The sequence below is a fragment of the Peribacillus sp. YIM B13482 genome, from assembly GCF_042787975.1.
Lineage (GTDB): Bacteria > Bacillota > Bacilli > Bacillales > DSM-1321 > Peribacillus > Peribacillus simplex_A.
On the sequence record NZ_JBHZPF010000025.1, the window covers coordinates 1 to 57671 of the forward strand.

The 57671-nt window shown below is 41.4% G+C and carries 48 protein-coding genes and 4 tRNA genes (1 of these 52 running past the window's edge); 8 read left to right on the top strand and 44 right to left on the bottom strand.

Features of this window, described 5'->3' with window-relative positions; all coding sequences use genetic code 11:
* Positions 1 to 136 precede the first annotated feature (136 nt).
* The 6 genes from ACFX4L_RS13480 to ACFX4L_RS13505 form a co-directional block, all read right to left on the bottom strand.
* Positions 137 to 1321 (bottom strand): NupC/NupG family nucleoside CNT transporter, encoded by a 1185-nt coding sequence (locus tag ACFX4L_RS13480; RefSeq protein WP_089363735.1) that lies wholly within the window; start codon positions 1319 to 1321, stop codon positions 137 to 139.
* A gap of 379 nt (positions 1322 to 1700) precedes the next feature.
* Positions 1701 to 2939 (bottom strand): sensor histidine kinase, encoded by a 1239-nt coding sequence (locus ACFX4L_RS13485; RefSeq protein ID WP_125159947.1) that lies wholly within the window; start codon positions 2937 to 2939, stop codon positions 1701 to 1703.
* Positions 2940 to 2949: 10 nt separating this feature from the next.
* Positions 2950 to 3621, bottom strand: a complete 672-nt coding sequence (locus ACFX4L_RS13490; RefSeq protein WP_377405391.1) for a response regulator transcription factor — start codon at positions 3619 to 3621, stop codon at positions 2950 to 2952.
* Between the two features lie 108 nt (positions 3622 to 3729).
* Positions 3730 to 4920 carry an ABC transporter permease gene (locus tag ACFX4L_RS13495; protein WP_377405393.1) on the bottom strand — a complete coding sequence of 397 codons (1191 nt, stop codon included), beginning with the start codon at positions 4918 to 4920 and terminating at the stop codon, positions 3730 to 3732.
* Entirely contained in the window at positions 4847 to 5587 is a 741-nt protein-coding gene (locus tag ACFX4L_RS13500; RefSeq protein WP_377405395.1) for an ABC transporter ATP-binding protein, read from the bottom strand. The genes ACFX4L_RS13495 and ACFX4L_RS13500 overlap by 74 nt, the downstream gene beginning before the upstream one ends.
* 1 nt (position 5588) lies before the next feature.
* A complete protein-coding gene (locus tag ACFX4L_RS13505) occupies positions 5589 to 6563 on the bottom strand; it encodes an efflux RND transporter periplasmic adaptor subunit (RefSeq protein WP_377405397.1) in 975 nt (324 codons plus the stop codon).
* A gap of 259 nt (positions 6564 to 6822) precedes the next feature.
* Here ACFX4L_RS13505 and ACFX4L_RS13510 point away from each other — a divergent pair, with 259 nt between their 5' ends.
* Both ACFX4L_RS13510 and ACFX4L_RS13515 read left to right on the top strand, forming a co-directional pair.
* On the top strand, positions 6823 to 7161 hold the full coding sequence (locus ACFX4L_RS13510) for a DUF485 domain-containing protein (protein ID WP_284469133.1): 339 nt from the start codon (positions 6823 to 6825) through the stop codon (positions 7159 to 7161).
* 13 nt (positions 7162 to 7174) lie between these two features.
* Positions 7175 to 8713 carry a solute symporter family protein gene (locus ACFX4L_RS13515; protein WP_061465877.1) on the top strand — a complete coding sequence of 513 codons (1539 nt, stop codon included), beginning with the start codon at positions 7175 to 7177 and terminating at the stop codon, positions 8711 to 8713.
* A 132-nt stretch (positions 8714 to 8845) separates the two neighbouring features.
* Here ACFX4L_RS13515 and ACFX4L_RS13520 read toward each other — a convergent pair whose 3' ends face one another.
* The 3 genes from ACFX4L_RS13520 to ACFX4L_RS13530 all read right to left on the bottom strand — a co-directional run bounded on the left by ACFX4L_RS13520 (position 8846) and on the right by ACFX4L_RS13530 (position 11176).
* Positions 8846 to 9295 carry a threonine/serine exporter family protein gene (locus ACFX4L_RS13520; RefSeq protein ID WP_176431972.1) on the bottom strand — a complete coding sequence of 150 codons (450 nt, stop codon included), beginning with the start codon at positions 9293 to 9295 and terminating at the stop codon, positions 8846 to 8848.
* A gap of 16 nt (positions 9296 to 9311) precedes the next feature.
* Positions 9312 to 10067 (bottom strand): threonine/serine exporter family protein, encoded by a 756-nt coding sequence (locus ACFX4L_RS13525; RefSeq protein WP_061465879.1) that lies wholly within the window; start codon positions 10065 to 10067, stop codon positions 9312 to 9314.
* A gap of 302 nt (positions 10068 to 10369) precedes the next feature.
* Complete coding sequence (locus tag ACFX4L_RS13530; RefSeq protein WP_377405399.1) at positions 10370 to 11176, bottom strand: alpha/beta fold hydrolase; 807 nt, start codon at positions 11174 to 11176, stop codon at positions 10370 to 10372.
* Positions 11177 to 11337: 161 nt separating this feature from the next.
* Between ACFX4L_RS13530 and ACFX4L_RS13535 the strand changes: the two genes are divergently transcribed.
* A complete protein-coding gene (locus ACFX4L_RS13535) occupies positions 11338 to 12606 on the top strand; it encodes a dicarboxylate/amino acid:cation symporter (protein WP_377405401.1) in 1269 nt (422 codons plus the stop codon).
* 136 nt (positions 12607 to 12742) lie between these two features.
* A complete protein-coding gene (locus ACFX4L_RS13540) occupies positions 12743 to 13414 on the top strand; it encodes a lysoplasmalogenase (RefSeq protein ID WP_377405403.1) in 672 nt (223 codons plus the stop codon).
* 83 nt (positions 13415 to 13497) lie between these two features.
* Here ACFX4L_RS13540 and ACFX4L_RS13545 read toward each other — a convergent pair whose 3' ends face one another.
* From ACFX4L_RS13545 to gltC, 3 genes are all read right to left on the bottom strand, one after another.
* On the bottom strand, positions 13498 to 14697 hold the full coding sequence (locus ACFX4L_RS13545) for a class I SAM-dependent rRNA methyltransferase (protein WP_089363727.1): 1200 nt from the start codon (positions 14695 to 14697) through the stop codon (positions 13498 to 13500).
* A gap of 110 nt (positions 14698 to 14807) precedes the next feature.
* On the bottom strand, positions 14808 to 15800 hold the full coding sequence (locus ACFX4L_RS13550) for a PTS sugar transporter subunit IIC (protein WP_089363738.1): 993 nt from the start codon (positions 15798 to 15800) through the stop codon (positions 14808 to 14810).
* A gap of 605 nt (positions 15801 to 16405) precedes the next feature.
* Positions 16406 to 17308, bottom strand: coding sequence for a glutamate biosynthesis transcriptional regulator GltC (gltC, locus tag ACFX4L_RS13555; protein ID WP_061465884.1), 903 nt, complete (start codon positions 17306 to 17308; stop codon positions 16406 to 16408).
* A 155-nt stretch (positions 17309 to 17463) separates the two neighbouring features.
* On the opposite strand from gltC, the gene gdhA reads away from it, so the two are divergent.
* Positions 17464 to 18846, top strand: a complete 1383-nt coding sequence (gene gdhA / locus ACFX4L_RS13560) for an NADP-specific glutamate dehydrogenase (RefSeq protein ID WP_284469129.1) — start codon at positions 17464 to 17466, stop codon at positions 18844 to 18846.
* 284 nt (positions 18847 to 19130) lie between these two features.
* Here the strand turns inward: gdhA and rbsB are convergent, their stop codons facing one another.
* The 12 genes from rbsB to ACFX4L_RS13620 form a co-directional block, all read right to left on the bottom strand.
* Positions 19131 to 20051 carry a ribose ABC transporter substrate-binding protein RbsB gene (rbsB, locus tag ACFX4L_RS13565; RefSeq protein WP_377405405.1) on the bottom strand — a complete coding sequence of 307 codons (921 nt, stop codon included), beginning with the start codon at positions 20049 to 20051 and terminating at the stop codon, positions 19131 to 19133.
* A gap of 15 nt (positions 20052 to 20066) precedes the next feature.
* Positions 20067 to 21011, bottom strand: a complete 945-nt coding sequence (locus ACFX4L_RS13570) for an ABC transporter permease (protein WP_377382782.1) — start codon at positions 21009 to 21011, stop codon at positions 20067 to 20069.
* A gap of 1 nt (position 21012) precedes the next feature.
* Positions 21013 to 22494: a sugar ABC transporter ATP-binding protein gene (locus tag ACFX4L_RS13575; RefSeq protein ID WP_377382784.1), complete on the bottom strand. Its 1482-nt coding sequence runs from the start codon at positions 22492 to 22494 to the stop codon at positions 21013 to 21015.
* A gap of 18 nt (positions 22495 to 22512) precedes the next feature.
* Positions 22513 to 22905, bottom strand: coding sequence for a D-ribose pyranase (gene rbsD / locus ACFX4L_RS13580; RefSeq protein ID WP_377405407.1), 393 nt, complete (start codon positions 22903 to 22905; stop codon positions 22513 to 22515).
* Positions 22902 to 23786 carry a ribokinase gene (gene rbsK / locus ACFX4L_RS13585; RefSeq protein ID WP_377382787.1) on the bottom strand — a complete coding sequence of 295 codons (885 nt, stop codon included), beginning with the start codon at positions 23784 to 23786 and terminating at the stop codon, positions 22902 to 22904. Before rbsK ends, rbsD begins: the two co-directional genes overlap by 4 nt.
* Positions 23783 to 24769 (bottom strand): LacI family DNA-binding transcriptional regulator, encoded by a 987-nt coding sequence (locus ACFX4L_RS13590; RefSeq protein ID WP_089363720.1) that lies wholly within the window; start codon positions 24767 to 24769, stop codon positions 23783 to 23785. The genes rbsK and ACFX4L_RS13590 overlap by 4 nt, the downstream gene beginning before the upstream one ends.
* A 381-nt stretch (positions 24770 to 25150) precedes the next feature.
* Positions 25151 to 26962: an IucA/IucC family protein gene (locus ACFX4L_RS13595; RefSeq protein ID WP_377405409.1), complete on the bottom strand. Its 1812-nt coding sequence runs from the start codon at positions 26960 to 26962 to the stop codon at positions 25151 to 25153.
* Positions 26963 to 26984: 22 nt separating this feature from the next.
* A complete protein-coding gene (locus tag ACFX4L_RS13600; RefSeq protein WP_284469124.1) occupies positions 26985 to 28313 on the bottom strand; it encodes a lysine N(6)-hydroxylase/L-ornithine N(5)-oxygenase family protein in 1329 nt (442 codons plus the stop codon).
* On the bottom strand, positions 28288 to 28872 hold the full coding sequence (locus ACFX4L_RS13605) for a GNAT family N-acetyltransferase (protein WP_284469123.1): 585 nt from the start codon (positions 28870 to 28872) through the stop codon (positions 28288 to 28290). The genes ACFX4L_RS13600 and ACFX4L_RS13605 overlap by 26 nt, the downstream gene beginning before the upstream one ends.
* On the bottom strand, positions 28862 to 30664 hold the full coding sequence (locus ACFX4L_RS13610) for an IucA/IucC family protein (protein ID WP_377405411.1): 1803 nt from the start codon (positions 30662 to 30664) through the stop codon (positions 28862 to 28864). Before ACFX4L_RS13610 ends, ACFX4L_RS13605 begins: the two co-directional genes overlap by 11 nt.
* Positions 30665 to 30666: 2 nt before the next feature.
* Complete coding sequence (locus tag ACFX4L_RS13615) at positions 30667 to 32187, bottom strand: pyridoxal phosphate-dependent decarboxylase family protein (protein ID WP_377405413.1); 1521 nt, start codon at positions 32185 to 32187, stop codon at positions 30667 to 30669.
* 7 nt (positions 32188 to 32194) lie between these two features.
* Complete coding sequence (locus ACFX4L_RS13620) at positions 32195 to 33547, bottom strand: aspartate aminotransferase family protein (RefSeq protein ID WP_284469120.1); 1353 nt, start codon at positions 33545 to 33547, stop codon at positions 32195 to 32197.
* Positions 33548 to 34310: 763 nt separating this feature from the next.
* Between ACFX4L_RS13620 and ACFX4L_RS13625 the strand changes: the two genes are divergently transcribed.
* Both ACFX4L_RS13625 and pepT read left to right on the top strand, forming a co-directional pair.
* Entirely contained in the window at positions 34311 to 35774 is a 1464-nt protein-coding gene (locus ACFX4L_RS13625) for an alpha-amylase (RefSeq protein WP_377405415.1), read from the top strand.
* Positions 35775 to 35969: 195 nt separating this feature from the next.
* A complete protein-coding gene (gene pepT / locus ACFX4L_RS13630) occupies positions 35970 to 37205 on the top strand; it encodes a peptidase T (RefSeq protein ID WP_377405417.1) in 1236 nt (411 codons plus the stop codon).
* 65 nt (positions 37206 to 37270) lie between these two features.
* Here pepT and ACFX4L_RS13635 read toward each other — a convergent pair whose 3' ends face one another.
* Positions 37271 to 39340 (bottom strand): catalase, encoded by a 2070-nt coding sequence (locus tag ACFX4L_RS13635; RefSeq protein ID WP_377405419.1) that lies wholly within the window; start codon positions 39338 to 39340, stop codon positions 37271 to 37273.
* Positions 39341 to 39636: 296 nt separating this feature from the next.
* Positions 39637 to 41085, bottom strand: coding sequence for a DEAD/DEAH box helicase (locus ACFX4L_RS13640; RefSeq protein ID WP_318681576.1), 1449 nt, complete (start codon positions 41083 to 41085; stop codon positions 39637 to 39639).
* A gap of 295 nt (positions 41086 to 41380) precedes the next feature.
* On the opposite strand from ACFX4L_RS13640, the gene ACFX4L_RS13645 reads away from it, so the two are divergent.
* The gene (locus ACFX4L_RS13645) at positions 41381 to 41713 is read left to right on the top strand and encodes a heme oxygenase (protein WP_377382801.1); all 333 of its coding nucleotides are present in this window, start codon (positions 41381 to 41383) and stop codon (positions 41711 to 41713) included.
* Between the two features lie 76 nt (positions 41714 to 41789).
* On the opposite strand, the gene rlmN is transcribed toward ACFX4L_RS13645, so the two are convergent.
* From rlmN to ACFX4L_RS13735, 18 genes are all read right to left on the bottom strand, one after another.
* On the bottom strand, positions 41790 to 42857 hold the full coding sequence (gene rlmN, locus ACFX4L_RS13650; protein WP_061465897.1) for a dual-specificity RNA methyltransferase RlmN: 1068 nt from the start codon (positions 42855 to 42857) through the stop codon (positions 41790 to 41792).
* A 60-nt stretch (positions 42858 to 42917) separates the two neighbouring features.
* Positions 42918 to 43397: a 23S rRNA (pseudouridine(1915)-N(3))-methyltransferase RlmH gene (gene rlmH, locus ACFX4L_RS13655; protein WP_061465898.1), complete on the bottom strand. Its 480-nt coding sequence runs from the start codon at positions 43395 to 43397 to the stop codon at positions 42918 to 42920.
* A gap of 428 nt (positions 43398 to 43825) precedes the next feature.
* A complete protein-coding gene (locus ACFX4L_RS13660) occupies positions 43826 to 43987 on the bottom strand; it encodes a CxxH/CxxC protein (protein WP_089363709.1) in 162 nt (53 codons plus the stop codon).
* Between the two features lie 173 nt (positions 43988 to 44160).
* Entirely contained in the window at positions 44161 to 45372 is a 1212-nt protein-coding gene (locus ACFX4L_RS13665) for a S1C family serine protease (RefSeq protein ID WP_377386685.1), read from the bottom strand.
* Between the two features lie 269 nt (positions 45373 to 45641).
* Positions 45642 to 46436, bottom strand: a complete 795-nt coding sequence (locus ACFX4L_RS13670; RefSeq protein WP_089363707.1) for an MBL fold metallo-hydrolase — start codon at positions 46434 to 46436, stop codon at positions 45642 to 45644.
* A 6-nt stretch (positions 46437 to 46442) separates the two neighbouring features.
* On the bottom strand, positions 46443 to 47237 hold the full coding sequence (locus ACFX4L_RS13675; protein ID WP_377405420.1) for a two-component system regulatory protein YycI: 795 nt from the start codon (positions 47235 to 47237) through the stop codon (positions 46443 to 46445).
* Entirely contained in the window at positions 47224 to 48558 is a 1335-nt protein-coding gene (locus tag ACFX4L_RS13680) for a YycH family regulatory protein (protein WP_377405422.1), read from the bottom strand. Before ACFX4L_RS13680 ends, ACFX4L_RS13675 begins: the two co-directional genes overlap by 14 nt.
* Entirely contained in the window at positions 48555 to 50381 is a 1827-nt protein-coding gene (gene walK / locus ACFX4L_RS13685; RefSeq protein WP_377405424.1) for a cell wall metabolism sensor histidine kinase WalK, read from the bottom strand. The genes ACFX4L_RS13680 and walK overlap by 4 nt, the downstream gene beginning before the upstream one ends.
* A 5-nt stretch (positions 50382 to 50386) precedes the next feature.
* Positions 50387 to 51094 (bottom strand): response regulator YycF, encoded by a 708-nt coding sequence (yycF, locus tag ACFX4L_RS13690; RefSeq protein WP_034316131.1) that lies wholly within the window; start codon positions 51092 to 51094, stop codon positions 50387 to 50389.
* A 279-nt stretch (positions 51095 to 51373) separates the two neighbouring features.
* Entirely contained in the window at positions 51374 to 52792 is a 1419-nt protein-coding gene (locus ACFX4L_RS13695) for a peptidoglycan DD-metalloendopeptidase family protein (RefSeq protein ID WP_377405426.1), read from the bottom strand.
* A 411-nt stretch (positions 52793 to 53203) separates the two neighbouring features.
* A tRNA-Phe gene (locus ACFX4L_RS13700) sits at positions 53204 to 53276 on the bottom strand.
* Positions 53277 to 53307: 31 nt separating this feature from the next.
* Positions 53308 to 53383, bottom strand: a tRNA-Asp gene (locus ACFX4L_RS13705).
* 22 nt (positions 53384 to 53405) lie between these two features.
* Positions 53406 to 53477: transfer RNA gene (locus tag ACFX4L_RS13710), tRNA-Glu, on the bottom strand.
* Positions 53478 to 53486: 9 nt separating this feature from the next.
* Positions 53487 to 53562 (bottom strand) — tRNA-Lys (locus tag ACFX4L_RS13715).
* 289 nt (positions 53563 to 53851) lie between these two features.
* On the bottom strand, positions 53852 to 55144 hold the full coding sequence (locus ACFX4L_RS13720) for an adenylosuccinate synthase (protein ID WP_061465905.1): 1293 nt from the start codon (positions 55142 to 55144) through the stop codon (positions 53852 to 53854).
* A 289-nt stretch (positions 55145 to 55433) separates the two neighbouring features.
* Positions 55434 to 56798 (bottom strand): replicative DNA helicase, encoded by a 1365-nt coding sequence (gene dnaB / locus ACFX4L_RS13725; RefSeq protein WP_061465906.1) that lies wholly within the window; start codon positions 56796 to 56798, stop codon positions 55434 to 55436.
* 141 nt (positions 56799 to 56939) lie between these two features.
* Positions 56940 to 57389 (bottom strand): 50S ribosomal protein L9, encoded by a 450-nt coding sequence (gene rplI, locus ACFX4L_RS13730; protein ID WP_061465907.1) that lies wholly within the window; start codon positions 57387 to 57389, stop codon positions 56940 to 56942.
* Positions 57386 to 57671 carry the end of a DHH family phosphoesterase gene (locus ACFX4L_RS13735; protein WP_061465908.1) on the bottom strand. Its footprint extends 1685 nt past the window's final position, so only the last 286 of its 1971 coding nucleotides appear in the window; its start codon lies beyond the right edge, outside the window; its stop codon occupies positions 57386 to 57388. Before ACFX4L_RS13735 ends, rplI begins: the two co-directional genes overlap by 4 nt.

Consider the following 57671-nt stretch of genomic DNA (forward strand, 5'->3'; position numbering starts at 1 on the left):
GTTCAATACAGAGATCATCTTCTAGAGATAGCCTAACCTTTTTTTAAAATTGTCCTTTACATAGGGTACAGTTTAAACCCAAGTACCTCTTATGTTATATCCACTTGCATATCATTAAACTGAACATTATGGTTTCTTAAAGTATTACACTTACGATGATCGCTGAAAGGATGCTGACAAGAGTCGCACCGTATAGCAGCTTCAAGCCGAAACGAGCCACAACATTTCCCTGTTTTTCATGCAGGCCTTTGACCGCACCAGCAATGATTCCAATAGATGAAAAATTAGCGAATGAAACCAAGAAAACCGAAACGATCCCTATTGTCCTATCGCTCAATGCCGATGATGCATCTCCTAAGCTCAGCATGGCAACGAATTCATTCGTCACTAGCTTCGTCGCCATGATTCCGCCTGCAGTAACGGTTTCTGAAATCGGTACACCCATGATAAAGGCAAACGGTGCAAAGATATACCCCAGGATTTCTTGGAAGCTGATGCCGAGGATCATATCGAATAAGCTGTTGATTCCTGCAATTAATGCCACGAAACCAATTAACATCGCTGCAACAGTGATAGCAACCTTAAATCCATCCATGATATATTCCCCAAGCATTTCGAAGAAAGACTGCTTCTCTGCGCCTACTTCAACTGGGAGAATATCATCTTCATCCGTTACCGTATAAGGGTTAATAATGGATGCAATGATAAATCCACCAAACATGTTAATAACAATAGCCGTCACAACATACTTTGGTTCAATCATGGTCATATAAGCACCGACTATCGACATCGATACGGTTGACATGGCTGACGCACAAAGCGTATACATGCGTGATGGAGGAATGGCACCAAGTTGTTTTTTCAAGGTGATGAAAACCTCGGATTGGCCGACTATTGCTGATGCGACAGCATTGTAAGATTCCAATTTACCCATTCCATTCACCTTACTCAGCAGGAATCCAATCCACTTCATGATGAAGGGAAGGATCTTGAAGTGCTGTAAAATCCCGATTAATGCTGAGATGAATACGATAGGTAGAAGGACATTTAAAAAGAAGGGTGATGCTCCTTCGTTTACAATCCCGCCAAATACAAAGGTGACCCCTTCATTTGCCCATTCCAAAAGTTTTCCGAAACCATTGGCAATCGAATTGATGATCACTAAACCGAACTTCGTATTTAATAATAAATAAGTTAAAATAAGCTGAATGATCACCATCAGTATGATCGGTTTAATTTTAACTTTCTTGCGGTCACTACTCACTAAAATAGCTAGTCCAAAAACAATAAGCAGTCCTAAAATTGCTATCAGAAATTTCATATTCTGCCTCCACTAAGGTGAATTTAATGATCGTGCATTATTAGTAGGGTACCCTCAAAAATTTTATGCAAACGTTTTCTCTTTTATCCAAAATACTTGTACGTACCTCTCTAGAAGTTTATATTAAACTAATATTTTTTCAAGTGCAATTGTTATCTCACTTTTTAAAATAACAATTGATTACAATAATGGGTTTTTCCTGAAATAAAAAGAAGATTCCCTTGAAAAGGAACCTTCTCTTATAGTATCCCATAGCTTGCCTTGAAACATGTTTCTATGAGGATTGCTTTTTAGACTTCAGTTTTTTTGGACATTAAATGATGTATGTGAACGGCAGCGGCAACGAACCCATGAATGGTCAAGCGATTGGATGGCATAATTAACTTTTCTTTTGATTTCTCGGAAAAGTGATTTCAAAACGGGTTCGTTCATTTTGTTCACTAGTAACCTTGATCGTCCCTTGATGTGTGTTAACAATCCATTGGGCAATGGATAGGCCTAAACCGGAGCCTTCATTTGCTGAACGGGATTGCTCCACTTGATAAAAACGGTTAAAAATCAAGGGGATTTCTTCCTGTGGGATGCCTTCTCCATTATCCTCTACAGAAAGAATGATGGATGAAGCATTCTTGATGCAGGAAAGGGAAATCTCCCCGCCTTCCTCCGTGAACTTCATGGCATTATCCACCAAAATCACCAATAGCTGATGAATTCTCTCTTTATCCCCATGAAACACCACCTGTTCGGGGGCATGGCTAATTATTGATTTTTCTTGAAAAGAAGCTATATCAGTATACTGTTCAACTATGTCCATAAGTAAGTCATCAAGGAAAAAGTTCGATTTCTTAACCTCTATTTGATTCGAATCCGTTCTAGTCAAGGTCAAAAGTCCGTTAACAAGTTTATTCAATCGTCGGACTTCTTTCGAAATGATGGATATATCAACGGCTTTTTCCTCGATTGTCGCGTTCGGTGATTGAAATAGCAAATCAGCCCGCGATTGAATGACAGCAAGTGGCGTTCGAATTTCATGCGAAGCATCCGAGACGAACTGCTGCTGCTGATCCCAGGATTTCTTAACTGGTATAAGGGCCCGTCCTGCAAGAAGATAGCCTGCGCCGACCGCCACCAAACTTCCAATTCCCCCACCAACAAACAATATGAGCAGCAAGCGATCGAGCATTTCTTTTTCTGTATCCACATTCCTGATGAATTGTACGGTCATCTCTCCATATTCCGTATTGACCTTGGTGGAAAGCGCACGATACGTCGGTCCATTTACAGATATTTCTTCAATCTCATCAAATCTTTTAGGATAAAATTTCGATTCATTAACCTTAAAGAAATTGTCTTCGCTCAGTCTTGGCTCAATAATCGTATCATCCGGTCCCCAAACGATGACGCTTGGCCCCGGACCTAATAGAAACTCACCTTGCGGACGTCCGCCTGGCATGCCCCCATTATTGAAATCCCTGTGATCCTTTTCAAGTGAATCATTGACATCCCTATAGATCTGATCTTCCGTATAGAAATAAATCGTTCTGCTTAATATGGCTATTAATACAATAAAGACGATAGAATTCAATAATGTTAGTTGAAGCCGTGTTTTTTGGAACATAATGATCCCCTTATGGTTGTTTTAGCATATAACCAATACCCCGAACCGTTTGAATATCCTTATGATAATTGAAAGGTTCCAACTTTTTTCTTAAATGATGGATGTACACTTCAACAATGGCGATCGTCGTATCTGAATCAAATCCCCAAATGCGGTCAAAAATCTGCTCACGGGTCAATATTTTTCCATTATTTTGAATTAGATACTCCAGTAATTCAAACTGCTTCAAGGTCATTTTAATGATCTTTCCATCAACCAAAATATCCTTTTCTTTTTCCAACAGTTCAATTCCAAGGTATTTCACATGCTGCGCAAGCGATATAATGCCACTCCTTCGAAGCAGGGCACGAATCCTGGCCTTAAGTTCCGGTGCCTGAAATGGCTTGACCAAATAATCATCGCCACCCATCTCCAAGCCTCTGACACGGTCCTCAAGCGCATCTTTTGCCGTCAAAAACAAGACGCTTGTATCTATCTTTGCTTCCCTGATTTTCCGTACGATTCCAAATCCATCAATTCCCGGAAGCATTACATCCAAAATGATGATATCGTAGATACTTTGCAGAGCCATGAATAGTCCATCTTCCCCATTTTCCGCTGTATCTACTTCATATTCATCAGTCAGGATTTGCCTGATCGATTCTAATAATGAAACATTATCTTCTACCACCAAAACCTTCATCCAGGGTGCCTCCTAACCATTTCAATTATGATATATGTTGATTTTATCCTTTTTCATAGGCAAAAGAAAGCGGGCTTTTAATCGCCGGCTTTCTCTCAAATTGTATGTTCATTCGTGATGCAGTGCTTGGATTGGATTTAATTTGGATGCCTTATTGGCAGGGAAAACACCAAAGATTATACCGATTAAAATGGAGAATAAGAGGGCGAACAGTGTCACCGACCATGAATAACTAATCGTTAAACTTGAAAAAACTGAAACCGATTTCGCGATCCCCAATCCAATTCCAACTCCCAACAGTCCCCCTAAGCAGCTCAAGACCATCGCTTCAATTAAAAACTGAAGAAGAATGGATTTTCGATTTGCCCCAATTGCCTTTCTAATCCCGATTTCCTTCGTCCTTTCTGAGACGGAGACCAGCATGATATTCATAATTCCAATTCCGCCTACAAGTAACGAAATACTCGCAATACCGCCAAGCATGAGAGTGAACGTATCCGACACAGAGCTCATTGTATCCATCAGATCTTCTTGATTGGACACCGAATAGTTATCACTCTGACCTGGAAATGATGTGATCATCGTACCTTGTACCCGGTACATCGCCCTATCTAAGATATTCTCGTTCTCCGCTTTTAAATATACCGTTCCGATTGTCGTGCTGCCTGTAGCCCGTTCTGCAGCAGTGATCGGTGCAATGATTACATCATCCCCGCTCGATCCCATTGAGGTGCCTGCTGATTTCAAAACACCGATCACTCGATAGGAAACACCTCCGATAAGAACGCTTTGGTCCACCGCTTTTTGATTTTCAAAAAGCGCGTCGGCTGTATCTGACCCCAAGACAACCACCTTAGAGCGTAATTCCGTTTCCATATCCGTCAAAAAACGACCTTGACTAAGCTTTAGATCCCTCACTGTTAAGTAGGATGAAGTTGTACCGACCATTGAGACCTGTGTCGAAGCTTCTCCGTTTTTAGCATAAACGCGTCCGGTGACCACAGGTGCAACTTCCGATATCCCGTCCAGATCTTTAAACTGTTCTATTGTGTCATCCGTCAGCTTCACGGAGTCGGTATCCGTGACACTTACCGTTAACAGGTTCGTTCCCAAGCTATTGATCTCGTCCTGAACGGACTGTGAGGAACCCTGCCCAATCGAAACCAGAACGATTACAGAGGCAACTCCAATAATGATCCCGAGCATGGTTAAAAATGCACGGACTTTATTGGATTTGATACTGCGTATAGCCATCTTCATTGATTCGCCCAGGTTCAATCCAATCACCTCCGTTTTCAAATAGCTGACCATCCTGTATCCGTACGACACGAGTTGCTTCCTTTGCCACTTCCAAGTCATGCGTTATAAGAATGATTGTTTGTCCCTTTTCGTTTAAATCTTTCAGCATTTGCAGCACTTCTTTACTTGTTTTACTATCAAGAGCCCCTGTCGGCTCATCCGCCAATAAAACGGGAGGGTTGCCTGCAAGCGCCCTAGCAATTGCAACCCTTTGCTGCTGCCCACCCGAAAGTTGAGTTGGCAAGTGATTCTTCCGGTCACTCAGGCCCACCATATCAAGGCACGCATTGGCCACTTCTCTTCTTTCCTTCACACTTGACCCTCTATAAACCAGGGGAAGTTCCACATTCTCCAACGCTGTCAGTTTTGCCAACAGATTGAAGTTTTGAAAGATAAATCCTATTTTAATGTTACGAATGGCAGCTAACTCATTATCCTTCATCTTTTCCACTTCTTTTCCATCAAGAAGAAATTCACCTGTATCAGGCTTGTCAAGACAGCCAATCATATTCATGAACGTCGATTTCCCCGATCCAGAAGGTCCGATGATAGAAATGAAATCTCCTTTATTGATTGTAAGGCATACATTTTGAAGTGCCTTAACCGTATCTCCGCCTAATTCATACGATTTAGACATGTCCCTGATTTTTATGATGGGGTTCGCCATATTACTGACCTCCCCCGCCGCTTGGCATTCCGCCACCGTTTGGCATCCCGCCTCCGCTCGGCATTCCGCTGCCACCCTGCATTCGTATTTCGCCATCTTGGCCTCCATTCCTTCCACCTAAGCCGCTGCCTGTCGAATTTTCATTTGAGATGGTTATGGGCAAGGAGACAAACTGGCCCTCTTCAAGACCCGATGTTATTTCGATATACCTATCGTTACTGATCCCAGTTTCAACCGTTGCCTTTGTACTTGTAGCCCCTTCAGCGGAACCGGATTGTTGTATATTCACATATTTCTCTTCACCGTCCTTTTGGACTGCCTCAATCGGAACGTATAAAACATCTTTTACACTATTCGTCACAATGCTCACTTCAGTAGACATCCCAATTTTCAGGTCGCCAGGTTTGTCAATTTTGATAGTGACATCGAATGAAGAAACTCCATTCTCATATGTACCTTCCTTTGCTACACTGGTCACTTCCCCAGTGAACGTTTTATCTTCGAAAGCACTTGCTTTTATTTCAACTGTTTGTCCTTTTTTAACACTTGGAACATCCATTTCATCAACACTGACTGTAGTTTTCAATTTTTTATAATCCGTAACATGTGCCACCACTTCACTGCTTGATACACGATCCCCTTCTTCTACATCCAATTTTGTCACTGTACCATCGAATGGGGCTGTTATCGGGTCACTTCCATCCGAGAAGGTAATAAGTTCATCACCTTTCTCAACCAATTCATTCTTCTCTACAAGGACTTCATCCACTTCACCCGTAACCGAGGAAGTTAGGTCCTTACTATTGGTTGCAGCGACCGATCCTGAACCGCTTATTTTAACTTTAAGATCACCCTTTTCAACTTTAGCAGGCACCGACTTTGCAACAACAGGCTCAGCATTGTCCTTCATGAAAAACCAAACGCATCCCCCAATGACCACCACTAAAATCGCACCTATCATTATCCACTTTTTCATATTTTCCCCTTTCATATTTCCTTCGTTGAAACCAGTATCGTGAAGGAAGCTTAACTTTTCCTTAATGGTCGGATTTGATTTGATGGTCGTACATTTATGTCAGCCTTTACTCTCATTAATAATTACACTATGTCGAACGAAAAAAGGTTTATTTCAAGGTTTTAAATTTACAATATATTCTGAAAAATATATACTGATACTGTTATCAGAAAAATTGGTAATCAAAACCAAAATAATATTCAATGAAGGGGGAACCAACTTGGCATCAAACGATTCAATAGCTAAGAAAACCGAGGTAAGCGCTTCCACGGACTACACCAAGATCGTCCAATCACAATCTTTTCAAGAGCTCCTAAGGAAAAAACGCAATTTCATCGTCCCACTATCCATCTTTTTCATGGTCTTTTATTTCACCTTACCCATACTGACTTCCTATTCTAAAGTTCTTAACTCTTATGCCTTCGGGGCTATCAGTTGGGCCTGGGTTTTTGCCTTCGCTCAATTTATCATGACCTGGACCTTATGCATCCTCTATTCCAAAAAAGCTGCGGCTTTTGACCAATTAGTTGAAAAAATCGTTAAAGAAGCGAAAGGATAAAGGTGAATTTACAATGAATATACTTGCTTTCATATTATTTTTAATCATTGTCGGGCTTACATTAGTCATTACCTATTTTGCTTCACGGCGCACCAAAACGACCGCGGACTTTTATACGGCGGACAGCAGCCTGACTGGCTGGCAGAATGGCTGGGCCATTGCGGGTGATTATATGTCCGCCGCCTCTTTTTTAGGAATAGCTGGGATGGTCGCACTCTCTGGATTTGATGGCTTTTTCTATAGTATAGGTTTTCTGGTTGCTTATCTGGTCGTTCTTTATATCGTGGCCGAACCGCTCCGGAACCTTGGTAAGTATACACTGGCGGACATGATCGCTGCCCGTTTCAATGAAAAGAAAGTACGCGGGGTCGCTGCCCTTAACACCATTTCCATTTCAACCTTTTATATGATTGCCCAACTAGTCGGTGCAGGTGCCCTTATAAAACTCTTACTTGGAATTGATTATCTATACTCCGTCATCATTGTAGGTATTTTAATGACCGTCTACGTCGTATTCGGCGGTATGACGGCCACCAGTTGGGTCCAAATCGTAAAGGCGATTTTATTGATGGCAGGTACATTCATCATCTCTATTATCGTGTTGGCGAAATTCGACTTTAGCGTGATCGAGATGTTCAAGCAAATGAAAACAGCCACCCCTTTAGGCGGCGATTTCCTCAACCCGGGTAACAAATTCAAGGATCCATTGGATACTTTATCCCTTAATTTAGCGCTTGTACTCGGTACTGCTGGACTTCCTCACATTCTCATCCGTTTCTTTACGGTAAAAGACGCCATCACAGCCCGTAAGTCCGTAGTATATGCCACTTGGATCATTGGCATCTTTTATATAATGACCATTTTCCTTGGCTTTGGAGCAGCAGCTTTTGTTGGATACGACAAAATCATAGCCGCGAATGCCGCCGGCAATATGGCTGCCCCGCTGCTTGCCGAAGCCATTGGAGGTGACTTCCTGTTCGCCTTTGTGTCTGCAGTTGCTTTCGCTACCATTTTAGCGGTTGTAGCAGGTCTCGTTTTATCTGCAGCCTCTGCTTTTGCCCATGACTTTTATGGCCACATCATCCGAAAAGGTCAAGCTACTGACAAAGAACAGGTCGTTGCAGCTCGTTGGGCATCGATCGGAGTATCCATCCTCTCCATCATCCTTGCTTTATTTGCCCAAAACATGAATGTCGCATTCCTTGTGTCACTTGCCTTTGCCGTCGCTGCTAGTGCCAATCTGCCAATCATTATCTTCACGGTATTCTGGAAACGTTTTAACACAGCTGGGGCTGTCACGGGTATGATAGTGGGGCTGGTCAGTTCTTTATTACTTGTTTTCCTAAGTCCCAATGTCTGGTCGCCGGTAGAGGGAGCCGCAATATTCGTAGGGGAGCCATTATTCCCACTTGCCAATCCAGGCATAGTCTCCATCCCAATTGGTTTTATCGCAGCCATCGTCGGAACCCTGCTGTCAAGCAAGAAAGCTGATGCCAAAAAGTTCGACGAAATATTGGTTACAGCTAACACTGGAATGAAAGACCCTTTATAAGCTGGCTTCATTATTAAATATTAAAAAGAGAAAGGAGATCAAGGTATTCACCTGTTCTCCTTTCTCTTTTATTTAGGTTGAAAATCTTCAAAATCAGTAAGGAAAGTAAAAGTGGATTCCTTTACAATTCATCTAACTTCTCAATCTTATCTTCCTTCTATTGTATTTCGTTACTAGCTGGTTCATGACTTCTGCAAAGATCAGCCCCATTGCTATCGCACCAGCCAGCATGAAAGCCTTGGCGGCCAATTGAACGGCGACATTAAAATCATTTACGACAAAATGCTTCATCGCATCATATGACAAGCCTCCTGGCACGAGGGGGATGATTCCCGATACATTAAAAATCGTGATCGGGGTTTTATACCTTTTAGCAAAATACTGGCTGATAACCGCAACGATAAATGCAGCCGCTAAAGTTGCCATAATGCTGTTTATCTCATTTTTAACCAAAAAGAAGTATAAGACCCACCCTAACATCCCTACGCAACCACATTGAAACAATGAGTTTTTCGGTACATTGAAGATCACTCCAAAGGCGGCTGAGGCAATGAAACTTGTAATAAGCTGTGCAAACATCATTCTTCCCCCTCTAAAATCATAAGAAAACAAACGCAGCCGATATTCCTGCCCCAATGGCTAATGCAGTCAAACCTGCATCCGCACCCTTGGATAGACCCGAAACTAAATGCCCTGCAATTAAATCCCTGGCTGCATTAGTAATTAACAGCCCTGGTACAAGCGGCATCACCGCTCCAATGATTATCGTGTCCAAATGACTTCCAACCCCAATATGGACAAAGAACATAGCCACTAAACCTACAACTAAAGAAGCTATAAATTCAGCAAAAAAACGAACTTCCAGTAACCAGTGCAAATAAAGCAGGCAAGAGAATCCCATTCCTCCAGCTATACAGGACCAGATGAAATCATTCCACTGTCCTTGGAACATGATTAAAAAACAGCCGCTCGCTATAAATGCAGCAAAAACCTGACCCCACATGGGATACCCCATCCCGGCCTTTTCGATTTCCTTTAACCGTAAATAGGCTTCCTCTGGTGACATTTCCTTGCTGGAAATGCTTCGGGATATACTGTTAACAAGCGTTACCTTATGTAAATCTGTAGATCGTTGGGAAACTCGAATTAATTTGGAGGCTGGGTGCATTCCATCCAGCGAAAAAATAATTCCTGTGGGGGTTGAAAAACTGTGGGAGTCACCGCATCCATACGCTGCAGCAATTCTAACCATCGTATCTTCCACCCTTGATGTTTCCGCTCCGTTCTGAAGCATGATTTTTCCCGCTAGTAAACATACATCTATAATTTCATTGTACGGTAACTGATCTTCCATTTTATCCTCTCCATCACTTTCTGCGTAATAACAGATAAACGATCTTACCAGTTTAAATCCACCTCATAATAGCCCAATTCCTCTGAAAAGGATATAAAAATATTACCTATTTAATTTATCAACACCATCTAATTGCGGTACATACAACCTTAGTACCATTATTCCCTTTATTTCTTGCTGAAACCGCTTGGTTAATAGAAAAATACAATAGTAAGTGAAGTATTTATAATGAAAAATGAATGCAGGCACGAGGCCTGCATCCCTTTATAATATACTGTCATCATCCAATATATCCTGTACCTTTACACTCCTTTTTGTATAAAGCCATCTATGGTTTCATTAAACAAGTCGCTTTCTTCAATGAATGGACAATGGCAACTATCTTCAAAGATTACTAGTTCGGAATTCGGAATGTTTTTATGCAAATGTTCCCCTGCAGCTACCGGGATGACTTTTTCAAGCCTTCCAAAACAGAGAAGTGTGGGAACATTGATTTTTGGCAAGAATTCACGATAGTCGACAATCGATTGATCAAATAGAATGGCACTGGCAATGGATTCTGGCATTTTGGTCACTTCCCCGAGCATCCAGCTTGCATCCGCTACAGATAATTCATTTTTAAACATGGAGGCAAGGAAGCTTTGTAAAAATGGGGAACGGTTCGTTTGAATTTCAGTCATGAAGGTAATCAACGTGTCCATATCAAATGCGCCAATATTAAAGTCGGGCCACTTAAAATCAGAGGCCAATTCATCGACAATCACAGTTGAATGAATATTTCCCTCACCGAATTGCTTGAGATAATCCCAGACGACAAAAGCCCCCATGGACCAGCCTACGAGTATGACATCCTGTAATCCCAGTTTACCAATGAACGCATGAAGATCTTTTGCATAAGCGGAGACTGTATTCCCGTAATGAACATGATTTGACTGGCCATGGCTTCTTAAATCAAGTAAGATCGTTCTATACTTTTCTGAAAAGTACGGAACTTGCCTTCTAAAGAACCGGCTGCTCATCCACACACCATGGATAAAAATAATTGGTCTCCCCTGGCCCTTTTCTTCATAAAACAACCGAACGCCTTCTTCCACCTCAATAAATGCCATTCCATCCCTCCTTCACGATATTTTCAAATCCATTCCCTATTATTTATTGCGTTTCATCTTTTAACATTCCTTCCTATAAAAATATATTGTCAAACATCATCTTAGAGTTGATAATGAAGTATATTTTTATTGTATCTTCATCCTGAAAGGACGGAATTTTTATGAAGAGTTTTATCAAAAACTATCGATCCTCCTTAATACTGCTCACTGCCATTATTATCGGTGGGATAGCGGGCGTCGTTTTCGGTGAGAAAACCTCGGTCATACAGCCGCTAGGGGACTTATTTCTAAATCTTATGTTTACGATCATCGTGCCATTAGTATTTTTCAGCATTGCTTCAGCGATTGCCAATATGAGCGGAATGAAGCGTCTCGGGAAAATCATGGGCAGTATCGTTGTCGTCTTCCTGACAACTGCCGCTTTAGCTGCCGTCATTGGGTTTATTGGGACAACCATCATCAATCCCTTGGAAGGCACTGATACGACAGCCATTAAAGAACTGATGGAAAACAGTTCCTCTGAAGAGCACATCGAGAAAGTTTCTTTCTTCAGTCAACTGGTCAACACAGTAACCGTATCTGATTTCCCTGAACTGTTATCCAGAAGCAATATGCTTCAGCTTATCGTTTTCTCAGTATTAATCGGACTTTCCACTGCATTGGTCGGTGAGAAGGCAAAACCGATTACTGAGTTTTTGACAGCGGGTACAGCTGTCATGATGAAAGTCGTAAAAATCGTCATGTACTATGCTCCAATTGGACTTGGTGCTTATTTTGCTGCGATCATCGGGCAGCTTGGGCCGCAGATTTTAGAAGGCTATGCCCGCACTTTCATTCTTTATCTAGTTTTAGCTTTGATCTATTATTTTGGCTTCTTCACTTTGTATGCCTTTATCGCAGGTGGGAAAGATGGAGTTAACCTATTTTGGAAAAATGCCCTGGCACCTTCCATTACAGCCATCGCAACTTGTTCCAGTGCCGCGTCCATTCCAGTCAATCTGGAATCGGTCAAGAAAATGGGCGTGCCAAGGGATATAGCGGAGACTGTCATCCCACTCGGAGCCAACACTCATAAAGATGGCTCTGTATTCGGAGGGGTATTGAAAATCGTTTTCCTATTCAGCTTATTTGGAAAGGATATGACAAGCATTTCAAGCATTTTAAGTATACTTGCTGTTGCCTTTTTGGTTGGAGCCGTTATGGGCGCCATTCCTGGGGGCGGCATGATTGGGGAAATGCTGATTCTTAGTGTATTCGGCTTTCCTGTTGAAGTTCTGCCGATCATTGCGGTTATATCCACGATTATCGATGCTCCTGCTACACTGCTTAACTCAACAGGAAACACGGTTTGTGCCATGCTTGTCACGCGGCTTGTTGAAGGGAAAAACTGGTTAAAACGAGCATTCGTTAAAGAAAATTCGGCGGTATGATTCTAAGATATAAGAACTGACTCCTGGTTAACCAAGAGTCAGTTTTTTCATTTTCACGAATTTCCTTCAAACCTTTTTTAATTGACAAGGGGTTCCTTACCCTCACATAGAATTAAAGATTGAAGGAGAGAATTAAATGTTAATGAAATGCTTACCTGCTGCCATCCTTTTCACGGGACTATTATATATTTATTTGATACCGGAAGAGCCTTTATCCATAAAAATCATCTTCAAGATCGTTCCCATGTTATTGATTTTACTCTATGCCGGCGCAACAGGACGAAGGCAGGATCGATACAAATCCTTAATACTCCTTGGTTTATTCTGTTGCATGCTTGGAGATGGATTGTTAATCTGGTTCGTCATCGGGCTTTCCGCCTTCTTGATCGGCCACCTTTTCTATATTTCCGGTTTCTTTAAACTATGGACCTTTTCATGGCTTCGATTCGCGACGATTTTCCCAATTTGTGTTTACTCCACTTGGATTGGTCGTGAAATTGTACTTTCTTTAATTGAAAAAGGTGAAAATAGCCTCATCATCCCTGTAATCTGTTATGTAACGGTCATCTCCCTCATGGGCTGGGCGGCATTTATGACCGGAAATGCCGCGGCAATCATCGGCGGGGTCCTGTTCGTGATCTCGGACTCCATTTTATCTTGGAACAAATTTATCGATGATGTTGCCTTTTCTGGTCCGTTGATCATGCTCACCTACTATGCAGCTCAGTTTTTCATGGCTTACAGCATTCGTATGAAGCCTTCTTTCCATTTATCGAAAGGGTTGAAAAGTGAAGGGTCTATCCAGTGAATCCGAATATCCGTTCGTTCCACATGAAACATTCTCATGAAAAAAGGCATTCACAGCTCTAATGGAACTGTGGACGCCTTTCCTTATCCTTTAATTTTTTTAATGAAGACTACTTTTAAATAATTTCCTTCCTTATATTCCGTACTTGTTTTAAAATCAGCCGGCAATGAGAATTCTTCCATGAGCTCATATTTCCCATTCATCTCCCTGAAGGCAACATCAATGAAGCTCTTGAATTTCTTCATGTCAAACGTACTGCAATTAGTTGATGCGATAATGATGCCATTGTCTTCCGTAATGGAAATGGTATCCTTCAATAGATTCGTATAGTCTTTTCCGGCGCTGAAAGTAAACTTCTTTGACTTGGCAAAGCTGGGTGGATCGAGGATGACCATTTCAAATTTCAAAGCCTTCTTCACTGCATATTTAAAATACTTAAATACGTCCATCACCACGATATTTTGAGCTTCAGGATCTATTCCATTCACACTGAACTGCTCGATCGTCTTTGGTAAACTGCGATTCGCCAGGTCGACACTAGTTGTTTTAACGGCACCGCCTAAAGCGGCAAACACGGAAAATGCCCCAGTGTAGGAGAACATATTCAACACCGTTTTCCCTTTTGCGTATTCATCCCGGATTTTCCTTCTGACATCGCGTTGATCAAGGAAGACGCCGACCATTGCCCCATCATTCAGATAGACAGCGAAATGAACTCCATTCTCTTTTACAAGAAGCGGAAATGCCGGCTGTTCACCCATGACAAAATCGTCTTCTTCTACATATTGCCCCTTCGTATCAAATCGTTTCTTCTGATAAAGCGACTTTACCTCGACCGTATTCTGCAGTGCCTTAATGATATAGTCTTTAAATGAATAAATCCCTTTGCTGTACCAGCTAATGACATAGTGACCATCATAATGATCGATGATTAAACCGCCAATTCCATCACCTTCCCCATTAAACAAGCGGAACGCTGTAGTCTCCGTATCTTCAAAAAAAGACTTTCGGAATTCATATGCCGCTCGGATTTTGCCATTAAAAAAGGTTTGATCAATTTTTTCATTTTCTCTTCGGGTCAATACCCAGCCATAGCCTTTGTTTTGTTTACCATAATAACCTTTTGCTAGAAAACGGTTATTCTCATCCACCAAACGCACTAAAGATCCCTCTTCCTGAAGGTCATTATGGTTGGCTATCGACTCTTTAACAATCAAGGGAAAGCCCTTGCCGATTTTACTTACGAACTTAGCTTTCACTTTTATATCTATTTCTTTTCCCATATATATCATCCTATCTTTGCAATTGCTTTCTTCCCCATTTTACCCTAATCCCTTTATAAATAAAAACGAGCCTGGTTCCGTCACAAGGCCCGTTTCTCCAAAATCTTTGATTATGATACTTCTAAATGAAGATCTCCCGGTTTTACTTTACCCATCATCTTCAATACTCGATGTAAGGCAAGGGTGATCACAGCTGGCAAGACCATGCCCACTGCCACATAAACCAGGAACGTGTACAACCCTTGACCCGTAATGATAGCAATCGGGGCAATCAATGAACTTAAGCCCATCCCCCCAAGCTCATACGGTACTTGGAAATCGAATGCCAACGTAGCGATAGGAGCACAAATGATTGCCGCTACAAATGGCGGGACGACATATAATGGTTTTTTGATTAAGTTAGGAAATTGAACTTTCGGCGTAACCACCATCTGTGCAAGGAATCCACCCATATCATTATCTTTATAAGACATGACAGTGAATCCAACAAACTGAACGGTACATCCGATTAAAGCAGCCGCGCTTGAAACAGGATCTAACTGTAGGGCAATAGCAAGAGCAGCGGAAGAAGCCGGTGTCATCAATAAAATGCTCCATACCAATGCAATGACCATGGAACCAATTAATGGAGAACCTTCAACCTGAGCTGTAATTTGACTGCTTAACCATGTCAGGAACGGTGTCGTAACAAGTGCTAGACCATATCCAGAAACCCCACCGACAAGAACAGCAGCCAATGGGATGGCCATGATATCCAACTTTGTTTTGCCTATTAGGCGCTTACCTACATAAGTTGCAATTAAGGCTGCCAGAACGGCACTTAGTGGCTGACCCGTAACAATCGTGAAGGCACCCTCAGCAGTTCTGTTGATGGCAGCACCGCCAACTGCACTTGAGGCCATGGCGCTAAAGATAATTAATGAATTACCTCCAAGCTGATAGGCGATACCTGCTCCTAAAGCTGGGGCTAGCAAGACCTTTGCGGCACCCCCTATTGCCAGGAGGACCTCCCAATCTAAATATCCCCCTATCGATTCAAACAATAACCCGATTCCTAATGTTACCAAAACTGCGTTGGCTATCCCTGTTGAAGCCTTGTACATTCGATCGCTGATGTATTCTTTCCTGCTCACTTTATCTCCACTCTTTATAAATTATCAGAATATTCAACTTAACAAAAAACCCTATTATTTGGAAGGGTACACCAGTTGATTTTACTTTAGTGTCTTGTTACTAAGTTCACAAGCAAGGCTCAAACAATTCCACAAAATTAATCCCACTAACATAATAAGAGAATAATAATATGAAGTAATTCATATTATTAAATACTCATCTATTTCGCTGCTCCCTATAATGTCTGTTCGTATAATAACATGAATTTTCTGATAATGTAAGAAGTATTTTTATTCTAATAAAATAAACACGCTTACAAAAAGGGGTATGTATCACATTTATATACAGTCAGGTCCAATATTGTATTATTTTAATATAAATTAATCCTTTTATTACTAAAACACTCTAAAATATCTGGTTTTAAGCCGGAATAGCTTATACATTATTCCAATATAGGTTTTTAGCATTTACAAATACAAATTATTCCTCTTTTTACAAAAAAGAGAATCCATTTAAATTGGATTCGCCTCTATACTATGGTATAAATGTGGTCTTTCATAAAGAATCCCCTCACACCTAGCTTTTAGCTTCTCTTCTATTGAAAACCTTCCAAAGTTGCAAAAGTGTCTCTCAGGAATCGATAAAATAGTTTCTCCGTTGGCATTAACTCCCTTTCAGTTGGAATAATAACACCTACAGCCCTAGTTACGGATGGTTCATCCAACGGCAGTCTAACTGTAAAACGAGGCAAACTGTCAATCAGAGAGATTTCTGGTATTAAGGTTACGCCAAGTCCTGCTGCCACTAGACCTTTAATAGCATCAGTATCTTTTCCTTCAAATGCAACTTCTGGCTCGAAACCGTGCAGTTTACATGCCTTCATAACAATATCACGTAAAACATACCCCTTAGGATATACGATGAACGGATTTCCTTGAAGTTCATTTAAGTTTAATGACTTCTTCAAGGCCAAAGGATGACTTTCTGACAAAAGAGCAACTAAGTTCTCAATAAATAGAGTTTCTCCGTGAATTTTCTTTTCGTTCGCCGGTAGAGGTCCAATTAAGGCCATGTTAATATTTCCTTTTATAACAGAATCGATCAGGTAACGATATGAGCCTTGTTTCAAAGTGAACTTCGCTTGCGGGTAAATCTCTCTGAAATCAGAAATAACCTTTGGCAATATATAAGAAGCTAAACTACTTGGAAAGCCAATACGAATTGTCCCTTTTTCCGGATTTAAGCTCTCAGCAAGCTCACGCTTTGAACGATCAATTATATCCATAGCTTGTTCCATATTCGCTAAAAATGTATGTCCTATAGGTGTCAGCTTAATCTTCCGGCCTTCGCGGATAAATAAAGGCACACCTAATTCCTCTTCTAAATTATAAATTTGACGACTTACTGCAGACTGGGCAACATGCAAAGCCACTGCTGCTTCCGTCATATGTTCACGCTTTGCGACTTCAATGAAATATTCGATTTGTCTTAATTCCAATGTAAGCTCCTTCTTTCATATCAAAACGGCATGTTATTTATCTAATATTCAGATTGTTTCTTTCAAATTTGAATTATATCATTAAAGTATCACATAAAAACGTATATATATATTCAAATATATTCTCATGTTACCAAAAAAGGGGAGAAAAGGTAATGACAACATCACATGAAGTTGAGCAAGAGGAAATACAGGTCGCCAAAGAGTTTGTAAGTCAAGTATACGCACAGGTAAAGGAGCGTAATCCTCACGAGAATGAATTCCATCAAGCCGTAAAAGAAATATTCCTTTCATTAGTACCAGTATTTTCAAAACACCCTATTTATATGAAAAGTGGGATTTTAGAAAGACTCGTTGAGCCAGAAAGAATGATTACCTTTCGTGTCTCTTGGGTTGATGACTTAGGAAATGTACAAGTCAACCGTGGTTTCCGCGTGCAATTCAACAGTGCCATTGGGCCATTTAAAGGCGGTCTACGTTTTCACCCGACAGTAAACTCCAGTATTATCAAGTTCCTCGGTTTCGAGCAAATCTTTAAAAATTCTCTTACAGGACAGCCAATTGGCGGTGGAAAAGGCGGATCTGACTTCGATCCAAAAGGAAAATCAGACGCTGAAATCATGCGTTTTTGCCAAAGCTTCATGTCAGAACTGGCTCGCTATATCGGTCCGGATACAGACGTACCGGCAGGGGATATCGGAGTAGGGGCTAGAGAAATCGGTTATCTATTCGGTCAGTATAAAAAGATTCAAGGCAGCTACCATGCAGGTATTTTAACTGGTAAAGGCATAAGTTACGGCGGAAGCTTAGCCCGTACAGAAGCGACTGGATACGGAACAGTTTACTTTGTCGAAGAAATGCTAAAAGACAAAGGTTTACAATTTAATGGCAGCACAGTTGTTATTTCCGGATCAGGCAATGTATCCATTTATGCCATTGAAAAAGCTACACAGCTGGGTGCTAAAGTTGTTGCATGTAGCGACTCTAATGGCTATATATATGACAAAAATGGTCTGAACCTAGATACAGTTAAACGTTTAAAAGAAATAGAAAGAAAGCGTTTGAGCGAGTATGTCGATGCTCACCCCGAAGCTGAGTACAATGAAGGAAGCTATGGAATTTGGTCTGTACCATGCGATATCGCCCTTCCTTGTGCAACACAAAATGAAATTGATGAAGAAGCAGCAAAAGTGCTTGTTAAAAACAACGTGAAAGCAATCGGCGAAGGTGCTAACATGCCATCAACTCTTGAGGCTATTGACGTATTCCTTAATAATGGTATCCTATTCGGACCAGCCAAAGCCGCCAACGCAGGTGGTGTTGCCGTTTCTGCACTTGAAATGGCCCAAAACAGTGCTAGAATGCCTTGGACATTTGAAGAAGTCGATACGAAACTACACGGTATCATGAAAAATATTTATAAAAACAGTGTAGAAGCAGCAGAAGCATATGGTGAACCTGGCAACTTAGTTGTCGGAGCCAATATTGCGGGATTCCTTAAAGTAGCAGATGCTATGCTGACTCAAGGCATACTCTAATAATAAGTTAAAAATAGGAGGCGGTCCCAACATGGGCCGTCTTATTTTTGGTAAAAGAGTGATTACAGCTTTTTACAGGTATCCTTATAGGAGTGAATGTTAAATTATGTAGCATGATTTCATGGGCTAGATTGATATTCTGCTTATTCAACTGGTTAATATGATTTTTACATTGTTAGCCCACCACATTGGCATAAACTAAATTAATGCCAATAAATGAACCATTGATCTACAAAAAGAGGAGTGTCGGAAAAATTCCGACACTCTCACTGATTGCAAAACTATTATTCTTTAGTAACTAATTTCAATGGAACAGATATTTTTTCGTCTACCTTTTCACCTTTTAAGATTTTTTCAGCCGCATTAACCGCTTCTTCACCGATAAGTGCCGGTTGTTGGGCGATTGTAGCTTTTAGTTCACCGTTTTCAACTGCTTTCAATGCATCATCATTTCCGTCAAAACCAACCACAATGATGTCTTTTCCTGCTGCCTTGATTGCTTCAATTGCTCCTAGTGCCATTTCATCATTATGGGCGAATACCGCTTGGATGTCTTTATTGCCTTGCAGAATATTTTCCATGACGTTAAGCCCCTTTGTCCGGTCGAATTCCGCCGTTTGGCTTGTCAGGACATCTAACTGCTTGTCCGCAATATTGTGGAAACCTTTCCCGCGTTCACGAGTTGCGGATGCTCCGGATACTCCTTCAAGCTCCACTACTTTCGCTTTATCGCCAAGCTCTTTAACTAGATATTCTGCAGCCATTTCCCCGCCAGCCACATTATCGGAAGCGATGAACGTTTCAATATCGCCTTCGTCTGAAGAGCGGTCAATCGTGATAACGGGAATGCCTGCATCATTAGCATCTTTAACGGCTGAAGATATTGCCGCAGAGTCAGTTGGATTCACAAGAAGGACATCAACCTTTTGAAGGATTAAATCTTCAATTCCGCTGATTTGTTTTGCCGTATCATCCTGGGCGTCAACAACTGTGACTTTCATGCCCTTTTCTTTTGCCTCTTTTTCAATGCCATCTTTTAAGGAAACGAAGAATGGGTTGTTTAAAGTAGAAATGCTGACCCCGACTTTCACATCTTTCATGGAGTCTTTCTTTTCTTTTTTATCATCTGTTAAACCAGAGTCCATTGAACAGGCAGCCAAGACCATTAAAGAAAGAACCATGATGATCGATACTATTTTTTTCATTGATTACACCTCTTCTTATGATTTTTTACGGTCAAGTAAGACCGCGATTAATATAACTGCACCTTTTACCACTTGCTGGTAGAAGGAGGATACACCAAGTAAATTCATGCCGTTATTCAAGGTACCGATGATCAGGACACCCACCAAGGTACCGAACAACCGCCCTTTACCGCCTGAAAGGCTCGTTCCGCCTAGCACCACGGCTGCAATGGCATCCATTTCATAGGATTGGCCTGCAGTCGGCTGTGCCGAATTCAGACGGGATGTTAAAATGGCACCAGCGATTGCCGCCATCGTACCGGCCAGCCCATAAATGGCCACCTTGACTCGGTCAACTTTAATCCCCGAAATACGGGAAGCCTTTTCATTTCCGCCAATGGCATATGTTTTACGTCCAAATGATGTTTTATGAAGCAGGAACCATAGGATCATGAAAGCGATAATCATCACAACGGCCGGTACCGGCAGTCCGAGGAAGTAACCTCTCCCAAGCATCTGGAACATAACGGAATCGCCAATTCCAGTAATCGGCTTTCCATCCGTATACACAAGCGTTAATCCCCGGAAAATTGTCATGGTGGCCAGTGTCACGATGAAAGGGGCCATTTTTCCCTTTGAAACGAGAATCCCATTGATTACCCCCATTATTGCACCTAGGAGAATCCCTACTAATATAGCTAAAATCGGATCTAATCCCGAGACCATCATACCAGCCATAAGTGCGCTGGATAGAGCTAAAATGGAACCGACGGACAAGTCGATGCCACCTGTCAATATGATAAAGGTCATCCCAAACGCAATAAGTGCATTGATGGAGGTTTGACGCAATAAATTCAAAATATTATTCGGTTCCATGAATGATGGATTTAAAACGGTTATTACGATAAATAATAGAATCAAGGCGAGTAACGGACCAAATTTCTGCCAAATCCCGCTTTTCCCTGTAGCCTCAAGTTTCATCCTAGTTCCCTCCTGTCGCCAATGCCATAATTTTTTCTTGCGTCGCTTCCTGCTTTATCAATTCCCCAGAAATTTTACCTTCGTGAACCACAAGGATTCTATCACTCATTCCAACAATTTCCGGAAGTTCGGACGAAACCATGATGATGGCGATGCCTCGCTCCGTCAATTCATTCATCAATTCATAAATCTCACGTTTTGCACCAACATCTATGCCTCGGGTCGGCTCATCCATAATTAAAACTTTAGGGGACGTGCCGATCCATTTGGCGATTACCACCTTCTGTTGATTACCTCCGGATAGGTTGCCGATGACCGTTTCAGCAGAAGATGTCTTCACGTGAAGGCGCTTAATCATCATTTCGGCAAAGTTCATCTCATCTTCCGTTTTCACGATACCGCTAGGAGCAAAACTCTTGAGATTCGGCAAGCCGATATTTTCCCTTACAGAAAAGTCCAGGATCAATCCCTCTTCTTTACGATTTTCCGTAATGAAAGCCAGGCCGTGTCGAACTGCATCCGTTGGTTTTCGTATGGAAACTTTCTTGCCTTCAATGGTGATTTCACCGCTGTCTATTTGGTCGACACCAAAAAGTGCGCGCATTATTTCCGTTCTGCCTGCTCCCATCAATCCGGCTACACCGACAATCTCACCTTGCCGAACCGCGAAATGGATATCTTCAAAAAGCCCCTTTCTGGTTAAACCTTTCACATCAAGGACTATGTCGCCAGCATTCGCTTCACGATGAGGAAAACGGTCCTCCAGCTCCCGCCCGACCATTTTCTGAACGACTTCATCGAAATTTGTTTCTGCAATTCTTTTCGTATCGACTGTCTTTCCGTCACGCATTACGGTGATCCTGTCACAAATGGCGAATATTTCTTCCATTCGGTGAGAAATATAAACAAGCGATACACCCTTTTTGGTAAGCCCCTTCATCACTTCAAAGAGCTTCTCTATTTCCCTATCAGTTAAAGCGGCTGTGGGCTCGTCCATGATGATGACTTCGGCATCCGTCATGAGCGCCTTGGCAATTTCAATCATTTGCTGTTCACCGACAGAACAGAATCCGGCTTCCTTATCAAAAGGAAGGGAAATATTAAGTGTTTTAAAAATCTCCTTTGCACGCGCTTTCATTTGTTTCGTCTTCAGGACACCGAAGGCATTCACCATTTCCCTGCCGATAAATAGATTCTCCAGCACGGTCATTTCGGGCCAAATATTCAATTCTTGACGGATAAAGGCCATTCCCCCCTCCTCCGCTTCCTTTGAATCCTTGAAGGAGGTTTCTTTACCGTTAATCTCGATCGTTCCTTGATCTTGTTTATGCAGCCCGGTCAAAATGTTCATCAAGGTTGATTTCCCTGCTCCATTTTCCCCCATTAGTGCATGTACTTCCCCAGCCTCTAAAGAAAAATGAACACCTTCCAATACCTTGTTTTGACCAAATGCTTTATAAATATTGTGCATTTCGATTTGCATGCTCATCATCTCATTTCTTTAAAAGAATACTCCAGACTGCAATATGCAATTTGAATATGGCGTCGTCTCCCCGGTCCGGATAATGGCTTTCGCGTTACTTGTCAGCCTTTTAAAATCCTCATGGGAAACATATTCAATCTCTGCTCCGAATTGCTGCTCCATGTATTGATGCTGTTCCGGGTTTTTAACCTTCACTTCTTTGGCAGCGATAACTTTTTCAACAATCATATCTTCGTGAACCGCCCGGACGACATCTTGAAATGATGGCGTCCCAGGCGTCAATGCTAAATCTATCTTGCAAACTCCGGGCGGCACCGGCAGCCCGGCATCACCTACGACAATATAATCGGTATGACCAAGGTCAACCAGGACCTTTGCTATTGAACTATTGATGATTCCTTGACGTTTCATGCTTCAAAGCCCCGCTCGACCTCTACCCTTTGCGGCATGCCGCCTTGAGCACCTAATTTCGTCACGGAAATGGAAGCTGCCCGGTTCGCGAACAACAAACTTTCGTCAAAACTTTTTCCTTCTGCAACAGCCACCGCAAAGGCTGCATTGAATGTATCCCCTGCACCTGTTGTATCCACCGCTTCCACTTCAAAGCTTGGAACAACCTTTTCTTCATGTCCATCAAAGTAACGGACGCCATTTTTCCCTTCGGTAATGAATAATTTATTTGGATACTCAGTCAAGACTTCCGTTCTATCTCTCCCATCGAATAGTATCTCGAATTCATGTTCATTCGGAGTAAGGAATGATGCCTGTTGAATGACAGCCTCGCTTAACTTGCGGGCGGGAGCTGGGTTCAATAGTAATCTCTTTTGAAGCATGTTGCACAAGTCAGCCAGATACTCCACAGTTTCCTCGGGTATTTCCTGCTGAACCAACACGATATCCGATTCCTCTATCACCTTTTTCGCCTTTTCTACATATTCAGGAGTAATGAAATCATTCGCACCTTTTACGACAATAATGCTGTTATCACCTTCCGAAAGGGTAATATGTGCTGTCCCTGAAGCAGAACCTGTAACCGGTTCCACATACTCTGTGTTTACATGATTTTTTTTCAGGTTTTCTAATATGATCTCTCCATAGACATCATCACCTACACATCCAACCATCGATACTTGTGCACCAAGACGGGCCGCTGCCACAGCCTGATTGGCTCCTTTCCCTCCAGGAACCGTTATAAAAGACTCTCCTAAAACCGTTTCCCCGGCCATTGGCCGCTTTGCTGATGTCACCACTAAGTCCATTGAGGAACTTCCCACTACTGTAATTCTAATCATGTCTTCTCCGCCTTCCTTCTCGTTGTTTGTCTCTCCACAAAAGAAACAGGGAGCTTTTTGTGCGTTACTTCCAATTTTTCCTGATTGATCCTTTTAATGAGCATTTCCGCCGCTTGTGCCCCCATCTCATAGGCTGGCTGCCTTATTGTCGATAATGGTGGGTGCAATAACGATGTAAAAGCGATATCATCATAGCCGATCAATTGTATGTCTTCCGGAATCCGTATTCCCCGTTTTAAAATCTCCTGAAGTGCGGCAGCTGCAACGATATCATTACAAGCTATGATTCCATCCGTTTCCGGATATTGCTCGAACAGCTGTCCCACACAAATTTGGCCGCCCTGAAGGGTCAGAGTTGAATCCATGACTTGCACGTTCACTTCCGCTTGTTCCAATTCCTCCAATGCAGCCTTATATCGTTCATATACAGGCTTTATTTCGACTGGCCCCCTAATGAGGACAATATTCGTACTGCCTCTATCCAGCAATACGCGTGCTGCCAGCTTACCGCCTGTCTTTTGATCGGAATAAACGGCTGGTAATTTCTCTGCTGTACGGTCGAGAAGGACTACTGGAATATCCAGGTTATCGAAGTTTTCATTTGCTTCTTCACTAGTGGAAGCAATCATGCCCACTACATTATTCTGTAGAAAAGTGTCAATATATTCTATTTCTTTATCTCTCTTTTCATCGCTATTTCCAAAGATTAATCGATATCCAAATTGCTGCAGATAATCCTCGACACCTCTTGCCATTTCTGGAAAGAAGGGATTCGTAATGTCCGGCAAGATTAAACCAATCAATTTGGATTTACGTTTGTAGAGGGATCTTGCCACTTCATTCGGTTTATAGTTTAACTTTTCAACAGCTGCCATGACCACCTTTTTTGTGTCCTCATGTGCATAACCACTGCCATTCATCACTCTAGAAACCGTAGCAACAGAAACCCCAGCTTCCTTTGCAACATCCCGAATAGTTGCCAATATATCCACCTCAATACTCTTATGTAACCGTTTACACAATAGCTTATCACCAATTTATATGAACGGCAAGTCCTATTCCAAAGATAATTTTTAGGGAGTTTGAACCAAAGAGGATAACACAATCTTTTTGTTAGCTATTATCGCTCTATAAATTTTTTAACAAAATTGATTGGAACGGGTATACGAGACTCCTGCGGGAAAAGCGCGTCTAGGGAGACCCCGCAGGCGTAAGCCGAGGGCTGACCGCTCGCGGAAAGCGAGTACCTGGAGCGGAAATCAACGGTCAAATTGTAAAAACTATAAAAAACAGTAGACAAACTCGATTTTCATCGGGTTTGTCTACTGTCTGAAACTGGCTCAAAAGTCTGAGCAAGCTTAACTTTAAAGCGTTTTTGCAGGTAACTTTTCAAAAAGTGCATTATTCACACGCCCAAATTCAGATGCATGCGGACGGTCTTCACCATCGCTATAACCATATTGAAGCATCCGATTTCTATTCAGGCATAGTTTTGTCAATTTTGGCGCAAAGAAATTGAATGTATCGAAACGATCCTGTAGCATAGGGAATTTTTTCTGATGTGTATGGATTGTTTGAGCGACACCTTCCCAAAAGGCATTCTCATCCAAAAGGGACCTCTTCATCAGAAGTGTTGACAAGTATCGGAAATGACAGATGAATAGTCCCGTGAAAATGAATTGAACCAGCCCCTCGGGAGTCTCACTTCTTAGTACTTTCCTTAAATCATCAGGAAGGCTTCTTAATTCAGGAAGCGGCTGATCACTGACGTTTACATCATCTACAAAATCCTTGATGGCCAAACGGTGAGGCTTGTAATCCTTCAAGACTAAAATGGTGTTTTGGCCATGCGGCGAGAATACCAATCCATATTGATAGATAAAATGTAATAATGGTGATAGAATGACGTCAAATAATTGAGCTGTCCAGGCTTCTGCAGACAATCCCGATTTTTCAATAAGGCTTTCCACATATGGTTTCCCTTTGCTGTCCACATGTAAAAGGGACGCAAGCGTAATGGGCTTTTCGCCTTCTTCCATATAACTGTAAATACTTTCTCTCCAAATACCGCCCAGCATCTCTAAATATTGATAGGGTACATTCTCTAGCTTGGAATAATACGGGTGATCAACATTTAAACTGGCCACTTCACCAGGAAGCACCACTTTGCATTGTTCTTTCAAGAATGAATCATTTTCATAAATGTTCTTTATATACTCTGTGATTTTTGGCGCAATGACTGTGCGTTCCGCTGGTAATCCACGGTAGACTAGCGTATTTAAAATGCTCATTGGCAGCTTGACGTGGTGTTTATTCTTATTCGATACATTAACAAATGTCCGGATGGATTGTTGCGGCAGATACTCATCAGGACCATTTCCTAAAGCTACAATCAGCCCTTTAGCCAAGTCATCGGTAAAATTCTGGATGATTACATTCTTCCACTGCCATTCATGGACTGGGAGGTAGTAATAGTTTTCTGCCTTCAGCCCTTTCTCTGTCAATCTTTTTACAAATGATTTTTGGGTTTCCTCATCTAGTTCATTCTCCATCAATTGCTTATAGGACAACGTTTCGATGGAATTGAACTCACCCCTCGTTTTATGGACCGCAATCCATGATAACTGAACTTCCTTCTGGTTTTCTGGAGCAAACTTCAAGTAATCATCAAAACCGAAACCGATTCTTCCCTTGTTATAAGCAATCCAAGGGTGACCGCTCATTTCTCCTTCAAGTAACGCATAGTCCAGCTCGACTAAATCATCCGCGCCTTGTTCAGGTTTGGATAGCAATTGAAGGTCCGCAAGCAGCGTATGATGGAATTCTTTGATTAAATGTCCTGTTGTTTCTGCAGTCATCCCAATTAACGGCTGAATGTCTAAAATGAATTGAATAGCATCATTGGCCTGTGTAAAACCTTCCATTTCGCAGACCTGGATCGACTCAGCCTGTACTTCATAGCTGTCAAAAAGACGGGGCGAAGCCAAAAATTGATAAGATTTCCCCTCATTAATCTCTAACTCATATAGGTTTCCTGCTTCATATTCTTTCAATACAGCTGGATGGATCATATCTTCATACATATACTCAGAAATCATCTTTGCCAGCAGGTTTTGGTTTACTATCGACCAATTTTTTTCAGAAACCGCCTGTTCCACTTCATTCATGAACTGCATATATTGCTCCCCTTTCCTTCTATTAGTAAGCCATGACTGGTGATTTTACACGGAATGACTGAAAAGCACCCTTTGGCTCGGATGGATAAACCTCTTTACCTGCCAATTGATTGATAATAATGGAATTTCGGAATGCCCCTAATCCTAGATCAGGTGCCCCCACGCCATGCGTATGTACCTCGCCATTTTGAATAAAAAGATGATTCGCTGTAGAGATGGTCGTTCCAATCCGATAGTCTTTCGTAATTGCAAGACGGCCTAAATCATCGCGGATTAAAAGCTCTTCCATGGTGTCAAGAAATGCCGGAACGGTCGATTTATAGCCCGTTCCAAAAACAACAGCCTCTGTATCCACATCAAATTCACTTTCTTCCACCCATTGTGAACATTTCAATGTCCAGCCATTTTCAGTTGGCTCTACGGATGCAACTTCCGTCATCGCCCTAAGTTCAATGGAAAGCTCTGCATTTCCAATCGATTTTTCATACATCTTGTCAAAAATCGCCGCAATTGTTGTCGCGCTGATTCCTTTATACAAGAGGTCTTGTTTTGGTAAAATGTCATCCTTCTTTTCCTGTGGCAGCCGATAAAAGAAATCAAGGTAATCCGGAGTGAAGTACTCCAACCCAAGTTTTGAATATTCCATAGGGAAAAACCCTTTGGACCTTGTATACCAGTTTAGCTGGTAACCATGCTTCTCCTGCTCATTCAGAAGATCTTCAAAGACCTCGGCCGCACTCTGTCCAGATCCGACAACCGTGATGGATTTTTTCTTCAGGACATTTTCTTTGTTCCGTAAATAATCGGCCGAATGAAGGATGCTCTCTCCTTTATATGGACTAAATGCAGCCGGCACAGTCGGGGCACTTCCAATTCCCATGACTACATGGCGGCTATAATAGACTTCGATCTTTTGTGTTTGTTCATCCCTTACACTGATTTGATAGAAGGTTTCATCTTGATTCCCTATATACTCCACCGCCTCCACCGCTTTTCCAAAACAGCAGCTATCAAGTTGATTGGCAGTCCAGCGGCAATAGTCGTTATATTCTTTTCGTGGAATCAAGAATTTTTCAAGGAAGTAGAAATGATAAAGCCGGTCATGCTGCTGTAAATAATTCAGATAACTATATCGACTTGTCACATCTGCCATGCTGACTAGGTCAGCAAAGAACGGTACCTGCAGAGTTGTCCCCTCCAACAGCATCCCTTCATGCCAATTGAATTCCTGCTTTTTCTCAAAAAAGACTGCATTCAACTCCGGGCTTTTCTCCAAAAGGGCTGCAAGTCCAAGATTAAAGGGACCTATCCCTATCCCTACCAGGTCATAGATAGATTGTTGCTTCTCCATACTTCCACTTCCTCTCGAAATTCTCCCGTGTACATGCCATGAGTAATGCTGTTTTGTCAGGGAGCTCAATTTCTTTAATTGGGGTAAACCCACACTTTTCAAATAGATGAATCATCTTTGCGTTCCGGATATCCGGTTCTGCCATCACCTTTTTTGTTCTAGCAGTAAGTAGTTGGTATTTCACCATTGCACGTAAGAACGGCAAAGCCAGTCCTTTTCCAAGATAATCTGGATCACCAATGAGTAAATGAATGCCTTGATCTCCCTCTTCGGACTGATAATAATCTTCGATGATATCGCCTTTTACCCAATACGATTCCCAATAGCTCATTGGGATTGAGTCCAGGCAGCCTAAATAGAGTGTTTGGTGTGCATCAGCCAATGCCTTTTGCAAATGAACAGCAAATTTTTCTTTTGTGAAATTCAAATTCCAGTATGGTATCACATGATCTTCATGCATCCATTTATGCAGTGTATCTAAATCCCTCTCAAATTCAACTTTGACGAATGAAAGCTGTTGATTACAGTCCTTCAGCATTTCTTCATAACTATTTTTCATGGACGGCTAAACCCCCCTGCGCGAAAGGATTTTCAATGGTCGTATAAACGGATTGCGTCTCAAGTGAACCAACAAGTTCATCCATATCATGAAACCGCGTCAGTAAATTAGCCTTACAAGATAATTCCCGGGCATGAAGCAACCTTGCAATAACTCGATTCAACCCCTCATCTCCGCTTTCCCTGCTGCTTGTTTCCAGTTGTTCCTGAACAAGCTGTAACAGGGTTTTCTCTGATACTAACCCTTCCGTACCAAAATTATTGATCAAGCCTAATAAGTGATTAAAAAAGAAATAGTATTGCAGTCTTTCTTCAGCGACTTCATCAGAACAAATCGTGAAGCTTTTTTCACTTAGTTCAGGCAGGATCTTCAACAGCCTGTCCACTTTGGACTCACAATAGTAATACCCTTGATTATCGCGATAATAAAAAGTGGATGGATACCCATCTTGAAGTTGAATGATGGAATTTTGTTGATGGGCTTCTAAAACGATTCCATACACTTCAAATAGCCAAAGCATCGGTTTTAATGTCATTGAAAGATAAGTTTTGAACCAATCCTTACTTACCTCTTCGGTACTGCGGTTTTCATCAGCTGATAATTTGCGGATGATCGCTCCAAGCCTTGATGGTGCACCATAGGCATTATCTTGGCACAAGCCTGCAATCAGACTTGCTTGTTCATTGTTTTCATAAAAAGGGTTTTCCCGGATATCAACATCGAATCCTGATTCTTGTTCTGTTGTTTTGATCGTTAGATAAGCAGGGTCCTTAATAATACGGAAGGAGGGATGCTGTTCTTTTAGCACGTCTCCCACTTTTGAATCTATTAATTTAGCGATTTCCACACCACGATCAAGTTCTTTTTGCAGATTTGCACGTAACGAATTCGTGATTTTGACCGGAACGGAAAATTTGTACATATATCTCGATGTGGCACTATATACCGTTCTAAAAGAAGAGGTAGCCGTGAATTTTTTCCCAAGCGGTCCAACGTAAATTAGTGTTCCTTGCTCGATAAGCCTTTTAACTTCTTCTTTTTCGATAAGCACTTTTGCCTGGAGCGGATGTGCTGGGATAATGCTATACCGGCTTTCCTTTTGGCAATACGTGTCACGGAATTCACTCGAAATCTCCAAGTCACCGGCTAGTTCCTGTTTAATGATTTCACTTGCCGATCGGACTTCACTAGAATCTTGGATGACGATCGAAGGCTCTGCCAGGAAGTAGTGCAGCTGAAACTCACCTTTTAATTCGGGTGAATAGATCCATTCATCTTTTTCTGAAATGCCCTGCTTACTTTTCGGTGTAGGATGGAACAGGTGCCCAAATAATAGCGACTGCTCCGCTTCGATAAAGGTAAAATCAGGACTTTGAAGCGCATCAATGTCTTCTGTCCTTGCTTCCACATACCGTTGAATATTTTGGCTGCTCAGGATGATACGCAGCATCAATTCATCTTCACTATCCGTCCTGCCCTGCTCATTCAATAATTCTTTAGAAACAATCGAGACCATCGTCACATAATCTAATTCACGTACTTGTTTGGATGCATTTTGGTAGTAAATCGGGAAGGTAAAAATATGACGCCCCGTTTCCGACCAATATTTCAATGGAACTAGCAATGCAATATCTTGGGATAAGAGATTACTGACTAATAATGAATCCGGAATAGAACCCTCCAAATCAGGCCAGTTCTTCGTTTCCTCCAAACTGCAATTTCCAGTTTCCCGGAAATAACAATTCAGAAAGCTTTGCATCGTCGCCCTTTCAGCTATCTGCTTACCATTCATCTTCATTCCTCCATCATCTTGAACATTTCACCTAATACTCGGATTTCGTCTAAAATTCCCTCTATGTGTTCAAGCCTTGTCATTGGATTCAATAGTGTCATTTTTAAATACACCTGTCCGTCAAAACGCGTTTTTGCTAAAAATGCCCGTCCGCTTTTCAGTAATTCTTGCTGAATCTGTTTATTTAATTGATTTACTAACTGATCACTTTCTCCCTCGGGATTATAACGGAATACAACCGCATTCAATTCAGGGCCTTTATTTAATACACTGAATCCTTCCGCTTGATCGATCTTCACAGCCACTTCACGTGCAAGATGACAAGTATAGTCAATCATTTCGGCAAAGGTATCCAGTCCGACAACCTTCAATGACATCCAAAGTTTCAGTGCATCGAACCTTCTCGTCGTTTGCACCGATTTATTGACCAAGTGAACCATGCCCTCCGCTTCATCTTCCTGTGGATTCAAGTAATCGGCGTGATGCTGGATAAATTGAAATGAGTTGGTATCCGAGACAAGAAAGGCACCACAACTGATGGGTTGGTAGAATAATTTGTGAAAATCAACCGTAATCGAGTCTGCCAGTTCAATTCCGCTGATTAACTCTTTGTAATCCTTACTTAAAATCATCGCGCCGCCATATGCGGCGTCCACATGCAGCCATATCCCATTCTTCCTTGCTGCTAGGGATACTTCATGAAATGGATCGATTGAACCGAAATCCGTCGTTCCGCAAGTAGCAACGATAGCAAATGGAAGTAAACCCTGTTCCTCTAAAAGCAGTAACTCGTTGTTTAATTCACCCATAGACATACGATGATTTGAATCCGTTTTAACCGTGATCACTGCCTGTTCTCCAAGCCCCAGCTGTGCCGCTGATTTACGAACTGTAAAGTGGGCAGCCTCGGAGCATAAAATCCGCAATTTTTTCGCCTCGACCGGCAAGCCATGCTGTTGAACATCCACATCCCAGTAACGCTTACAATAAGCGTCCCTCGCCAATAGCAGTCCCATATAATTAGATTGGGTTCCACCGCTTGTGAAAATCCCATCCGCTTGTTCAGGCAACCCTACCTGACTGCATAGCCAATCTATTAAATGCTCTTCAACGAAGGTTGCCGTCGAGCTTTGGTCCCATGAATCCATGGATTGATTCAACGTACCGATAATCATTTCGGCAGCCACTGCAGGTATTAGTGTCGGGCAATGCAAATGTCCGATACAAGTAGGGCTGTGTACATTGATGCTGTCATTAATAACAAACTCTGCAAGCTCAGCAGCTACTGCTTCCATTGTCTCCCCTTTTAAGGAAGCGAGGGTCACCTCGTTTAACCTTGCTTCTATTTCATTCGGTTTTTTCCCAGAGTAAGCCAGATTGTTCCCCTTTAAAAAATTCGTCAGCTTTTTTTCTATGATTTTTAATGACTGGCTATAGTTATTGAAACCTTCTTCGTTGTTCAAAAATAATGGAGAATAGGCAAAATCAGTTTTAGTTTTAGTTTTAGTTATCATTTCGATCATTGATCATTCACCCTCTAGCAACAGCTGCACGAACAGCCTGTTCAAAAATTGCAGTGGCTTCATAAAGCTGGGATTCCGTTACGATCAATGGAGGCAAAAACCTCACTACACTTCCATGTCTGCCGCCAACTTCCAAAATCAACCCTCTTTGAAAACATTCCTGCTGAATGGCACTGGCAAGTTCGGAATCAGCTGGATAGCTTCCGTTCGCGTTTTGCGGTTCTTCATGGTTGACCATTTCCACACCGACCATTAATCCACGGCCTCTAACATCCCCGATTTGCTGAAAATCCTTTTGCAAATCTTTAAGAATATTACTTAAGGTTTCTCCCATTTTAGCGGCATGATCCACAAGATTCGTCTCTTTCATATACTTTAAAGTTGCTGTTCCCGCTGCCATCGCCAATTGATTTCCACGGAACGTACCGATATGTGCGCCTGGAGACCATATGTCCAACTCTTTGTTATAAATCACAACCGATAATGGAAGACTCCCCCCTATTGCTTTTGATAAGACCAGAACATCCGGAACGATTCCTGCATGTTCAAAGGCAAACATTTTCCCTGTCCGGCCGATACCGGATTGAACCTCGTCGATAATTAACGGAATGCCCTTCTCTTTTGTTATTCTTCTGATTTCCTTAAGCCATGGAATTGGAGCGGGAATGGAACCACCCTCTCCTTGTACTGCCTCTAAAATCATTCCTGCAGGTGCCAATAAACCGGACTCAGGATCGTTTAGTAGATTTTCGATATACTGACTACTGATTTTATGGCTCTCTTCTCCGCCAATTCCAAAGGGACAGCGATATTGATAGGGATACGGCAGGAAATGTACATCCGGCATTAACCCTTGTATTTTTTCCTTTGGTTTTGTATTACCGCTGATTGACATGGTTGCATGGGTTGCCCCGTGGTAAGCCCCTTGGAAGGATAAAATGCTTCTGTTGCCTGTGGCTGTTTTAACTAATTTAAGTGCTGCCTCAATGGCATCTCCGCCAGTAGGACCACAGAATTGAATTTTTGCATTTTTTCTGAATTCTTCAGGCAGGCTTTCAAAAATTTCATCAACGAACTGCTCCTTGATTGGTGTCGTAAAGTCCAATGTATGTAAAGGCCGTTTATTCTTAAGAACTTTTTCCATTGCTTCAAGCACAGCCGGATGATTGTGTCCGAGTGCTAATGTTCCAGCGCCGGCAAGAAAATCAATATATCTTTTTCCGTCCATGTCTGTTAAATAAATTCCCTCCGCTTGATCGATGGCCATGGGTAATCTTCTAGGATAAGATCGGGCATTTGATTCCCTTGTGTTCTGTTGTTCCAGTAATTGATCATTTTTTGTAAGCATGTTCGTTACCATAGTGAGCCTCCATGTATTAAATTAATTGAGAATAATTATCATTATCATGAAATTCATTCTACTGACAATGATAATTATTCTCAATAAGTAAATCCGCTCATCTTTCTTCTAGTAATTTCCAGTAAAATTATGAAAAGGTTAAAATTGGGACTTGATCCCTATTTATACATTAAACAGAAAGGTTTTATATAGTTGTGTTTCTAAGCTAAGCGAAGATGAAAATTATGAAAATGAGGAGTCACCAAAGAATGGTTTGAAGGGTGGCGGGAATGGCTTTTTGACAGTAACCACAACTTAAAAAGCACCTTACATTATTGTTATTTATTAACGTTAGTCATGTTATTCCATAAAGGGCCCTATAATGGAATATGCGAAAGTGCTAAGTTCTTTTAAAATGATATTGTTTAAACAAACTATTACCAGTTTAGAATAATAGGGATTCTTTTTTATTGAATTGGTGTAAAGCCTTCCATTACTTTCGCCGATGACTTTAGACCAAAACCTTAAACTATATCGTTTTCCGCCTTCCTTATACTTTAACCGGATTATTCCGCCACCTTTTATTAATTTTTAGCTGCTAATCAATATAAAATACCCTTACTTGGTATAAAATAGTAAAATAGAGAGGTGAATGAACCTCTATTCAGAGGGATTGTTTACTTGTTTATCATTTGAAATTAGAGGGTAAAGATTTTCACTATTACTTTATCCGATCGTTCAGCTTCAATTTTGTCAAAACGTGTCGGTGTCAGGGGGGGAACGGATGAAAAGAAATCATACGATGATGCAATTTTTCGAGTGGCATCTTGAGGCGGATGGTTCTCATTGGGACAGATTGAGGTATGCAGCCTCCAAGTTGAAGGATACAGGAATTGATTGCGTTTGGCTTCCGCCAGTTACCAAAGGGCAATCCATTGGGGATAATGGATATGGAATATATGACGGATACGATTTGGGGGAATTTGACCAAAAAGGAACCGTTCGTACCAAATACGGGACAAAAGATGAATTGCTTCAAGCGATAGCCACCTGTCATAACTACGGACTTTGCGTTTATATCGATTTAGTCATGAACCACAAAGCAGGAGCTGATGGAACCGAAAAATTTGAAGTCATTGAAGTCAATCCGGACAACCGCATGGAAGATATCTCAGAACCATTTGAAATTGAAGGCTGGACAACATTCGATTTTCCAGGCCGTAAAAATCAATACTCTGATTTTAAGTGGAACCATACTCATTTTAATGGTACGGACTATGATGCCAAAAACGACAAGATGGGTGTTTATCGGATTACAGGGGAAAATAAGCATTGGAATAAGCATGTCATCGATGAATTCGGCAACTATGATTATTTAATGTTTGCCAACATCGATTACAGTCTGCCAGAAGTTCGTCAGGAAATGATCAGCTGGGGAAAATGGATGGTTGATACGTTAAAGTGTGATGGTTTTCGTTTGGACGCCGTTAAACATATTGATTATGAATTCATCAACGAATTTCTAAAGGAACTCATTCCTTATACAAAGGAACATTTCTTCATGGTCGGCGAATTTTGGAAGGCGGATGTTAAACCTTGTCAAACTTACTTAGATCAAACCAATCATGACCTCAACTTGTTCGATGTTTCCCTGCATTATAAATTTCACGAGGCTTCAAAAGCAGGAACTGACTTCGACCTCTCAACCATCTTTGATGATACCCTCGTCCAAACCAATCCGGCACAGGCCGTCACTTTTGTCGACAACCACGACTCCCAACCTCATGAATCACTGGAGTCTTGGGTAAAGGACTGGTTTAAACCATCGGCATATGCACTTATCTTGCTTAGGCTTTGCGGTTATCCCTGTGTCTTTTACGGGGACTATTATGGAATCGGCGGGCCTTCTCCGGTACCTGGAAAAAAGGATATTCTAGATCGTCTCTTATATGCTAGGTATGAAAAAGCTTACGGAGAACAGACGGACTATTTTGACGATCAAAATACGATAGGCTGGGTCCGGCTCGGGGTTAAAGAGCTAGAAGGCTCGGGGTGTGCCGTCATTATCTCAAATGGAGATCACAACAGTGAAAAAAGGATGTTCGTCGGTGAACATCGAGCTGGTGAAACCTGGAGTGATTTAACCTATCATAGAGATGACCACATTATCATTGAAGCAGATGGTTTCGCGACCTTTCCCGTTCATGGGAAAAGCGTATCCGTATGGGCATTAAATGATGTACCTTAAAACGACACCACTCTAAAATGAGATAGCAAGGAACAGCATGTCGTTTGGAGATGTGCTGTTCTTTACTGATGACATCGCCCTTGAAAACCCAGGAGTATCATTCCTTCACAATGCAATTGGATCGTTACCCACGGAAAGATAATTTTTCCATTCGAAGCAATCATGGTAAGATAAGGGAAAAGGAGTTGAAGGAACGTGAAAAATGAAATCATTGAAAGATTCACTTCTTATGTTAAAGTGGATACCCAATCGAATGATGCAAATCCCTCATGCCCCTCTACACCCGGACAGTTAACCTTGGCAAATACATTGGTCCAGGAACTTCAATCAATTGGGATGAAGGAAGTCACAATGGATCAGAATGGTTATGTCATGGCTACCTTGCCAGCCAATTCAGATAAGAATGTCCCAACAGTTGGATTTTTGGCTCATATCGATACAGCTACGGATTTCACTGGGAAAGATGTCAAACCACAGATCGTTGACAACTATGATGGTAAAGATGTTACTTTACATGAAAAATTGGATGTCATCCTCTCACCTGATGATTTCCCTTCGCTTAAGAATTATGAAGGGCATACCTTGATAACGACGGATGGTACAACCCTGTTAGGAGCGGATAATAAGGCTGGCATTGCCGAAATCATGACTGCCATGGATTATTTGATCCAGCATCCGGAAATCAAGCATGGAAAAATCCGTGTTGCCTTTACTCCCGATGAGGAAATCGGCAGGGGACCCCATAAGTTTGATGTAAATGCGTTTAATGCCCAATTTGCCTATACCGTGGACGGTGGACCGCTTGGGGAACTTGAATACGAGAGCTTCAATGCAGCATCGGCCAAAATCCTGATCAAAGGGACGAATATTCACCCTGGTACCGCTAAAGGAAAAATGGTGAACTCGGCTAAAATCGCCATGGAATTCCATAATAAGCTCCCAGTGGCAGAAGCACCGGAATATACGGAGGGTTACGAAGGATTTTATCATCTGATTTCATTTCACGGTGATGTGGAAGAGACCAAGCTTTCTTACATCATCAGGGATTTCAACCGCCAAAAATTTAATGATCGTAAGGAATATATGACAAAAGTCATCGAAGATTTAAAAGAAAAATATGGGCAAAAGCGTATCCAGCTTGAATTACACGACCAATACTTCAACATGAAGGAAAAAATTGAACCCGTGAAGGAAATCGTGGATATTGCCCATGAAGCAATGGAGAAACTCGGTATAAAACCGATAATCTCACCTATACGCGGTGGTACTGATGGATCTCAATTATCGTATATGGGATTGCCGACACCTAACATCTTTACGGGCGGCGAGAACTTTCATGGCAAGTATGAATTTATTTCCGTCGACAATATGGTACTGGCCACAAAGGTGATTGTTGGCATTGCCTCGCTCCTTGAAGAAAAAGCGAAGTAGCTAGATACGAAATGACTTTATTGAAAAACCCCCCGACTTCATGTCTGGGGGTTTTTCATCCAATATTAAGCGCGACTCCAGTGACGGTGCTTGGCAATTGCCTCGATAAAGGCAGTACCACTATTATTATCCGTAACAGCTACAATGCCTGAGGCTGGATCATTGGAAACGATGCCTGCCTTCGATAAGATCTCGGCTCCTTCTTTTCCTGCACCAATCGCTTTGAAATGATTGTAGGCTTCATCAACAAAGTAAATTGGTTCCTTGGATGCCTTTAAAGCATCGACACTCTCCTGGCCTCCTGCCACATATACAGCATCGAAAAGTACCGAATCGGCTGTCAGGAATGTCTGATTCACCTCGGCCTGCTGTCCTTCAGAACTTGTAATCACTCCACGATTAAGACTGATGATTTCAGTAGTTATACCTGCTGATTTAAATGATTCCAAGACTTGATTAACCTCTGACCCGTTGAAACCATCTGCAGCCAAGATGGCCACTTTTCTTGAAACGGCCGTGTTCACTTTCATTTGCTCCTGGCTTAAAGCCGGAGAAGCTAAATCCATTTTGACTTCACTCTTGTTTGTTGGAGGATTAACTCCCACTCCAAAAGCGATTGTTTTTGCCAGTTCGACATCAACATTGCTGAACATCTCGACAATTTGCTGCTGAACGTCCTTACTTTTCACTTTTCCCACTTCAAAGTGGAAAGCCTGAATAATATGCTCTTTCTCCACTTCCGTCATGCTATTCCAGAATAGTTTAGCTTGGCTGTAATGATCCTTGAAGCTTTCACTGCGTTGACGGACCTTCCTGCCATCGACTTTTTCCTGATAATGTGCATAGCCGCCTTCCTCTTCTGAAGCAGGTTCTGGAGAGTTACCTGCAAGGGAATTTTTGTGGTAGCTGACCGGTCCGGGATTTATTGACATTCGGTGCATACCATCGCGTTGATTATTATGAACGGGGGCAACCGTCCTATTAATCGGAAGCTCATGAAAGTTTGGGCCTCCTAATCGGGATAGCTGGGTATCGGTGTATGAGAACAAACGTCCCTGAAGCAGCGGATCATTTGAAAAATCTATACCCGGTACAACATGCCCCGGATGGAAAGCTATCTGTTCCGTCTCTGCAAAAAAGTTATCTGTATTTTGATTCAAAACCATTTTCCCGATTATTTTCACCGGGATTTGTTCTTCCGGCCATAGTTTAGTAGGATCAAGGATATCAAAGTCGAATTTGAATTCATCTTCTTCCTTAATCATTTGCACGCCGAATTCAAATTCAGGATAATTTCCAGTATCTATTGCTTCCCACAGATCTTGACGGTGAAAATCAGGATTTTTCCCTGCAATTTTCTGCGCCTCATCCCAGACAAGGGATTTAACTCCCAGTACAGGCTTCCAATGGAATTTAACGAAATGGGCCACACCTTCTTCATTCACAAAACGGAAAGTGTGGACCCCAAACCCTTCCATCATCCGGAAACTTCTTGGTATGGCCCTATCAGAAAGATGCCACATGATCATATGTGCCGTTTCTTCATTGTTGGCAACGAAGTCCCAAAAGGTATCATGGGCAGACGCGGCCTGAGGTATTTCATTATGAGGCTCCGGTTTAACCGCATGAATTAAATCCGGGAACTTAATGGCATCCTGGATAAAGAATACCGGAATATTATTTCCGACCAGATCATAGTTTCCTTCCTCGGTATAAAACTTTGTAGAGAATCCCCTGACATCACGAACCGAGTCTGCCGATCCGCGTGAACCTGCTACCGTGGAGTAACGAACAAATACTGGTGTCTTGACTGAAGGGTCTTGAAGGAACTTTGCCTTTGTATATTCGGCCATCGGCTCATATACCTGAAAATATCCATGTGCTCCGGAACCACGCGCATGGACAATCCGTTCAGGAATACGCTCATGGTCAAAGTGAGTCATTTTTTCACGGAAATGAAAGTCCTCCATCAAAGTTGGACCACGGGTTCCCGCTTTCAAAGAATGTTCATCCTCTGAAATGCGCAAACCTTGGTTAGTCGTCATCTTTTTCCCGTTATCGTCCACTCGATATTGTTCCAACTGTCTTTGCTTACTTTGTTCATTGATTCTTCCGTTTTCATTTTCTTTTTTCATCCTTTTCATTCCCCTCCATGTCTTAGAAATTCAGTTTAATTCGTGTTGTATGTACTTACTTTAAAATTTGAAACAATTGTGTAATCCTTCCTCATATACCACTCTCATTTGACGGCTAAACAGAATTCAGAAAAAGATCCTTCCCGTCTTCAAAAAACAAAAAATCCCCAGTTTTGAATCACTGGGGACGTAACGTAATATTCTTAAGGTCAATTTTTCATTATATTAAAATACAAATAAAAAAAGAAGCGGAAAGACAGATTTTCATCTTCCCGCTTCTTTTTTATTCGGCACCTTTAGTTCTTAAAGGCCTCTGAAACCTTCAAAAGTTTCCCTTTTACTTTCGTATTTTTCATCACTTTCAAGACAAGCGGTCCCTTTTCATTCAATATTTCCACATAAGAAACATTATCCTGAATCGTAATGATCCCGATATCCTCAGCATTCACTCCATCAATCTTTGCGATAGTTCCGACAAAATCAACAGCCCTGATTTTCTTTTTCTTTCCGCCATTAAAATACAGCTTCATGATTTGTTTATTCAATTTTTCACTTTTATCTTTTTTTATCTTTGGACGAGCTTCCAGTTTTGCTTCGAAATCCATTTTTTTATTGGAGACATCCTCTTTTGATGGAACGGGCATCTTAGGGATTTCAAAACCGATATATCCTTGAATCTCAGTAAGGAATTTGTCTTCGTACGGCGTCACAAAAGTAATGGCTTTTCCTTTTTTACCTGCACGGCCCGTTCTTCCAGTTCGATGTACGTAACTTTCCTTTTCCAATGGCAGGTCATAGTTAATCACATGGGTTATATTGTCGATGTCAATTCCGCGTGCAGCAACATCTGTCGCAACCAAATAGCGGAATTCACCTCTTCTGAATTCATTCATCACTGCAAGACGATCTTCCTGAAGCATGCCGCCGTGAATCATATCACAAGGATATTCCTGATCCATTAGCATTTCACATACTTGGTCGACCCTATCTTTCGTCCGACAGAAAATGATGCAGCTATCGGGGTTTTCCGTGATTGTGACATCTCTAAGCAGGGAAAACTTATCATCCTCTCTCACTTCAATAAGAGCATGTTCAATTTTTTCGGTCGTTAACCCCTTAGCCTTGATTTCAATATCCAAAGGATCTTTCATATACTGCTTACAAAGCTTTTTTATGCTCTCAGGTAACGTAGCGGAGAACAGCATGGTTACTCTTTCTTTCGGAAGCTCTTTAATGATGGCCTCCACTTGTTCAATGAAGCCCATATTCAGCATTTCATCCGCTTCATCAATTACTAAATGAGTTAAGCGTTCCAGGACGAATGTCCCTTTCTCGATATGATCCAGAACACGCCCCGGGGTTCCAACGACTACATGGCTCTTTTGTTTCAATTCCGCTTTTTGCAAAGCGAATGGATGTTTTCCATAAACCGCCGTTGCCTTTATCCGTTTAAATCTGCCTATATTCGTAATATCCTCTTTTACCTGTACAGCAAGCTCACGTGTCGGTGTTAAAATAAGCGCCTGAGGCTTATTCTCCTCCCAATCGACCATTTCGCATATCGGTATGCCGAATGCAGCGGTCTTGCCACTGCCTGTTTGGGATTTTACGACAAGATCCTGCCTTTTCAATGCCACTGGAATCACTTCGCGCTGTACTTCGGTTGGACGTTGGTAACCCAAGCTTTCTAATGCCCTTACAATTTCATCACTTAATGTATAATCAGTAAAATTCAATTCATTCATATAACAGCCTCTTTTGTTATTTAGTATCTTACATTATTGTTTCCGTAATCATAATTTCCTTATACAAGGTTCTATTATACGCGATATGAAACGATAAACCTTGTAATAACCAAATTCAATTGACTTATTTCAATATAATGAAACTTCATCATCATTAAAAAGGTTGGTCATTCCGGATTCAATGATCTTGATTAATCAAAATGGACCCTGCTTCTTTCAATATGCTAAAATATGTATGATATTAAAGCGGAAACAGGGTAGATTAAAAGCCGATATCCAAAAGGAGTGCTGATTTATGATAATCGTAACGAATAGAATCAGAGTCAAAAAAGGTATGGGGGCAGTCATGGCCCCAGGATTCACTGCTCCAGGTCCACTTGATACTACGGAAGGCTTCGTAAAAGTTGAAGTATTATTAACGCAGAACTTATCGGATCACGATGAACTAAGCGTTAACATGTACTGGGAAAACCTTGATGCCTTTACCGCTTGGAGAAATAGCGATGCATTCAAAGCTGCACATAAACGGCCTGAACCAAGTTCCGGTGAAGCTAAAAAAGAATCTCCAATTCTAGGCAGCGAGCTAACTACGTATGAAGTCGCCTCGGTAAAAGAAATAGCTAAATAATAAAATCACACCCTGAGAGGCCGCGAAATATGCGGCCTCTTTTAATGGGGTTTATGGCTTGGTCCCACTTGGTAAGTTATTGGGCTTCAGCTTTCTTGATTTGTTTGCTTCTTAGCTGTCCGCAAGCTGCATCAATATCCGTTCCATGTTCTTGGCGGATTTTACAATTTACGCCTCTCTTTTTCAGCGTATCATAGAACGAGAGAACCGACTCTTTTTCACTTCTTTGGTATTGACTATGCTCATCTACAGGATTATATGGAATCAGGTTGACATAGAGCCGATGTTTTTTGTCATCAAGAAGGTCGGCGAGTTGCTCGGCTTCTTCTTGATGGTCATTGACATCTTTCAATAGGATATATTCAATCGTAATTCTTCTATTCGTTTTCTCTAAATAATAATCAAGAGACTTCATTAATTTTTCTATCGGAATACCTCGGTTTATTTTCATGATTCGTGTCCTAAGTTCATTATTCGGCGCATGTAATGAGATGGCCAGATTCACCTGTAATTTAGTATCGGTGAATTCATAAATCTTGTTGGCAAGACCGCTCGTCGAAACAGTGATCCGCCTAGCAGCGATAGCAAGACCCTTATGGTCCATGAGCACCTTCAAAAAGTCTATCATATTTTCAAAGTTATCGAACGGCTCACCAATACCCATTACAACAACATGGCTTACAACATCCTCTTGTTCCAATTTATCTAGATGCAATTGAACGTTCATGATTTGTTCCACTATTTCCCCGCTGGATAAATCACGGCTTTTGGCCAATAATCCACTGGCACAGAAACTGCAGCCAATATTGCAGCCCACTTGGGTGGTGACACAAACCGAAATACCGTATTTATGTCTCATCATAACCGTTTCGATAAGGTTTCCATCCTGTAATTTAAACAAGAACTTGATCGTACCATCTGCTGATTCTTGCTTAACGTGCTCAGTCAAAGTCTGGATGACAAAGTGCTCTTCAAGTAATTTTATGCACTCTTTATTAACATCCGTCATTTCAGAGAAACTCGTCACACGTGTTCTATAAAGCCACTCCCAGACTTGGGAAGCTCTGAATTTTTTATGGCCATGGTCCAAAAGCCATGCTGTCAATTGTTCGAATGTTAAACCATAAATGGACTCTTTATTCATTCGTTACCCTCTTTTCATTTCATTAAGTTTTAATTTTTAAATTCCCCGGAATTAACTCTTTCATTTATGATATGGTTCATTTCTATTTATCCGAAAAGCCCGATATATTTGCTCCAATAGAACTAGTTTCATTAATTGATGCGGAAAGGTCATTTTAGAGAAGGAAAGGGCATAATCACTTCTTGAAACCACCTCAGTGCTAAGCCCAAGAGACCCGCCAATAATAAAGGCAATTTTGCTCTTTCCATAAGTGGCGAGCTGATCGATTTGAGTGGCCAGCTGCTCGGAAGTAAGCTGTTTTCCATTGATTTCAAGCGTTATTACGTAGGTGTCCGGGCTGACTTTGGCCAGGATACGTTCACCTTCCTTTTGCTTTACGATATCCATGTCCGCAGCACTCAGGTTCTCTGGAGCTTTTTCATCCGGTACTTCAACAAGTTCTATATTAGCATAGGCACTTAACCTTTTTGTATATTCAGCAATTCCTTGCTTTAAGTATTTTTCCTTTAGCTTGCCAACAGTAATAATCGTTATTTTCATATATATCCTCTAACTTTCATTATGTTTTTACTTTCAGTTGTTGGATTTTTGCCTATCTTATATCATACCTTAGAGTGACCTATAAGCAAAACAAGCATATCCTTGCCAATTTTTAATGGGGGGTTCCATGGCCCTTAAAGTAAAAACCGCTGCCCCTGAAAGCGGCAACGGTAACCTTCATTTATTTTTAATGTTCATCGTGAAAATGTGGATGGTCCTATGTTCAGCTTCGATAAGGATTATGATTGATTTTCCCAAGGGTCCACTTTCCTAAATGGCCATTATAGTGTATACAAAAATGCTTTTATCAACAATAATTCTACCCTCCAGTTCATTCTTCGGAAAATGTTAAGAACAGGTTACAAACATGTTATCCACAATAGTTATCCACATATCCACAAAATCTATCCACATCTTGTATGGGAATATTAGTTCCCTACTAGATATATTGCCACGTTTCGACAATATTCACAGGTTGTTGATAACTGTTTTTCTTCAGAAACCAGCGTTAACACAGGATATGTTTCACATTCGTATACCACTTCATCCAGCGCCATGTCCACGTGTTCCTGACAGCAATATAATTTCATCTTTCATTCCTCCTTTCTCACTCATTACTCCAAGTACTTATTCCCAATTATCCACAAGTTACGTGAAATCTCTAATTTCAGTATATATCCACAGGTAATCGTAACAAAAAATAAGAAAATCACAAGGAAAGATAAAAGACAGGAAGCAATGACTGCCCCCTGTCCTTTCCGTTTTAGATTTCGCTGCTTGAAAGCTTGACTTCCGTAGTTTCTTTCTTTCCGTCACGGTAATAAATGATTTTAACTTTATCACCGATTTTCTTATCAATGTAAAGGTATTTCCTTAATTCCACGACGTCATGGATTTTTTCATTATCCATTCCCACAATGACGTCAAATTCCTTCAATCCTGCTCTAGATGCAGGAGAGTTGCTTTGAACGCCTGTTATTGCAACACCCGCAGTAACTTTCCTTGGCAACTTTAATGTATTTTTCTGATGGTATTGGGAAATTTCCTTTACGGATGTTAAGTTCACACCCAAGTATGCACGTTTCACTTCACCAAATTCCTCAATATCATTAATAATTGGAATAACTGAATCAATTGGAATGGAAAGACCGATTCCTTCCACCGCATTTTCTGCTATCTTCATGGAATTTATTCCGATGACCTGCCCTGACATATTAACGAGTGCTCCTCCGCTGTTGCCTGGGTTAATCGCCGCATCGGTCTGGATGACCTCTGCATTCCAATCGACTTGTCCGTCCTCATTGATATCCACGTCTATCGTACGCTCCAAACCGGAGATGATCCCTTGTGTGACTGATCCGGAGAATTGGAGGCCTAATGGGTTACCGATGGCAATCACGGGCTCACCTGGTTTCAATTTGCTGGATTTTCCGAATTCAGCAATGGTTTTGATTTTATCACCATTCACGACAATGACCGCTAAATCGGTCCATGGGTCACTACCTTGTAGTTTAGCTGGCAATTTAGTGCCATCACTTAATGTCACTTCCAATTCATTAGCGCCTTCAATGACGTGGTTATTCGTGACAATATAGGCCTTGCCCCCGTCTTTTTTATAGACGACACCAGAACCAGTGCCAGCTTCGGCTGAACTGTCCTCGGCGTTGCCCCCTTGATCCCAGAAGTTCGTTTTCTGAATGTTAGAGATGCCGACCACTGCGTCGCTGGCCTTATCTACAGCATTGGTGACGGCACTTGTTACATCTACAGTAAGGTTTTCCTGGGACTGCTTAGTGGGCTCACTCCCCGTTGATTTTTCCGTTGTAGTTTCGTTATTTAACAGTCCACTTCCCGGAAAAAATAATAAAATAAGTAAAGCCCCAATGATGGCGCCTCCCAAGCCAGCTAAAAAATAGCTCGTATTGCTCTTTTTCCGTTTATTTTGGTTCTCATCATTCTGATCATAATAACCCAAGACCGTTCCATCCTCTCATTTTAGGAATGAATTATAGCAATTCTATTGTTTGGTATCCTCCCTCAATTATACTCATTTACCGAAAATTTTCTAAAAAAATGTATGCTTTTATTTAAAGGGAAATTTAAAATTGACCAGGTTCAGCCATTTTCTTTTTCCTATACAGTTCTAACCAAATGATACCCCTTTTAATCCGAATAGTAACTTATGAATCGAAATTTTAAAAATAAAAAGGAATGAACAAGGTATCCCTCATCCATTCCTTTTATTTATAACGTAACAAGTTCCGTTGGTCTTTTCGGATCAGTATCATATAAGGAGAATTGATCACCAACGATGATCCCCTTTGTTTTTAAGGTCTGTTCTACCGACATTCTTGCTAGATCCTTCATATTGTTATCAAGGCTTAAGTGAGCCAAATAAATCCGCTTGGTCTTATCACCGGCCACTTCACTCATTGCAAGGGCTGCATCTTCATTACAAACATGACCAACATCACTTAAAATCCGGCGCTTAATGCTCCATGGATATTTTCCCATCCTCAACATGGACACATCATGGTTACTTTCGAATACATATGCATCGGCATTCGAGATGATTCCTTTCATCCGATCACTTACATACCCTGTATCAGTGATGACCACTAGTTTTTTGTCTTCATGATGAAAGGCGTAAAACATCGGCTCTGCCGCATCATGAGAAACACCAAAAGATTCTATATTAAGACTGCCGAACGTTTTGACCTGTTCCATTTCAAATGTGAATTTTTGTTCGGTTGCAATTTCACCGATTGATCGTTCCATGGCATTCCATGTCTTTGCATTCGCATAGATCGGGAGTTTATGTTTTCTGGCAACCACGCCCAGACCTTTAATATGGTCGCTGTGTTCATGGGTAACAAGGATACCGGATAACTTTGACATATCACGGCCTATATCCTGAAACAATGCTTCCAAAGCCTTACCGCTTAAGCCGGCATCGACAAGGAAAGATTGATCCTCCGTTTCCACGAATAAGGCATTTCCTGTACTCCCGCTTGCGAGAACACTAAAATGCATAGTCATCTATACTCACTCCAGTATTTTTTCTTCTGTATTTAATTCAATGACCTCTCCATCAATAGCATTCACGAAGAGATCCGTTTTGTCATTAAGCACCACCCACCATGTTGGCACAAGTAAATGTGATACAGATGTCGTCTGCAGCGAATTATAAAAACCTAGTTTTACATTCGTGACTTTGCTTTTGGGATCAATATCACCATTATCATATAATGCTCCTATAGCAGATAAAGCAGGTATTAATTCCTTGGGTTTATTGAATTTTTTAATCCCCTCTAAATACATCTGTTCATAGGAGACGATTTCACCCTTTTTGTTCAGATATAAAGTGACCTTCCCCTTACTATTGTTATAAAACATCTTTTTATCTGCCACTTGATAGCAGATGATGGTTTGATTGATTTTATCATAGCTCCAAAAGTGATAGTCAGCTCCATTTAATATATACTCCTTCAGGAATATATCAAGGTCCGCAGCATGAATTTCCGCTTTCATGCTAACCGGTGTTTTGAATGTACCTACGAGCTTCTTATCATCGATGATTTTTGCTTTTTGATTTTTCAGGTCCTGTATATCTTTCTTCTCGAAAGTCTTGCTTTGGGCAATCAGGAATTGATCCAACTTTTGTTTCGGAAGTGGGGTTTCTATTGAAATCTCATCTTCTTTCAAGAGTTCATCTATTGAAGACTCCGTGAAATTTTCTATTTGGTAGTCATTAATCTTTTCCAGGAATTGATAAAGAAGAAAAATATTCAAAATGAAAAAGACCATGATGAAAATTGACTTTGTATTATTCCAATCCACTTTGATCGCCTCCCGTATCTCCAGGCACAATAAACCATTTATCGCCGATACGATAATACCAAGTGGGTTCAAGTGTAACTAGTGTGACAAGTTTGGAATCCAGGGATTTATTCAGTTGATAGCCAATCGAGATGTCCTCCACGCTCTTAAAGTCGATATTATCTTTCGATTTCAACTGATTCAAGACTTCTCTACCACTTGGTAAAGTCACTACCGATTTTTCTGAAGGGAGGACTGAGGCAAGTGAAAAGTACGGGCGCTCGTAGCTATATATTTCTTCTTTCCCCCAAATTTGCTCGATTTCAGTCATTCCGGATTCATTGAAGGCCGGATAACCATTTACGAATAAGCGGAATACCACTCGTTGCTCATTCTCCGACATATAAGCAAAGCGATAATTATTATCTTCCCAACCAGCATGATCATTGATGAAATCAATGCTCTTTTGCAGAAGGTCATCGGAACTGCTGTCAAATAGCTTGCTCTTTTGTGCCGGATTGATATAAGAAATTAGGTAATTCTCTTTATTGATCGTCATCAGTCTTGTTCCATCCGTGTATTCCTCACCGGTCGAAACGGGCTCTTGGCGTACATACTTCGGATCATTAAATAACGCATTTTTTAGGTTTCCAATATCCAAATTGTCGATATAATATTGAAGTCTGTTGACCTCTATGGATTTTTCCGGAACGAACAACGTCCTTTTGCTGTTTATGGTTTCGGCCGTGTATTCAGGGTGCTTACTGTAAGAACCCGTATAAAAATCATCCATGAAATCTCTTAGTCTTTTAGAGTCGACCATACCTTGATAGATCTTCTCTCGATCGTAAGAAACAAAATAAACGGCAGATTCATTACCGCTGATATCCTTTTGTTTAATGATGATCCGATCAAATGAAAAGCTAGGCACGTCCTTATCCGTAATATTCAATACCGTTTTATAGAGGGAGATGGGCACATCATCGGAAAATTCGATTTCAATCGACCCATCTTCATGGACAAAGTCATCAAATTTCCTTTGCAGCCTTTTTACGGATATCTCTTTTACGCCGGTAAAACTCCATTGCGAAAATTCTTTTTCCATTTTATTTATTTCCACCGGATCGGAAGTCTGGAAATGTTGCCCATTTCCATGAAAAAGGATACTTACTGGTTTAACTACATCACTAACAATCTGGACATCGCTTTTAATCTTTATATAATTCGATTGGTCACCAAATTTATCATATTCAGGCTCATACGTCCAAATGCTCCAAGTCAAAAAAATGCTTGTCCCAACCAAAATAATCAGTATGATACTTTTTGCACGTTCAAAATTCATGACCAATCATCCTCTTCTTCCTGTTCGTAAGGAAGTGTAAAGAACACCGTAGTTCCTTTTCCATCCACACTTTCCGCCCATATTTTCCCGCCATGCGCCACGACCATTTCTTTTGCGATCGCTAAACCCAGCCCGGTCCCGCCCAAATTCCGCGACCTTGCTTTATCCACACGGTAGAAGCGGTCGAATATTTTATCAATGACGTTTTTCGGGATGCCCACTCCTTGATCTGTAATGCTCACAACGATAAAGCCATCCGAAGCCCTGACGCGGAAAGTCACTTGACCCCCTTCAGGTGAGTACTTCAACGAGTTGGAGATTACATTATAGAGAACCTGGGTGATTTTATCTTCATCAATATCCACAAAATAAGCTTCCTTAGGCAAATCACGCTTAAACGTGATGTCATCATTTTTCGTCATTTCAAAACGATCGATGATATGGTCATAGAATTTATTGAAATTCACCCAGCCCGTTTTAAGCCTGTAATCTTTACTATCCATTTTCGAAAGCTGTAACAGATCATTAACAAGCCTGATCATTCGCTCCGTTTCATTTTGGGTCACACTTAAAAAGGATGGAGCGATTTCCTCGTCCTTCCAAGCACCTTCAGCCAATGCTTCCAGGTAACTTCTCATCGTCGTTAGCGGAGTTCGCAGTTCATGTGATACGTTGGCAACAAATTCCCTGCGTTCGCCCTCGATTTTTTCCTGCTCTGTTATATCATGCAAAACAGTAATCAAACCATTAACGAATCCCGTTTCCTTTTGAATGACCGAAAAGTTCCCCCTCAAAATGAAAGGCCGATTTTTTTTGCTGTAATCAAGGATGACGGACTCTCGCTCTTCCAGTAAATCCTCAAATTTAAACTCTTCTTCAAGACCCAAAACCTCGATGATCGGTTGGTTCATGACGGTTTCACGCGAAACATTCAATAATTGTGCCGCCGGTTCATTAATCAAGTTCACCCGACCGCGCCTATCAGTTGATATTACACCGTCCGTCATATTGGAGAGGACGGATGAAAGCTTACGGCGCTCTCCTTCTGTGCTTGATTGCGACTCTTGAAGCTTTTTAGTCAAATTATTGAAAGTGACGGCAAGCTGACCAATTTCATCATCGCCATATACCCTTACTTTTCTGGAGAAATTCCCTTTCGCCATCACCAAGGCCTGTTTTCTCATATCCGACATGGGTCGAGTGATCGTTCGTGCGAGCAGGATCCCCAAGATGGCCGTAATGACCAAGGCGATGGCCGTTCCCGTCATGAAAATACCATTGATTTCATCCATCTGTTCAAAGACATTCTCCATCTCTGCTATTACATAGACGGCGCCAATGACCTCCCCATTTGCTTCAATGGGTGTCGAAAGAACCCAGAGCCGCCTGCCGCTTTTCTGATCTCGAAATACGTCACTTTCTTCTTTTCCATTAATCAGCGTATTTTTAATAAGGACTTCCGTTGTCTTCTTCCCTACAATATCCTGGTTACTTGGGGCTGCAATCACACGCCTGCTGCGAGTGTCAATGACACGTACTTCCGAAATATCATTCGAAGAATTATCCCGGTCTTTCAATATCATATCAATCGCTTCTTCGAGGGTTGGATCTTCCTCTCCCCTCTCTTTTTCCATTTCTTCACCAATACTGTAGGTAAGCAGGTTAACGTGACCTTTTATTGATTTCGTGAAGTTCCCGACAAGATTTTCTTCCAATTCCCCAACAAAATATACCCCGATTATCTGCATCGCTACAAAAATGAGCAACACATAAATCAGAACAAATTTAAAATGGATTGAGCGAAAAAAACCAACCTTTTTCATAAGAACTACTCCTGTTCAGGGTTACGCAGGTAATAACCGACCCCTCTTCTAGTTACAATCCAACCAGGATGGCTTGGATTGTCTTCAATCTTCTCACGAAGACGTCTGACCGTTACATCGACTGTCCGTACATCACCAAAATAATCATAGCCCCACACGGTTTGTAATAAGTGCTCCCTTGTCATGACCTGACCGATATGCTTCGCTAAGTAATGAAGCAATTCAAATTCGCGATGAGTTAATTCAATCGTATCGCCCCGTTTGGATACCACATAGGCATCCGGATGGATGGTGAGCGTTCCTATCGTAATTTCCTTCGGTTCATTTTCTTGATCTGGGACCGGGACCGCTTGCTGACGTCTTAAGTTCGCCTTAACGCGGGCAATTATTTCCCGGGTACTAAATGGCTTTGTGACATAGTCATCCGCACCAAGCTCTAAACCTAAGACTTTATCTATCTCTGAATCCTTAGCCGTTAACATGATGATTGGCGTTTCATACTTCTTCCTTACTTCCCTGCAAACTTCCATCCCATCGCGCTGCGGTAGCATGATATCAAGTAAAATCAAATCAGGTTGCCGTTCTTCTACCATTTTGAGGGCTTCATTGCCATCATAAGCACAAAAAACTTCATAGCCTTCCTTTTTTAGATTGAATTGTAATATATCGGCAATTGGCTTTTCATCATCCACTACCAGAATCTTCTTATCCATGTGCTTATCTCCTTTTTAATAACTAAACTGAATCTATTAAAAACCGTGTCCTTATCCGGGACTTTATTCACTTTTCCTTCTGCTTGCACCAATCTAGCATCCCAGTTCAACAAATTTATATATATATACCCAATAAAAGGGACTGAACACCGGAATGAAAGCGAATTGTATCTATTCTACTTTATCATTTTATAGGCATTAAATCACCTTTTTCCTATTATTCTCATCTATCTGTGAAGCAGAAGGAGTCTTCGAATATTTTTCGAAGACTCCCATCGATTACTGGCTTATATAGTTTAGCGGATTTACAAGAGAACCGTTTTTATATATTTCAAAATGGAGGTGGACACCTGTGGAGTGCCCTGTTGAACCCATCATGCCAATTTTCATGCCCTTCTCAATCTTTTGTCCGGCTTTTACATTTATTGAATCCAAATGGGCATATACTGTCTTATACCCGTTATTATGATTGATCGTTATCTTATTTCCATACCCTCCGGAGTTTCCAGCAGTTTCGATTATCCCATGATCCGCTGCCGTTATGGTCCTGGTGGTTGGCCGGGCAATATCGATACCTTTATGAAGTTTCCCCCAGCGCTGCCCCTGCTTGCTGGAAATATAGCCCCCATCTGCAGGCCATGAATATGTACCGCTCCCCTGTGAAGGAACGACCTTCGTGCCTTTTCTAGTGATTTCCATTTTGGCTTTTTCCGTGTTTTCTTTTTTTACGATCGTTTCACTGATTTTCTTACCATTTGTTTCAGATACTGCATATGTGAACGCCTGAACCCCCTCATTGCCAATTTGTTCAGTAATGAGTTCACCCTTGGGAAGTTCGTCATCCTCCTTCACTTTCTTTTCGAAAGGAATCCTCTCTTCCTTTAATACTTCTCTTTCCACCATTACGTTCACATAGGGCGTAAGCTGGGTCACATAGAGATGCTCGCCCTTTTTAAGCCCTTTGCCCTCATCCTGTCCTGGATTTAGCTCTAACAGTTGATCCAGGTCCATATCGTGCTGATTGGCAATTGCTTCAAGATCCTCATCTTCCCTAGCCTCATAAAGCGTCTTTTCTTTCTTTCCTTCTTCTATCATGGAAATGGTATCATCGACGGTCTTGATTTCAGCTGGATCGATCATTGATTCTTTAAACGTAACGGGAAGTGAAAACTTGATGTCCAGAATTCTACTTCCTGGTTCTTTTAACGGTTTTGCACCCGTTTCGTTTCCTTTTTTACCTGTTTCATATTCAGCGTATTCCTCTTCATTTACATATAATAACTTGATTTTTTCCAAAACGTCCTCAGCATCATCCCTTGACGCAACATAAGCGACCGCCTGATTATCTATGTCGATTTCATACGCCTTTGCTTTCACATTGAGCTTTTCTTGAATATCCTTTACAGCCTGATCTTCTTTTACTTCTTCACCAAATACCTCTTCAGGTACATATGACAGCTGCGACTCCCTATCGAATGTATAGTCTGGATAATCTCTCTGTGCTGCTTTTACCTTATCGGCTACGATCTCCTCTATTTCCGTTTCATCCGTTACACTTCCGACGAACTCATCATTAAGATAAACATGCTGAATGGTGGCAGTTTTCGATATCCCTGCGGCCGTCGCCATATTTCCAGCAAGCAATAAAATGACCGAAACCATCAACAGGATGATCCCCTTACCTTTTGAGCTAAACATATATTGTCCTCCTTAACGGCTCAGTCACCAATTAAGAAACTAATCAAATTTATTTTGAGATTTATTAGTCCAATTTAAATATCCACTTGCATATGACTGATTTCTATTATGATTTTTCACTCATAACTCTACCATAATAAAAAAAAAAACAAGAAACAGTCGTGATAATGTAATAGAACTGTATAAATGGTGACAACAAGTACCAATAAATATGCTAATGAGGAAGATTCGATACATTTCGAAATAAGGAGTGGACGTAAGCCCCGTAAGGATAAAAGCGGTTTATATGTCGACTTGGGTAAAATTGGTATGTTACAAATCGTTAACAATTCATTAACAAGATTTCATTTATAATACATCTGGATGTAAAACAAAAAAAACGCCCTAAAGGAAAGGCGTTTTTAAAAAGGATGGCTCAGGACGGAATCGAACCGCCGACACAAGGATTTTCAGTCCTTTGCTCTACCGACTGAGCTACTGAGCCAAATATTCTATTTTAGAACAAAAAAATAAAATGGCGGTCCCGACGGGAATCGAACCCGCGATCTCCTGCGTGACAGGCAGGCATGTTAACCGCTACACCACGGGACCAGTAAAGAATTATATAAAGAAGTGACCCATACGGGATTCGAACCCGTGTTACCGCCGTGAAAGGGCGGTGTCTTAACCGCTTGACCAATGGGCCGAAAAAAAATGGTGAGCCATGAAGGATTCGAACCTTCGACCCTCTGATTAAAAGTCAGATGCTCTACCAACTGAGCTAATGGCTCGTTCTAATGAAATGTAACTTTTCAGGATGTTTCACGTCTCAATGCAGCTACTCGCTTGATGTTGTTAATGCTTGTACTATTGTGACGACGCTTTTGATAATATCATGGTTATCATAGTTTAGGCAATAGTTTTTTTGAAATAAAATTATTTTTTTTATCTTTTTCCTTTTTCCTACTGTTTCAATCCATTCTTCCAATATCCCAGGTCTCTCGATTGTGACATCAGAATGCAGTGATTGATTCCAATAATGAAGAAGAGCCGGCTAAAAAGCCAGCTCCATTTCATCAATTACGCTAGACGCCAAGGGCTTCTCACGATATTTGTTTGGTTACGGTCAGGACCGACAGAGAAAGTAGTCAAAGGAATGCCTACCAATTGAGATACGCGCTCTACATAGTGGCGAGCGTTCTCTGGAAGCTCATCCAATGATTTGCATCCTGTGATGTCTTCTGACCAGCCTGATAGCTCTTCATAAACTGGCTTACATTCGCCAATCGCTTTTAATGTTGCTGGAACCTCATGAATGATTTCGCCTTTGTATTCATAAGCTACACAAATTTTGACCGTATCAAGACCTGATAACACGTCAATCGAGTTCAATGATAAATCGGTAATCCCGCTGACACGGCGTGCATGGCGAACGACAACTGCATCAAACCAGCCGACACGGCGCGGCCTGCCTGTAGTTGTACCATATTCACGGCCAACTTCACGGATTTGGTTACCGACTTCATCATGCAATTCTGTAGGGAAAGGACCATCGCCCACACGGCTTGTATATGCTTTACATACTCCAACCACATGATTGATTTTTGTAGGACCTACGCCAGAACCGATCGTAACGCCACCTGCAACAGGATTAGATGAAGTGACGAATGGGTATGTTCCTTGATCGATATCAAGCATCACGCCTTGTGCCCCTTCGAATAATACCCGTTTTCCTTCATCAAGTGCGTCATTCAATACAACGGATGTATCACAAACATATTTCTGCACTTGTTGTCCGTACTCATAGTATTCATCCATGATATCTTCGATTTTGAAACCTTCCGTTTCATAGAAGCGTTCAAACATACGATTTTTTTCGACAAGATTTTGAGCCAATTTTTCCTCGAAAATTTCACGGTCCAAAAGATCTGCCATGCGGATTCCGTTACGAGCAGCTTTGTCCATATAAGCAGGGCCGATTCCTTTTTTTGTCGTTCCAATTTTATTAGCGCCTTTACGGTCTTCTTCGACTTCATCCAATTTGATATGGTAAGGAAGAATGACATGTGCACGGTTAGAGATACGAAGATTATCCGTACTCACTCCATGACTATGTAAATAAGCAAGCTCCTCTACAAGAGCTTTTGGATCAACCACCATACCATTTCCAATGACACAAATTTTATCACTATAAAAAATCCCTGACGGAATTAAATGCAGTTTATAGGTAACGCCATTAAATTTTATTGTATGCCCTGCATTATTCCCACCTTGATAACGAGCGATGGCTTCCGCATTCTGGGATAGAAAATCTGTTATTTTACCTTTACCTTCGTCTCCCCATTGTGTACCGACTACTACAACTGATGACATCTGAATAAAGCACCTCCAAAGGTTCACGTAATACCGATTATTTACCGGTTCTTATCAAACAAACCTATTTTATCAATAATCCAAAGTGGAAGTCAATACAAAATCCGAACGTTACACATTTCAAAAAATACTTCGTTCGTAAATATGAAAAAAATTCTTTCCGTTTTCAAAATTGGTTTTGGATTGTCAATCCTTATTCTGCCCTTTGATTTCTTTTATTATTATCACCGATCCCTTTCTTTTTCCAAAATAAAAACAGCCCGCCATTGCATGAATGGCAGGCAGTTCCCTATGCGCCGGGAGACATCGAATCATCATCGAAGCGCCGTTCGAGGTTAACGAATTTATTATATTCTTTCACGAATGCAAGCGAAACCGTGCCTACTGGACCATTACGCTGTTTCGCTATAATGATTTCAATGATATTTTTATTCTCGGATTCTTTATCATAATAATCATCACGGTATAAGAATGCGACGATATCGGCATCTTGCTCGATACTCCCGGATTCCCTGATATCAGACATCATCGGACGCTTATCCTGGCGCTGCTCCACTCCCCGCGATAGCTGGGAAAGGGCTATGACGGGCACTTTAAGTTCACGAGCGAGCGCTTTAAGTGAACGTGAAATCTCGGATACCTCTTGCTGACGGTTGTCGCCTGAACGACCATCGCCTTGAATTAACTGCAGGTAATCGATCAATATCATGCCAAGCCCATGTTCCTGCTTCAAACGACGGCATTTCGAACGAATTTCACCAATCCTCACACCTGGCGTATCATCGATATAAATGCCGGCATTCGACAAGCTTCCCATCGCCATCGTCAATTTACGCCAATCCTCATCCGTTAAGGAACCTGTCCGTAAATTCTGAGCGTTGATATTTCCTTCAGCACAGAGCATACGCATAACGAGCTGCTCTGCACCCATTTCAAGACTGAAAATCGCTACATTCTCCTCCGTTTTGGTCGCAACGTTTTGAGCGATATTCAATGCAAAAGCGGTTTTACCAACCGAAGGACGGGCACCCACTATGATGAGGTCATTACGTTGGAACCCTGCTGTCATTCGATCCAGTTCAGCAAACCCTGTCGGTATTCCCGTGACATCCCCTTTACGGGTAGTCAAAATTTCTATGTTATCGTACGTCGCAACCAATACATCCTTAATATTTTGAAAAGACCCGGAATTCTTACGCTGGGCCACTTCCATGATCGTTTTTTCTGCTTCCCCGAGCAGCTCCTCGACCTCGTCCTCGCGACTGTAGCCTTCCTGAGCAATGTTGGTCGCTGTCCTGATCAAACGACGCAGCAATGACTTCTCCTCGACGATGCGAGCATAATATTCAATATTGGCCGCGGTAGGTACCGATCCGGCCAATTCACTTAAATAAGAAACTCCGCCAACCTCTTCAAGGTTTTTTGTCGCAGCCAATTCCTCTGTCACCGTAATCAAATCGACAGCTTTTCCTTCGTCATTCAAATTAAGCATCACATTAAAGATTTTTTGATGAGAGCTTCTGTAAAAATCCTCCGGAATCAAAACTTCCGATGTAACGGTCAATGAAGAGGGCTCAAGAAAAATGGCTCCTAGCACAGCCTGTTCGGCTTCTATATTTTGAGGGGGAATTCTATCCTGAAATTGTTCTATCATATCTTAAAACCTCCCATTCTAAGAGGATACCATTTATATGTTTCTAGTAAAAAAGAAAAAAAGTGAAAGGACAACATGCCCAATCACATTTTTCGTCTATCTCTATTTTATCAATTTTTCACAGATATGAAACAGCTAAAATTAGTTAATTTCTTTCACATGCACAGTCAGTGTCGCAGTGACTTCAGGGTGAAGCTTGACTGGAAGCTTTGTATGCCCTAAAGTGCGGATGCCTTCAGCAAGCTCCATTTTACGTTTATCAACCTTGATACCGTGTTTTTTCTGAAGCTCCGATGCAATTTGTTTAGTCGTGATGGAACCGAATAAACGCCCGCCCTCACCGGCTTTGGCAGATAGTTCAACCGTTAGTTTCTCCAGCTGCACTTTCAATTCTTCAGCATGCTGCAGTTCTTCTGCTGCAAGTGATTCTTCTTTATTTTTCTGGGCTTCCAATGTTTTTACATTTGTATTATTTGCTTCAACGGCCAATCCTTGTTTTAGCAGGAAATTATGTGCATAACCATCTGCAACATTTTTAACTTCCCCTTTTTTCCCTTTACCTTTTACGTCTTTCAGAAATATTACTTTCATTCTTTTTGTCCCCCTTCTAAATATTCATCTATAGCTGTTTTTAATCGACTTTCTGCTTCATCAATGGAGCATGCCTGTTGAGTAGCGGCATTTGTTAAATGTCCGCCTCCATTTAACATTTCCATGATCACCTGTACATTGATATCACCAAGCGATCGCGCACTTATGCCTACTGTATCATCAGATCGCTTAGCCATTACAAAGGAAGCAACAACGCCATCCATGGTCAATAGGGTGTCCGCAGCCTGAGCAATGAGCACCTGATTGTGGACCTGATCGGTT

What these genes read in the sequence shown, in the direction of transcription:
- rlmN (WP_061465897.1), bottom strand. Translation starts at nt 42,857, where the DNA reads ATGAATAAAGAGTCCATTTATGGTTTAACATTCGAACAATTGACAGCA.
- ACFX4L_RS13695 (WP_377405426.1), bottom strand. Translation starts at nt 52,792, where the DNA reads ATGTTTAGCTCAAAAGGTAAGGGGATCATCCTGTTGATGGTTTCGGTC.
- ACFX4L_RS13680 (WP_377405422.1), bottom strand. Translation starts at nt 48,558, where the DNA reads ATGAATTTTGAACGTGCAAAAAGTATCATACTGATTATTTTGGTTGGG.
- ACFX4L_RS13720 (WP_061465905.1), bottom strand. Translation starts at nt 55,144, where the DNA reads ATGTCATCAGTTGTAGTAGTCGGTACACAATGGGGAGACGAAGGTAAA.
- ACFX4L_RS13645 (WP_377382801.1), top strand. Translation starts at nt 41,381, where the DNA reads ATGATAATCGTAACGAATAGAATCAGAGTCAAAAAAGGTATGGGGGCA.
- ACFX4L_RS13610 (WP_377405411.1), bottom strand. Translation starts at nt 30,664, where the DNA reads ATGAATGGTAAGCAGATAGCTGAAAGGGCGACGATGCAAAGCTTTCTG.
- ACFX4L_RS13540 (WP_377405403.1), top strand. Translation starts at nt 12,743, where the DNA reads ATGTTAATGAAATGCTTACCTGCTGCCATCCTTTTCACGGGACTATTA.
- rbsK (WP_377382787.1), bottom strand. Translation starts at nt 23,786, where the DNA reads ATGATTAGAATTACAGTAGTGGGAAGTTCCTCAATGGACTTAGTGGTG.
- ACFX4L_RS13600 (WP_284469124.1), bottom strand. Translation starts at nt 28,313, where the DNA reads ATGGAGAAGCAACAATCTATCTATGACCTGGTAGGGATAGGGATAGGT.
- ACFX4L_RS13520 (WP_176431972.1), bottom strand. Translation starts at nt 9,295, where the DNA reads ATGATGTTTGCACAGCTTATTACAAGTTTCATTGCCTCAGCCGCCTTT.
- ACFX4L_RS13480 (WP_089363735.1), bottom strand. Translation starts at nt 1,321, where the DNA reads ATGAAATTTCTGATAGCAATTTTAGGACTGCTTATTGTTTTTGGACTA.
- ACFX4L_RS13550 (WP_089363738.1), bottom strand. Translation starts at nt 15,800, where the DNA reads ATGTACAAGGCTTCAACAGGGATAGCCAACGCAGTTTTGGTAACATTA.
- ACFX4L_RS13670 (WP_089363707.1), bottom strand. Translation starts at nt 46,436, where the DNA reads ATGACTATGCATTTTAGTGTTCTCGCAAGCGGGAGTACAGGAAATGCC.
- ACFX4L_RS13595 (WP_377405409.1), bottom strand. Translation starts at nt 26,962, where the DNA reads ATGCAGTTCATGAATGAAGTGGAACAGGCGGTTTCTGAAAAAAATTGG.
- ACFX4L_RS13530 (WP_377405399.1), bottom strand. Translation starts at nt 11,176, where the DNA reads ATGGCATTTATTGAGGTGGAAGAAGGCGTTCGGTTGTTTTATGAAGAA.
- ACFX4L_RS13570 (WP_377382782.1), bottom strand. Translation starts at nt 21,011, where the DNA reads ATGAAACTTGAGGCTACAGGGAAAAGCGGGATTTGGCAGAAATTTGGT.
- ACFX4L_RS13620 (WP_284469120.1), bottom strand. Translation starts at nt 33,547, where the DNA reads ATGGTAACGAACATGCTTACAAAAAATGATCAATTACTGGAACAACAG.
- rbsD (WP_377405407.1), bottom strand. Translation starts at nt 22,905, where the DNA reads ATGAAACGTCAAGGAATCATCAATAGTTCAATAGCAAAGGTCCTGGTT.
- ACFX4L_RS13635 (WP_377405419.1), bottom strand. Translation starts at nt 39,340, where the DNA reads ATGAAAAAAGAAAATGAAAACGGAAGAATCAATGAACAAAGTAAGCAA.
- rlmH (WP_061465898.1), bottom strand. Translation starts at nt 43,397, where the DNA reads ATGAAAATAACGATTATTACTGTTGGCAAGCTAAAGGAAAAATACTTA.
- walK (WP_377405424.1), bottom strand. Translation starts at nt 50,381, where the DNA reads ATGAAAAAGGTTGGTTTTTTTCGCTCAATCCATTTTAAATTTGTTCTG.
- dnaB (WP_061465906.1), bottom strand. Translation starts at nt 56,798, where the DNA reads ATGATAGAACAATTTCAGGATAGAATTCCCCCTCAAAATATAGAAGCC.
- ACFX4L_RS13640 (WP_318681576.1), bottom strand. Translation starts at nt 41,085, where the DNA reads ATGAATGAATTGAATTTTACTGATTATACATTAAGTGATGAAATTGTA.
- ACFX4L_RS13500 (WP_377405395.1), bottom strand. Translation starts at nt 5,587, where the DNA reads ATGGCGAACCCCATCATAAAAATCAGGGACATGTCTAAATCGTATGAA.
- ACFX4L_RS13605 (WP_284469123.1), bottom strand. Translation starts at nt 28,872, where the DNA reads ATGAAAAATAGTTATGAAGAAATGCTGAAGGACTGTAATCAACAGCTT.
- ACFX4L_RS13535 (WP_377405401.1), top strand. Translation starts at nt 11,338, where the DNA reads ATGAAGAGTTTTATCAAAAACTATCGATCCTCCTTAATACTGCTCACT.
- yycF (WP_034316131.1), bottom strand. Translation starts at nt 51,094, where the DNA reads ATGGATAAGAAGATTCTGGTAGTGGATGATGAAAAGCCAATTGCCGAT.
- ACFX4L_RS13615 (WP_377405413.1), bottom strand. Translation starts at nt 32,187, where the DNA reads ATGATCGAAATGATAACTAAAACTAAAACTAAAACTGATTTTGCCTAT.
- ACFX4L_RS13485 (WP_125159947.1), bottom strand. Translation starts at nt 2,939, where the DNA reads ATGTTCCAAAAAACACGGCTTCAACTAACATTATTGAATTCTATCGTC.
- ACFX4L_RS13490 (WP_377405391.1), bottom strand. Translation starts at nt 3,621, where the DNA reads ATGAAGGTTTTGGTGGTAGAAGATAATGTTTCATTATTAGAATCGATC.
- ACFX4L_RS13545 (WP_089363727.1), bottom strand. Translation starts at nt 14,697, where the DNA reads ATGGGAAAAGAAATAGATATAAAAGTGAAAGCTAAGTTCGTAAGTAAA.
- ACFX4L_RS13525 (WP_061465879.1), bottom strand. Translation starts at nt 10,067, where the DNA reads ATGGAAGATCAGTTACCGTACAATGAAATTATAGATGTATGTTTACTA.
- ACFX4L_RS13505 (WP_377405397.1), bottom strand. Translation starts at nt 6,563, where the DNA reads ATGAAAAAGTGGATAATGATAGGTGCGATTTTAGTGGTGGTCATTGGG.
- ACFX4L_RS13575 (WP_377382784.1), bottom strand. Translation starts at nt 22,494, where the DNA reads ATGCAAATCGAAATGCACAATATTTATAAAGCATTTGGTCAAAACAAG.
- ACFX4L_RS13660 (WP_089363709.1), bottom strand. Translation starts at nt 43,987, where the DNA reads ATGAAATTATATTGCTGTCAGGAACACGTGGACATGGCGCTGGATGAA.
- ACFX4L_RS13515 (WP_061465877.1), top strand. Translation starts at nt 7,175, where the DNA reads ATGAATATACTTGCTTTCATATTATTTTTAATCATTGTCGGGCTTACA.
- rplI (WP_061465907.1), bottom strand. Translation starts at nt 57,389, where the DNA reads ATGAAAGTAATATTTCTGAAAGACGTAAAAGGTAAAGGGAAAAAAGGG.
- gdhA (WP_284469129.1), top strand. Translation starts at nt 17,464, where the DNA reads ATGACAACATCACATGAAGTTGAGCAAGAGGAAATACAGGTCGCCAAA.
- ACFX4L_RS13625 (WP_377405415.1), top strand. Translation starts at nt 34,311, where the DNA reads ATGAAAAGAAATCATACGATGATGCAATTTTTCGAGTGGCATCTTGAG.
- rbsB (WP_377405405.1), bottom strand. Translation starts at nt 20,051, where the DNA reads ATGAAAAAAATAGTATCGATCATCATGGTTCTTTCTTTAATGGTCTTG.